Below are 57,671 nucleotides of genomic sequence, written 5' to 3' on the forward strand. Positions count from 1 at the left end.
AAACCTAAGTGTTGCTTCTGTCGGTGGCAAAGTAATCTCCATAGGCGATGTGGCGGATGTTAAAATAGGATATCTCAGCAGAGCAGGCTTCTCTACAAAAAACGCTCAAGGAGAGGCTGTTCAGGGTGTTGTACTGGGACTAAAAGGTGCAAACACCTCAAAAGTGCTTCAAGAGGTAAAAGAGAAACTTGCAGAAATGGAATCTTCTCTCCCCAAAGATACAAAAATAGATATTTTTTATGACCGTTCCACTCTTGTCAATCTGGCAACAGATGCTGTTAAAAGTTCGTTGCTTGAAGCGGTTATACTGATTGTTATAGTGCTTTTACTTATGCTTGGAAATTTTGCTTCAGCTCTTAGTGTTGCGCTTATTTTACCTTTTGCCCTGCTGATGAGCTTTATAGCTATGGATTATTTTGGATTAAGTGCCAACCTGATGAGCTTGGGCGGTCTTGCCATAGCCGTGGGCATGCTAGTAGATTCAGCCGTCGTTATGGTTGAACACATAACGGCAGAGCTTGGAAATCCAAAGCGAAAAAATGAGAATAAAGTACATATCATTTATAATGCCGCCGTTGAGATGGCACCCTCAATAGTTACGGGAGTGCTTATCATTATCATCGTATTTATGCCGCTCTTGACACTTGAGGGACTTGAAGGAAAGTTGTTTAAGCCTGTAGCTCTAAGCATCGTATTTGCACTTTTTAGCTCCTTAATCCTCTCTCTTACACTTATTCCGGTGCTGAGTTCATTTATCTTAAAAATTCGTGAGGATAAAGAGTCTTGGCTGATAAAAACCCTTTTAAAGGGTTTCAAACCCTCTCTTGATATTGCCATAAAACACTCTACGGCAGTGTTTGTAACGGTATTTCTTCTCTTTGGAGGCTCGCTATATCTTGCTTCAAAAACTGGAAAAGCCTTTATGCCCACGATGGATGAGGGAACTTTGATTGCGATGATAGAATCCCTGCCCTCAATCTCCATTGAAGAGAGTATTGAGCTAAATAAAAAAATTCAAACCAAACTTATGTCCGATGTACCTGAAATTTCATCTATTATCGCAAGAACCGGTACGGATGAGCTAGGACTTGATCCCATGAGTCTCAACGACACAGACACTTTTTTCATACTAAAACCCATGAAAGAGTGGCGCGAGCAATCAAAAGAGTGGATGAAAAATCAGATAAGAGCCTCACTTGACTCCATGGTAGGCGTCGAATATGTATTTACACAGCCTATTGAAATGCGTGTATCGGAGATGCTCACGGGAGTACGCGGCGATTTGGCAATCGATATCTTTGGAGACGACCATGATGAACTTGAGAGAATAGCTGCCGAGATAAAAACCATCTTAGAACAGGTTAAGGGAAGCAGCGATGTCTATAAAAAGAGCAACGAGGGAATCGAGTACTTTGAGCTTAGCTTTAACCAACAAGCTCTGGGTCATTACGGAGTAAGCGAGAGAGAAATCGCCGCTTTTATGAAAACAATGGTTACGGGTGTTCAAGTAGGCGTCGTCCAAGAGGGCATGCGCCGTATCAAATTGATGGTAAAAGGTGAAGATGTCATGCACAACTCCCTAAGTGCATTGGAGTCACTCCACTATGTCCTAAAAGACGGAACAAGCATCTCTTTAGCCAACTTGGTAACATTTACAAAAACGACTGGACCGGTGCAGATAGAGCATGAAAACGGTTACCGCAAAACAGTCGTACAGAGCAATGTGGAAGGAAGAGATTTAGTCGGTTTCGTCGAAGACGCAAAAGCTCAAATCGAACAAAAAGTTCAAATGCCCGCCGGCTACTACGTGACATACGGAGGCGAATTTGAAAATCAACAAAGAGCTGCCTCAAAGCTGATGATAATTATTCCAATCGCACTTTTACTAATTTTTATCCTGCTTTTTGTCTCATTTAACTCCATCACGCAAGCCATGTTGGTGCTCATAAATGTACCTTTAGCACTTATCGGAGGATTTGCAGGACTCTATATAAGCGGCGAGTATCTATCCGTTCCTGCCTCAGTCGGATTTATTGCCCTGCTTGGTATCGCCGTGCTTAACGGTGTCGTTTTGGTCAACTACTTTAACTATCTCGTTCAACATGGCTATGAAGTCATAGATGCCGTGCGAGAGGGAACTCTCAAGCGTTTTCGTCCTGTTCTTATGACCGCTACCATCGCCGCACTCGGTCTATTGCCGATGCTCTTTGCCACAGGACCGGGATCAGAGATCCAAAGACCGCTTGCGATAGTAGTTATAAATGGTTTGATAAGTTCAACACTCTTAACCCTAATAGTGTTGCCTCTGCTCTATCTTAAGTTTACTAACACTTCAGATATAAAAGAGTAGAACATCGCACAGTATCCACAATTTTGTAGAGATGATATCTTGGGTTTTATGGACGACTTATGTTTAATATCGCATCACCAAAAGAGTTTTTACAAAAATTAGGAGAGTTACAATGAACTACGCACTACGATTACCGGACTATTATAAGCATGAGATTGAAGCTCTAAAGGGAGATGTTTCCATCAACCAGTTTATCGTCAATGCCGTTGTAGAGAAGATTGCTACGCTCAAAACTGTCGATTATTTGCAAGAGAGAGCAAAAAATGGCTCAAGAGCGCATGCGCTTGGAATGTTAACAAACGCATTAGATAAAGAGCCTCTTTTATGGGATGCTTTATAAAAAAGGATTGATGATTTGTAATCTCTTTGAAACAGACAAACCATGATGCATATCTTCACTATAAAGAAATTTTCGTATATCCTCTTCAGAAAAAGCAAACTTTTTGAGCAAATTTACACTTACTTCATTGATAACCTGCGTACTAATAAATGCGTCAGAGAGTACTATGTCTTTGGCAATTTTCTGTTTTTGTGGCTCTTTTGTGCTGAGGGCATAGAGCAAAATATTTGTATCTAAAAATACTCTATCTTGCATTTGCTTCGTTTCTGCTCAAAAACTCGCCGTTGATTGAAAGAGGATTTTGCGAAAGATGCTCGATAAAATCTTCCTCTTTGTGCATCACTTTTTTCTCTTCTATAACTTCCACTTCATTTTTAGGAAGATTTTGCAAAAAGTACATAATTTTGTCAAATACACTATCTTGAACTTTCAATTTTAAAGTATGCACCCAAAACTCCTTGCTTTTTTATGGATTATACTTAACTCCTTCTAAATAAGTCAAATAAAATGGCTATTAGGCATTTATGCTCTTTAAAAAATTTGCCTTTTTTTTTCCTGTTTTTTTTAATTAGCTACAATCTTCAAACACAACCTCAATAAAAGGAAGAAAATGAAGATATACGCACCATGGGAGAAGGCTTTTAACAAAATCGCCACCCCTTTTGAACACTTTATCCATGCACAGACGACGACGGGTATCATCTTGATGAGCATGACCATCGTTGCGCTTATACTGGCGAACACTCCGCTTTATGATGCTTATATGCACTTTTTTCACACCTCTATTGCGCTACAAATCGGGGAGTTTACGCTCTCGCACTCTATCCACCACTGGATTAACGATGCGCTTATGGCGGTATTTTTCTTTATCATCGGGTTGGAGATAAAACGGGAGATTTTAGTAGGCGAACTCTCCAACATCAAAGTGGCGATGTTGCCCATACTTAGCGCCATCGGCGGGATGCTCTTTCCTGCACTTATCTATAGTGCCATCAACAGCGGGGGCGAAGGGAGCAACGGCTGGGGTATCCCTATGGCAACAGATATCGCTTTTGCCATCAGTGCGCTTGTGCTTTTACGCAACAGAGTCTCCACCTCGCTTGTGACATTTTTGGTCGCTCTTGCCATTGTGGATGACCTTGGAGCGGTTATCGTCATCGCACTTTTTTATACAAACGAAATCCATCTCTCATGGCTTATGATGGCAGGAGGCGCATTTTTAGTGATGGTTGCGCTCAACCGTTTTGGTATCCATGCGGTGCTTCCTTACTTTGTCGTGGGACTTTTTATGTGGTTTTTTATGCTCGAATCGGGTGTTCATGCGACTATCGCAGGGGTAATCGCCGCATTAAGCATCCCCTCCAAGCCAAAATACACACCGACCTCTTTTACCGCTCACACCAAAAATCTCCTTGACGAGTACGACAACTATCCAGTTGCTACGGACAACACGATGCACGAGAGACAAAAAGCGATTTTACAAAACATAAAAGACAAGATAGACGCCGTTGGTTCTCCATCCGCACGCCTTGAACACTCGCTGCATCTGCCTATCAGTTTAGTCATCATCCCGCTTTTTGCTCTTGCAAACGCTGGCATCGCTATAGATTTCTCCTCTATCAATGAGTCCATCACGCAAAATGTCTCTTTGGGTATCATCATGGGGCTTATCTTTGGAAAGGCTATCGGGATTGCGGGGGTTGCGTACATAGCCATCAAACTCAAAATCGCTTCACTGCCGCAAAATAGCACGATGAACCAGATACTCGGCGTCTCCTTTTTAGGCGGTATCGGTTTTACGATGTCCATCTTTGTCGCTGATTTGGCATTTGCGGGCAATGACACACTTATATTTCAAGCAAAAATCGGCATACTCGCCGCTTCTTTAACTGCCGGACTTTTGGGCTTTCTATGGCTTCGCTACGTCGCTAAAAGCCCTGAACAAGAGCAACAATAGTTTTTTAGTGTTATAATAACCAACTTTACACATTCCATCGGAAGTGGGGCTTTAGCCCCGCAAAGATTTGGTTTACAACACCGTCGCTCCTCTTTTGGAAGTGGGGCTTTAGCCCCGCCCCACAACTGGGTGAGGTTAAAACCTCACTTCCAAAGAGTGCCATTTCTAGTATAAAAAAAGGATACCTTATGAAAAAACTGCTTCTTCTCCTAGCCGCTGCCGCTTGGCTCTTAGGCAACGACACTGCACACGATTTTGCAAAGAGTGCGGAGTGTCAGGCGTGTCATCCAAAGATTTATGAGGAGTATTACGGCTCCATGCACGCAAATGCCACCCCCGACAAAGACCCCATCCACAAAGCCATCTGGGACAAACATCCACACAAAAACAAACTAGAGCAGTACTCTTGCGGCAAGTGCCACTCCCCTGCGGCTGACAACCTTGAGGCGATGCTCACAAAAGGGCAAAAAGCACTCCCAGACCCAAAAAACGAGACGCATCAAGAAGCGGTAAGTTGTGCTTACTGTCACCGCATACAGAGTATCGAACACGGCAAGATGAGCAACACAAACATCATCTCCAAAGAAAAACTTAACTACTTCGGCTCTACGAGAAGCTCTTTGGAGTCACCGTACCACAAAATCATCACTGAGAAAAATGACCATTTTGCAAACGGCAATGTCTGCATCGGCTGCCATTCACACAACCTCAACGCACACGGACTCAACCTCTGCTCTACAAACGTCAATGATGAGATGAACAGTGCAAACTGTGTAAGCTGCCACATGCCAAAAGTAGATGGAAGTTTCTCTTCTATCATAGAGACAAAAACGCACTCATTCCACGGTTTTGCAGGGGCGCATACCAACTCCGATATGCTCAAAAAGTATGTTCAAATCTCTATCTTACGCAACATTGACCACTTTATCATCAATGTGGACAACCAAACTTCCCACGCGCTTCTCCTCCACCCGATGCGTCTAGCGATTCTCAAGATAAGCGTCACACGTGATGGCAAAACAGAGGAGCTCTCTGAGGAGCAGTTTGTGCGTGTTATCGGCAAAGATGGCAAACCTGCAATGCCATGGGCAGCCGATGTAACGCTCAAAGACACTATGATACAAGCCAACGAAAAAAGGGCTGTGAGACGAGACTTCAAGCTTGAAAAAGGGGACAAAGTAGATGTCACATTGGGATGGTTTTTAGCACACCCTCAGTCACTCAAATCCCTCGGACTTGAAAACGAAAAAGTGGCAAAAGAGTTTCATGTCTTTAAAAAAGAGAGTTTTAGCTTTTAACAAAGTGATTTTATGTTAAACTTGCCACAAATCTGACACTATTTAAAGGTTCTTGGTGAAAATAGCACTTCTTGCATTTCTCTTTACCCTCTCTCTTTGCGCGCAAGGGCTAGAGAGAGTTACGCTTCAGCTTGACTGGAAATTTCAGTTTGAAAACGTAGGTTTCATCATGGCGCAAGAGAAGGGTTTTTACAAAGAAGCGGGGGTTGATGTAACCATCGTGGAGTATGAACGCGGCACAGATATCGTTGATAGTGTCTTAAAACAAAAGAGCAACTACGGCGTCTATCACTCTAGCATTTTTATAGAAGATGGCAAGATTAAGCCCATCATCCTCCTCGCAACATACCTGCAACGCTCTCCGCTTATTTTTATCTCACATACCGAGATAAAAGAGCCTCAAGAGATGCAGGGCAAAACCATCATGGGTACAAGCAACGAGCTCAAATACAGCGCTTTGGGACTGATGCTCAAACACTACAACATCACAAAAGAGAACTCCACCATCAAAGAGCACACTTTTGATATCAACACTTTTATAGAGAAAAAAGTGGACATTATGAGCGGTTTTACCTCAAACCAACTTTTTGAACTTGACCAAAGAGGGGTAAAATACCACATCATAAAACCTATGGATTTTGGCTTTAACATGAGTGCATCCAACCTTTTTGCCTCCAAAAAAGAGATAGAAGAGCACCCGCAAAGAACAAAAAAATTTATCGAAGCGAGTAACCGTGGGTGGAACTACGCCATCAACCACATAGAGGAGAGCATCGAAGTACTCCAAAAAAAATATGGCGTCACAAAAAGCAAAGAGGCACTTGTTTTTGAAGCAAATGAGATAAAAAAGCTGATGATTTTGGACTTTTTCAAAATCGGAGAGATAAACAAAGAGCTTACAGAACTTACCTTTAGACAGCTCAAACGCTCAGATTTTATCGACAGTGATGCGCAGTTGCACCGTTTTAGTTTTGATGATGTGCTCAAAAATATCCAAAGTGATTTTGACTTGACCAACGAAGAGAGAGCCTATTTGCAGGCAAAAGGCAAAATCAGAGCCTGCATCGACCCAGAGTGGTACCCCTTTGAAGCGATTCGCGATGGCAAATATGTAGGCATAGGCGCGGACGTCATGCAGCACTTTGCAAGCAAACTTGGTATCCCCATAGAGCATGTACACGTCTCAAGCTGGCAAGAGTCCATCATCAACGCCCAAAAAAGAGAGTGCGACATCTTCTCTCTTGCCACTGAGACGCCCAAAAGAGCGCTCTATATGAACTTCACGCAGCCCTACCTCTCTTTGCCCGTTGTTGTCGTAACAACCAACGAAAAACCTTTTTTTGAAACTATTGCAGAACTTAGAGGCAAAAAAATCGCCGCCGTTGAAGGGTACTCTATCATCGAAGTACTAGCCTCCAAACATCCATCTATCGAGATAGTCGAGGTGGGCTCCATCAAAGAGGGGCTTGATATGGTGATGCGAGGGGAAATCTATGGCTATATAGACAACCTTATGGTCGTCTCCTCCTATATCCAAAGAGACTACACAGGAGTTCTTAAAGTCTCCGCACGCTTAGGCGAAAACCTCTCTTTTAGCATAGGTACAAGAAGTGATGAGCCCATTCTTTTAGAGATTTTTGACAAAGTCATCCCAACGCTCACCGATGAGAAACGCCAAAGCATCTACAACAGATGGGTCTCAGTCGTCGAAGAGGTCTCCTCTTTTGATAAAACACTTCTCTATAAAGTTTTAGCGATCATAGCGCTTATAGTAGGCTTTTTTCTCCATAGAGAGTATATGAACAAAAAGTACAATGCAAAACTGCTACAGCTCTCCATCACCGACAAACTCACAGGACTCTACAACAGGCTCAAAACGGATGAAACTCTCGAAGAGGAGCATAAAAAAGTACGCCGATTTAAGGAGTATGAAACCGCTGTTGCCATTTTGGATGTTGACTTTTTCAAGCATGTCAACGACACGTACGGACACCAAGCAGGCGATAGCATCCTCAAAGCACTTGCACACATCTTAAGGGCAAACACCCGAGAAACAGACACCATCGGAAGATGGGGCGGAGAGGAGTTTATGATTATTTTTACCAACACCTCCCTTGAAGACGCTAAAAAAGCATGTGAAGGTTTAAGAGAAAAAATAGCGCAACACTCTTTTGAAAAAACAGACGTGACCGCAAGCTTTGGGGTTGGTCTGTTAGAGCCTGAGCGCTCTATCTTTGAGTCTATCTCCTTAGTAGATGAAGCCCTCTACCAAGCCAAAGAGAGCGGAAGAAACAGAGTTGTCACAGCAACCTAACAAAGGCTCTCATAACAAGTAAAATACACATCGTCAGTTTTTTTTTGGAAGTGAGGCTTCAGCCTCGCCCATTTGGTATAAACTACAAAAGATTGGTTTTTAGACCAATGTCACACCCGCTAAACTCAAAATCAAGCTCACTCGGCATCTCTTTATAAAGCAGCGGACTATCCAAATCTATATACTTTATAACATCTCTATATGCAAATGCCAGATGCAACGCCATATTTATAGAGTATGGACCCTCAAGCATGGAACCCAGCATACAAGGCACTTTTTGCGCTCTTGCGTACTCTAAAATTTCTATCGCCTTGCTCACTCCGCCGCACTTCATAAACTTTATATTTATCATATCCGCACTCTTTGAGACAACGACTTTTTTCACATCTTCAAGAGTAAATGCCGCTTCATCAGCCAAAATAGGGATATGTGAAATCTCAGTTATCTTTTTCAACCCATCCAAATCAGAAGCGATAACAGGCTGCTCTATAAGCTCAATGGCTACATCAAACATATTGGCTATAAAAAATTCACTATCTTCCACGCTCCACGCCTGATTGGCATCCACAAGTATCTTTGCACTCGGCAGCTCTTTTGCGATGGCTCTCACAACATCCACCGCATGCAAAACATCACTTCCGACTTTTACTTTGAGTATCTCCATGCCATCATCAAACGCTTTTTTTGCATCATGAAGCATCATCGCACTCTCATTCAAACTAATAGTCACATCCGTTTGAAGCGGAGTTAAATCCGTTGTGCCAAAATAGTCGTAAAGCGATTTTTTTGCCTCCAAAGAGAGCAGATGCACAAACGCTATATCAAGCGCAGCCTTTGCACTTGAGCCGATTTTTGTATCATGTAGCTTTTCAAGTGCCTCTTCTGCCTCAAGCCCCAAAAACAGCTCTTGAACAGTTCCGATTGAGTGTAAGATATCCTCTATCCCCTCCCCCGTAATCGCCTTTGTGGCAGGTGCTTCACCAACACCGACAAACCCATTTTCACACTCTACAAAAACCCTCACGAACTCCACATGAGTAGCAGTGCGAAGAGCAGTTTTGAATGGAGTTTTTAGCTCTATTTGTTTTACGTGGGTTTTTATATCTGTTATTTTCATATTCTATCGCCAAACTCGCCACTGGCTAAAACTTCAATATCTGGAGAGTAGAGTTTTTTTGTTATTAAAGATAATGCAGTTACATTTTTGTTTTTTATCAAATTAAATACCCTATATGTTTATAATAAGGCGTGTTCAAAAACTCTTTTAGAAGCTCATTTGGAGGATTGATAAGATTTACCATATCGATAAGTGCAGTTTTTAATTTTTTCAAATCTTTGTAAATAACTATCCAAAGTATATCTGCGTCCACGCCTCTGTAGTCATGAGATATCTTATCTCTTAGTCCTGCTATATCACTCCATGAAAGCTCAAAAGTTACGGCGTTTTTTAGCTCTTTTTCTATTTTTTTAGACTCTTCACCGATGGCAATAAAAAGTGATATAACTGCGTTAAGCTCTTTTTGCTCATTTGCCCAGATAAAATCAGCAGGATTGTCAAAATCTTTTGTATATATCCAAGCCTTTTCACAACACTCTAAAATGGTAAAAATATGGATTAGATTTTTTTCATCATACATAGATAAAATCTTTCTTCGCATAATGTTTTACGATAGGATTCATATAATCAAGTGAGACAAAATCAACCTTAGAAACTTTTAGTTCCTTTGCCAGTTTTTCGCCGATATTTAAAAAATCCAATCCGCTTTGAAGTTCAAAGTTTTTATCCCTTTCATAAAAGATATCTACATCACTGCTACTTGTTGCTTCATCTCTTGCATAGCTGCCATAAAGCCCAAGTGTTGTAATACCATATTTTGCGTGAAATTCATCTTTTTTATTTTTTAGAAATGTGATAACCTCGATTTTAGTCATCGTAAAAAACCTTTGTGTATATTGGCTTAAGTATAACATAAAACATTTACAATGTTTACCCCGCCATCCAAACCAAAACACTCCCTACAGCCAAACCGCCAAAAGTCCCTATGATGTAGCCCATAACCGCCATCAAAACTCCAACTCCGACAAGTGCTTTGTTGTAGGTTGCGGCGAGTATGGATGCGGATGCTACTCCGCCTATGTTTGCCAAAGAGGCGACGGCTATGCTAAAGAGGTCGAGTTTAAAGAGCTTTGCACCTGCTACCATGATAAGCGCATGCACCACCAAGATACAAAATCCTGCAAAGACATAAACGCCCACGCCGCTGAAGTTTTCAAACAACGCTTTTGAGCCGATGAGGGCTATGAGCATGTAGAGCATGGTTGTTGCAACTTCGCTTGAGCCGTTGATGGTTTTTAGCCTTGTAAAAGAGCCTGCTACGCCAAGAACAGTGGCTAAAATCACGGTTGTTGTCGTGTAGTTTAAAATCTCTACTCCGCTTGAAGCCAAAAGATTTACCAAAAAAGCAACGGCGATAGATAAAAGCACGATAAACCAGTATCTCTTTGCGCCGATGGTGCAGGCACACCCTATCATGGAGAGTTTTGCCATCTGCTCATGCGAGGCTGTAAAGTTGTTAAAAGCGTGTGCAAAAGGGGTTAAAAAGAGCAAAAACATAATCCAAATCGTATAATTTACGCTATCAACTATAAGCGCATATCCAAAAGCCTCCTGACCCACACCAAGAGCCGAGCCGACCGCCACCATATTTGCTACACCACCCATCCAGCTCCCGCTCAAAGCCCCAAATGCGGAGGCGATTTTGGCATCAAAATCAAAAGCAAAAGAGACTAAGATAAACCCGATTGCAATAGAGAGAACAGCCAGAACATAAGCGATAATAAGATGCTTTCCAAGCTTGAAAAAATCTCTCAAGTCAACCTGCAAAAGCATCAAAAAGAGCATTGCGGGGAGAAGGTTTTTTTTCGTATTTTCATAGATAGCATCGATGGCCTCATTTTGTGCAAACGCCCCAAATGAGGCTAGCACCATACTAAATACATATATCATAACCACCGCAGGGACAAATCGAAAGAGTTTTAGTTTGCTCTTTTGCTCAACAAGTGCGACAAAAGCTGCCAACAAAGCCAAAGAGAAGAGGTAAACAAGCGGCGAGCTAATCATTTTTGTCCTTGCCTACATGGAGCAGATTTAAAACCGCTCACATTTGCTCTAAGTTCGCCCATAAACCTTTGCGATGGGTCATCTTTGTGTGTTCTGTAGCCTTTGTCTCTCTCAAGCCACAGCTCATGCCCCTCAAAACACCTGTACTCATAGTGCCCTATTAAGTACTCTATGGTTGAAAATCTTTTTTGAAGCTCTTTGACAAGCGCAATATTTGCCTCCAGCTGCTCTTTTGTAAGATTGTCCGCACCGCCCTGCCCACCGACATTTTCTATACCGATGGCGTTGTAGTTCAGTCCTATAACATGGCGTGCCATAGTGTCAAGCGGCATAAGCTGATGCACACTCCCGTCTCTTGCAACCATAAAATGGGCAGAGACATTGACCGCTCCGCCATTGTTGATGTCGGCTCTGACACTTGGCAATGTTTGCGAGGTAAATCGAGAGAGCGAATCGTTCAAATCATCTATCGCCGTATGGTGGATAACGATAATTTTGGGGACTATTTTTATATCCTCTACCTCTAAACCATAGTGCGATTTTATATATTTTTTTGTAAGCTCCACCCTTGTTTCTCCGAACTCTATGGGGGTTTGCTCTATCTCAAAAGCTGTTAAAAAAAGCGGCAAAAAAAGGAAAAATAACAAAAATTTATTCACAAAAAAGCCTTAAAAGAAGTTTGATAGTTTACTACAACTTTTATATATTTTTAATGGACACCGTTATATCATCGTGTCATGAGTACAGTTTCCATTGTAAAACAAAATCTTCTTCATGAACCGCTTAGTTCAGACGCACTGAGGCTTGCTCACGGTATCTACAACACCTATATTGAGCAGGATGAAGAGTCTCCGATGGAGATAAAAATCACAAATTTTTACAAACTTCTCCACCTTGACCCGTGCGAGAAGTCTATCAGTAAAATTCAAGAGCTATTTGAAGAGCTCAACGAACCTCTTGCTGTGAGAAATTTTGAATTTAGAGGCGAGAAAACACAGCTCAAATTTGTTCAGTTTTGCACCTACAAAATCACAAAAGAGAGCATAATTATAGAAATAAGCCCCGAATATCTGCATGTTCAAAGAGAGTATATGTTAGACTCCTTTTTGATATAGCCATTGCCTCTTTCGAGGCAGAAAAAAAGGAGAGAATTTGGCAAAAAAATATATTATCCTTGATACGGAAACAACAGGAACGGGCGAACAAGACAAAGTTATACAGCTAGGTTTTATGGTGTTAGGGGCAAAAGAGGTGGAGGTTTACAATGAGTATTGCGCAAGCGATATTCCCATCAGTTTTGGTGCGATGGAGACACACGGCATAACACCTGAGATGCTTGAGGGCAAACCTGCCTGCAAAGAGAGTAGCGCTTACAAAAAACTGCTTGAACTCAACGACCCAGAAAACTACCTCATCATCCACAACGCAAAGTTTGATATAGAGATGCTCAAAAAAGAGGGTTTTGTACCGCAAATGCAGGTAATCGACACCCTGCGTGTCGCAAAACATCTGCTCCCAGACGAAGAGGCGCACCGACTTCAATATTTTCGCTACAAAATGGAGCTTTACAAAGAGGAAAAAAAAGAGGCTGACCTTCTTGGCATAGAGATAAAAGCGCATGATGCTATCGGTGATGTACTTGTTTTAAAACTTCTCTTAAGCCGCCTTAAAGAGCTTACAACAGCCCAGTTTCAAGGTAAAAACCCAGTTACCAAGATGGTAGAACTTACCGCAACGCCTATCTTGATCAAATCTTTCAACTTTGGAAAGTACAAAGGCAAAACACTACAAGAGGTAGCTTCAAGCGACGCCGCTTATCTTAGATGGATGCTTAACTCTATGGAAAATCTTGATGAGGATATGAAGTACTCTATCAATCAAGTTTTATAAACTCATTTTCTCTTGGAAGTGAGGCTTTAGCCTCGCTTATTTAACGGGGCCAAAGCCCCATCTCCGATAAAATCTAGCCAATGAACCCAAAGAGTATGAACAACACAAAAGCAACTCCTCCACTGATAAGTGCGTAAGGAAGTTGTGTGTTGACGTGCTCTATAAGCTCACAATCAGCTGCCATTGAAGAGATGATAGTTGTGTCCGAGATAGGCGAGCAGTGGTCTCCAAACACCCCTCCGGAGATAACCGCCCCTATGCAAAGAGCGACATTTGCGTCCATGGCTACTGCCATAGGAAGAGCGATGGGAATCATAATACTAAATGTCCCCCAACTCGTCCCCGTAGAAAAAGAGATAACAGAAGCGATGAGAAAAATGACCCCTGCCAAAAGAGTAACACTTAGATTTTGAGTAGCAAGTGATGCCAAATAGTGCCCTGTTTTAAGCTCTGTCGTCATTTCCCCTATTGCAAATGCAAAGAGCAGTATAAGCGCAATAGGTACAAGTTTCCACGCCCCCTCAAGAGCAGTTTTGCTCCAGAGAGAAAGTGACATATTTTTTGTCCCGACAAAATAAAAGAGTGTAAAGAGCAGCACGGCGAGCATCGTATAAAAGATAGAACTCGAACCGCTCCCTTTGAGTATATCTCCGCCACCGGTTATATATAAAAAGACAAAAACCAGAAGTACCATCAGGGCTATGGGCCAGAGCATATAAAACATACTTGCACCATTGCTTGTTATGTCGCTATTTCTAGGCGTGTATCTTGCTTTTTTCATAGCACCGATATCTATGTTAAACCAAATAAACAAAAAGGTAACCACCAGTGCCGCCATGGAGTAAAAGTTATAAAAAATAGCATCTATTAAGATATCGATCGCATTGGCATCCATAACTCCCAGAGATATTTGCGTAGCTACAAGCCCCAGAAGAAGCGCGCCCCAGCCGTTTAAGATGATAAGCGAGCTAATGGGTGCAGATGTCGAGTCGCAAACAAAAGCGAGTTTGGCACTTGGAATTTTATATTTATCACAAAACGGTTTACCAACTGCTCCTGCGATGAGCGAAGTGATGGAAGATTCGACAAAGATAACAACACCGATAAAGTAACTAAGCATCAAAGCCGCACGAGGCGACTTGACCAACCCCACTTTATGTTGCATAAAATCGACAAAACCCTCTATGCCACCAGACTTTTCTATCAACGCCATGATACTCCCAACCAAAACGGCAAAAGCTAAAGTTTTGAGTATCCAAGCTTCTAAGAGTAGAGAGAAAAAGAGCTTAAAGAGAGTCTCGATGGATGCAAAGAGAGAAAAATCGTTGAAGATAAAAGCCCCAAGCGTTATGCCCCCAAAAAGCGAGAGCATAACATTTCTGGTTATCAATGCTAAAGCGATAGCTAGAAGGGAGGGAAGAAGCGAAAGCGCGGAGAGTTCTATGCTAAAACTCTATAGAGAGCAACACTAAACCAGCTCTGCCAAAAATCTCTTTGTAAGGCTCACACTCCTTCTCTTTTATTACTCCAAATCCGAGTTTTTTATAGTAAAGCAGTGTTTCAAGCGAACCTATCTCAACGATGGTCTGCGCGATGCGGTAGCCTTTAAGTCTTGCACTTAAAAGGCTTTTTTGCATAAGCGCTTTTAAGATGCCAACATCCATAAAACCCTCTAGCTCTTCCATATAGTCAAAAACAAGCGTTCTGCTGTTGAGTGCAAAGCCGCAAATCTCCATAAGCCCAAAATACTCACTCTCCTCACCATTGACACCAATCTCATCCAGAGCGCTTATAAACGTCTCTTTTGTGATGAGACGCGGCTCATAACTCGCAAGTGAACCAACACACTTTCCATCCATCTCAGCGATTAAAAAGTTGGTGTAGTGCGAAGGAGATTTTGCAGTAGTAGTCGTTAATTTTTCTAAATTTTTTAAAATCTCTTCATCACTATTTGTTTTGAAAATAAGGTCATAAATACCTATCTTCTTGTCAGCTCTAGTACTTTGTAAAATCATCTGTGCTAAAAACGATGCGTCAGCACTAGTCGCTTTTCTTATGTTTATACCCATAAACCTTTTTCCATATTCAAAAATTAATCTGTTTCACATTTTGGTAATAGTAACATACTTTATGGTAAAAAGTTTCTTAATTATTCTAATTTGTCAAATCTTTATTTATGCGAGCCAGCAGATAGTTTTTGTCATTGCTGATGACTACAATGCAACCAAGGCAGAGCTCTTTTGTTTTGAGCAAAATAGGCAGGTTTTGGGTCCAATAGAGGTCAATTTGGGTCAAAATGGACTAGGTTTTGGGGTTGGCGATATGACTTTTTTGCAACCACAAGATGCACCTCTTAAACAAGAGGGTGATAAAAAAGCGCCCATTGGGGTTTTTTCTCTGGAGGCTCTTTTTGGGTATGAAGCAAATACGTCACTCAAGATGCCCTATCTTCACGCAACAAAAGAGCTTATCTGTGTTGATGATACAGAGTCAAAATTTTATAACCAGATTATAAAAAAACCTTATGATTTGCCAAAAAGTTTTGAAGAGATGAGACGAGATGATGGGCAGTATGAGTTTGGCATCACGGTGGGTCATAACAAAGAGCAACTTTACAAAAGAGGTTCTTGTATCTTTATCCATGTTCAAATGGGGGATAATGCACCGACAGCAGGATGCACTTCAATGAAACTTGAAGATTTGCAAAAAATCACCTCTTGGCTTGATATAAACAAAAAGCCAATTCTCATACAAATCACAAAAGCACAAAAAGAGGAAGCTTTAAAACTCTACCCGATGCTAAGGAGAGAAGAGTAAAAACTACTCCTCTTCTTTGCTCATATAGTCTTTTGCGGCAATCCCCATAAGAGAGAGACCAGTCTTAAGAGAGAGACCCACAAGCATAAGAAGCTTGAGAAGTTTCGCCTCATCCTCCGTACCGATAATTCTGCAATCATAGTAAAACTTATGGAGCGATGCAGCGAGAGATTTGAGATATTCTGGAAGCTTTTGTACCTGTCTTGATGCAAAAGCATCCTCAACGATTTCAGGTAATAGAAGCGCGTCAAACATCAAAATGTCTGCATTTTCATCCAAGTTTTTCAGCGTTGCCGCCATAATCTCTTCTTCACTCAAATCACTCTTTGAAAGAAGCGTTTTGATACGTGCATGTGCGTACTGGATGTAAAAAATCGGGTTAGAACTATCTTGCTTTTTAAATTCTGCCAAGTCAAACTCTAACGCCGTATCGCTCTTTTTAGAAGCAAAGATAAATCTCAGCGCATCCGAACCAATCTCTTCTACGATGTCGCTCATAAGGATAACATTACCCGCGCGCTTACTCATCTTATAAGGTTCGCCATTTTTTAAAAGACTTACCATTTGAGAGAGCTGCACTTCAAGTTTAGAGCTATCATACCCCAAAAACTCAACCGCTGCTTTTACACGAGGAATATATCCGTGATGGTCGGCTCCCCAGATGTTGATATAGTGGTCATACCCACGTTCAAACTTCTGGTTATGATAGACAATATCACCCGCAAGATAAGTCGGTCGTCCATCTTCACGAACAACAACTCTATCGGCATCATCACCCTTTTGAGAAGATGCGATAAAGATTTTGTCATCTTTCTTATAGATGCCCTCTCCCATCTTTGCCATAACCCTCTCCCAATCATCATAGAGAGAAGATTCATAGACAAAAGTGTCAAAAAAGATATTAGTCGCACCCAAATCTCTTTTTATAATCTCCATAACACCATCTTTTGCCCAGATAGCAAGCTCTTTTTGGCGAGATGCATCACTTAAAATCTCTATACCGAACTTCTCGACTGCCTCTTGTGCGAGAGGGGAGAGGTACTCTCCTCTGTAGTAGCTCTGCGGGTACTCAACACTCTCTTTGAGTATATTTTCACGCCCATAAAGCTGGATAGAAAGCCCTAGCAAATCTATCTGATTGCCCGCATCGTTTACATAATACTCAGCCGTTATATCATAACCTAAGTGCTTTGCAAGTCTATAAAGAGTGTCCCCATAAACCGCGCCTCTGGCATGTCCTATATGAAGCGGTCCTGTCGGGTTTGCACTGACAAATTCTAAAAGAATTTTCTCTTTTTTCTCGCCCTTTGCAAACTCGCTTGGATTTTGCAAAGCCCATGCCCCGTACTCGCTTAAAAAGTCTTCACTGAGACGGAAGTTGAGATACCCTTTAACAGAGTCAACTTTTCCAAAAACATCGCTATCTTCAAAAGAGGATGCAAGTTCATCGGCAATTTTCATAGGGGATTGCTTCAACTCTTTTGCTAAAGAGAAAGCTATTGGGGTAGCAAAGTGACCAAAAGAGCGGTCACGAGGCTTTTCTAAAACAACTTCACGACCAAACTTTTCGCGCAAAAGCGCCGATACTCGTTGTTTCAATGGTTACGCTTGTGTTGTAGTTTTTGGAGTTTCAACTGTTGCAGTTGTTTCTGTCGGCTCTACTTTTTTAGGAGTTTCAGATGATGCAGTTTTTATTTCATCGCCATCAACGTCATCATTTTTCATCTCAGCTTTAAAGTTTTTGATTCCCTTACCGATTCCCTTTGCTAACTCAGGTATCTTTTTTGCTCCAAAAAGTAAAACTACAATCGCCAATATAACCAGTAACTCTTGTCCACTAGGCATTCCCATATTTCATTCCTTCTTTAAAAATTAAGTTGAAAATTATAGCCAAATATGCTGTAACTTCTCTTATTGCTCTATATCTTCCCAACTTCGCACAAAATCATTTATCTCATTTGCAGGGATTTTTACTCTTGCCGCTTTTGCTATAACACGCAAAACTTCTGCCGCTTCTTGCAAGTTGTCATTGACGATGAGAAAATCATACTCACTCACTCTTTGCATCTCTCTCTTTGCCATGTCGATGCGGCGATCTATCACCTCTTGAGAGTCTGTTTGTCGCGCTTCAAGGCGTTTTTTAAGCTCTGAGAGCGTGGGAGGCGAGATAAATACCGAAGTAGTAATATCCCCCAAACGGTTGATAATAGTAGCATTCCCCTGCACATCAATATCAAAAATGACAAGTTTTCCCTCTTTAAGAGCCTCTTTGACGGGTTTGATGGAAGTACCATAGTAGTTTCCATGCACAACCGCATACTCTAAAAAAAGTTCTTGCTCTATATCTTGTTTAAACTCTGACTCATCCACAAAGTGATAGTGAACATCGTCTTCTTCACCTGCTCTTATTGGTCGTGTAGTAGTAGAGATAGAAAAATAGCACTCTCCGATATCTTTGATAACCTCTTTAAGCAGTGAACTTTTTCCTGCTCCGCTTGGACCTGAGAGTACTAAAATAGCTCCTGATTTATGATTCACTACGCATCACCTAATGTTATATTTATATTTATCTTCATCCCTTGAAGTGAAGCAGCGACATCTTCATTTGACAAGGCTTTGAGGAGTTTTTTAAGTGCTTCTACACCGTTGCTATTGTGGCTTGTATGTTCTAAAGAGCTCTGTTCATCTGCTTTTTCTAAAGTCACATCTTGAGATGTTTTTGCATCAAAGAGTTCTGGCTGTTCCTCTTGCACCTCTTCGCCAATAGCGAGTTTTAAGTCTCTGCTTGTCAAAGAACCGATACTCAAGAGTATGTCCTCATCAAGCTCACTCTGCAAATCTTCATCGCTTAGAGAATCCACTGCCTCTTGTATCTGGGATGCTAAATCTTCTTCTTCAAACTCTTCTTCAGGTTCTTCCTCTTCAAGATTTTCCTCTTCAACCTCATCCTCTTGTAGCGCTTTTTCAAGCTCCTCTTGCGCTTCTACCTCTTCTTGTGCTTCCTCTTCAAAGTCATCTTCTTCAAGCTCTTCTTCTTCAAAGTCATCCTCATCAAGTGTCTCTTCAAGCTCCTCTTGCGCTTCTACCTCTTCTTGTGCTTCCTCTTCAAAGTCATCTTCTTCAAGCTCTTCTTCTTCAAAGTCATCCTCATCAAGTGTCTCTTCAAGCTCCTCTTGCGCTTCTACCTCTTCTTGTGCTTCCTCTTCAAAATCAAGCATTTCTTCTTCGTCAGTCTCTTCTTCAAGCCCATGCAACGCATCTTCTTCAAAAGAGAATGAATCTTCCATCAACTCCTCTTTTGGAGTTTGGATATCTTCTAGCTCTAATGCGTCATCTTCAAAGTCAAGCGCATCATCCTCTTGCTCATCTGGCGTAGTGCCAAAGTCAAAATCATCAAAGCCTTCCGTTTCTGTCTCTTCTAAAAGTGACTGTACCTCTTGAAGCTCATCTTTGTCTAAAACACCCTCTTCTTTGACATCTTCAAGCGCCGCATCATTATATGCCGCTTCATCTAAGGTATCAAACATATCCAAATCTTCCACCTCTTCGAGTGCGTCTAAATCATCTAGGTCATCTAAAGATTCATCTGTTTCAAAATCATGAAAGAGCGCATCATCTGCAAGTGCATCCAAGTCACTCTCTTCTATGCTATCCATCTTGCCAAGATCTACGGTATCAACCATTTTTGCCAAAGCGATAAGTGTTTCAACAAGATCAGTAGGTAAAAAAGGTTTTTTAAGCGTTTTAGTAAACTCCACTCGTTCCTGCGCATCTTTTGAGCATATAAAAAGAGATTCGCTAAAGCTTATCTTGCTTGCTATCTCATCCATAGCCTCATCGCTATAAAGTGCATCATCTATGATTAAGAGGTCATACTCTCCAGATTCTATGGCTTCAATATTCTCAGCTGTATGCAACTCATCTGAAGTCTTTTGTACGCTCAGAGTTACTAGTTTGTTCACTACTGGATTATTGTTTAAGAGTAAGATATTCATTCGATTTTCCTCAGAGGCTGTTTTGACATTATTGTAGCAAAAAAACGAACTGATGTTACGCACTTTTACAAAATTTGCATGTGAAATGTTATTTTTTGGAAGTGAGGCTTTAGCCTCGCTTTGTTGCTTTACAATATAAATGAAATTTTAAACGGGGCTAAAGCTCCCGCTTCCAAGAGAGTGTATAACATCAATCAAAAAAGCATCTCCAAAAAGTTAAATGCTTCAAGCATTTGGTTCTTTAAGATGAGCATAATAGCAGTGAGTGTTGCGATGAGAACGGCGAAAGAGACCATGATTTTTATTGGAAATCCAATGACTAAAAGGTTAAACTGCGGCATAGTTTTCATAAGCATTCCAAATATCACATCAGCAAGCCATCCAAGTGCTGTGATGGGAAAAGCAATCATAAAACCGACCAAAAACATGTTAGACATCGCTTGAATGATATAGCCAAAAAGGTTCTCACTCATCACAAAACCACCGAGAGGAATGTGTTGCAGCGAGCTGTCGATGAAAAGCAGCATCCAGTGGTGCATATCGACAGCAAAGAGAATCATAAGTGCCATAAGCGACAAAAACTGCGAGATGATGGGCATAGAGATTCCAGATTGCGGATCGATTGCGCTTGCCATGGAAAAACCCATCATAAAAGATATCTGTCCTCCTGCAAATGTGATAGCATTGAAAGCGATTTGCAGCACAATCCCAATCGCGAGCCCTAAAAAAAGCTCACTTAAAATAGCCAAAACAAGGTTTGGAAGCGTAATAGCCATCACCAAAGGAGGCATAGAAGAGTAAAAAACGATAGTGAAAAAAAATGCCAAAGAAGCTTTTATCTCCATTGGGATACTATTGTGCGAAAAAATGGGTACTGCCATAAAGAGCGCACCAAAACGAAAAAAGAGAAGAAGGAAGCCGACGATATAGGTCTCAGTAAAGACTTGCGGCCACGTCATCTCTTCTTCGCCTCTTTTTTTTGCATCAACGTACTTCTACAAGCTCTTTGTTGAGAAGTTTATAAACTCTGCTGCACTTGTGTGCTAACACATCATCGTGAGTAACCAAAATCATTCCGGCGCGATGTTCTTGAAGATACTCAAAAAAGATCTCCATAACCTCACTTGCTGTTGTTTTATCAAGATTTCCTGTTGGCTCATCCACAAAAAGAAGGCGTGGTTTTTTGGTTAAAACTCTTGCGATAGAGACTCTTTGCTGCTGCCCGCCTGAGAGTTCAGTTACTTTTTGGTGGATAGTTCCATCGATGTTTAGTCTCTTAAGCAACGCACCATCTACCTCTTGGTTGGAGAGGATGGCTGCTACTTCGAGATTTTCAAAGCATGTAAAGCCCTTAAAAAGATAATGAGACTGAAACACAAGCCCTATTTCGTCACGTTTTATCTGCGCAAGTCTCTTTTTATTCATACTTGCAACATCTTCTCCAAAAAGAGAGACACTTCCCTTGTCTGGCTTTAAAAGGGTTGAGAGTATATGAAGCAGTGTCGATTTACCACTGCCACTCACGCCGATAATAGCGATGGATTCGCCTGCGTCTAAATCCAAAGAGACATTAGAAAAAAGTTCATAATCAAAAGTTTGTGATAAGTTTTTTGCGGATAATAAATTCATAGGAGTATTATAACAAAGTTAGAGAGATTTTATAGAGAGAGAAAGTGAGTTAAGGAAAGATTCCTTAACTCATCTGTGCTGCAACTTCTGCAGCGAAGTCATCGACTTTTTTATCGATACCTTCACCTACTTCAAGGCGCACGAAATCAACAACTTCAGCTTTTCCACCAGCTTCTTTTGCCGCTTCTTCAATAGCTTGTGCTACTGTAAATTTATCATTGAGAACATACGTCTGATCTAGGAGAGCAAGCTCTTTGTCAAGCGTTGTGTTGTCGTCGATAAAACGAGCAAGTTGTCCTGGAACGATTTTGTCCCAGATTGCTTCAGGTTTGCCTTGAGATTTAAGAACATCTTTAATTTCCGCTTCAGCTTGTGCCAAAACTGCATCAGTAAGTTGTGCCATAGAGATATACTGTGGCACATTTTTAAGAGGTTTCTTAAGTCTTGAGAGCTCTTCATTCTCTTTTTTGATAGCTTCGATTCTTCCGATTGTCTCAGACTCAACGAATGCTGCATCAAAATCTTTGTAAGAAAGCGTTTTTGGTTTCATAGCAGATGCGTGCATCGCTACATTTTTAAGCATCGGGCGAAGTGCATCGGCAGTTTTTTTGCTGTCACACTTAGCAGCTACGATAACTGCAATACGGTTGTTTGAGTGAACATACCCGTTGATAGCTACAGTCTCATCTTCAGCTTTGATAGTTTTAAAACGGCGAAGTTCGATTTTTTCACCGATTTTTGCAACGCTCTCTGTAAAGTAAGAACCAAATGCTGTCGCTTTTAGGCTCTCTACATCTGCCGGAGAAGTCTCATAAATCTCTTCTGTTGTTTTGAGTACTAGGTTTTGGAAGCCCTCATTTTTTGCAACGAAGTCTGTCTCAGAGTTAATCTCAACAACAGTAGCTTTTGAGAAATCATCTGCAATTTTAAGTCCGACAAGACCCTCAGCTGCAACACGGTCTGCTTTTTTAGCAGATTGTGCGATACCTCTCTCTTTTAGCCAAGCAGTTGCTTTTTCCATGTCTCCATCACACTCAACAAGAGCTTTTTTACAATCCATCATCGGCGCATCAGTTGATGCGCGTAGATCTTTTACCATTGCTGCTGTTATTTCTGCCATGATTACGCTTCCTCTGTATCGAAATCTTCTACTTCAAACGCATCTGCATCTTCTGCAACTGCTTCTTCTTCTGGAGCATCTTGAGCGATATCATCTCTTCCACCGCTTCTAAGTGCTTTACCCTCATTGATAGCTTCTGTCATTTCACGGCAGAAAAGTTGGATAGAACGGATAGCATCGTCATTTCCCGGAATCGGGTAAGTGATAAGGTCTGGGTCACAGTTTGTGTCAAGTGGAGCAACAACAGGGATACCTAAACAGCGAGCTTCTAAAACAGCGATATGCTCTTTAACAGCGTCCATAACAAAAAGCATATCAGGAAGTCTTTTCATGTTTTTGATACCGCCAAAGTACTCTTCAAGCTTCTCTTTTTGACGAGTAAGCATAAGAGCCTCTTTTTTTGTCAAAAGGTTGATTTGCCCGTTTTCTTGCATCTCAGTGATAACATCAAGTTTGCGGATAGACTTTTGGATAGTTGGGAAGTTAGTAAGCATACCACCTAACCATCTGTTGTCAACGTATGGCATACCACAAGCGATTGCTGCATCTCTTACAGATTGGCGAGCTTGTTTTTTTGTTCCAACAAAAAGAACAGTTTTGCCCTCAGCTGCTGCATCAACAACGATTTGGTATGTGTTGCGGAAATAGCGAAGAGTTTTTTGTAAATCTATAATATAGATATTTTTACGAACACCGAAGATGAATTTTTTCATTTTTGGGTTCCAACGACGTGTTTGGTGTCCGAAGTGTACACCACACTCTAAGAGGTCTTTCATAGTTACCATATAAGGTCCTTTAAGGGCATTTTTCAGCCAGATTTTGTCAGTTAGCATTGGTAATATCGGGCAATTTTCACCTAGAAAGGGAGTTGCACTGACTTTTGATACATACCTGTTGAATATTTCTCTGAGCCAAAGCCAAAAGAAAATCCGCGAATTATACTCAAAAAAAAATTAAGGCTTGCTTTGTCACGCAGCACCATTACGCACTGTATAGCAATAAGTTATATAAAATTATCACAATTTAAAAAAAATTTTATATAAACTTGGTATAGTACTGCAACGATATTATAAAAAAGTATTATACATACTTTCAAAAAAGGATGAACATGAACAAGCCATTACTGCTCTCTTTAGCTACTGCGATGCTTCTTACAACAAATCTAAGTGCTGAGTCTATGTACGAAAGATTTGAGGCGATGGAGAAGGAGATGCAAAAACTCAAAGCAGAGATTGCAGAACTTAAATCTCAAAAATCCACGCCTAAAGTTGCTGTCAAGAAAGTAGCAAAAGGTACGGAAGAAGAAGAGGATGAGGACGAGGAAGATGCGAAGGAGCCAAAAGTAGCATCGGCATCAAAAGCACAAGGTGCGGTAAGTGTTGCGGCAAACGCTAAAGACGAAGAGGAAGAGGACGAAGAGGATAGTGTCGAAGATAGACTTGGCGACATTGAAGAAGCTATTTCGGAGATCAACAGAAACACCTCAGGCTCACACCTTAAGTTCCAAGTGGATTATAGATTTGCCATCGAAAATATGGACTATGAGATGGCAGATGGCTCAAGTGCGAAAAACGATGCATTTATGACCAACAGACTTTGGATAGATATGGGGTATAAAGCAACCAATAACCTTAGCTTTATCGGACAACTTGCTTACAACAAAGCGTTTGGGGCGAGAAGCGGAGCAAATGCTCAAAACGCACCTTATGAAACATTTGACTGGATAGCAAATGAGAATGCATACGATGACCAAATCAGAGTTCGCAACGCTTATTTCTTATGGCAAGAGCAAGAGTTTCTTGGTTTAGATATCCCATGGACATTTAGTATCGGTCGCCGTCCATCCACTAATGGCGCACTTGTCAATCTAAGAGATGACGATGCTGCTTCCTCGCCAATCGGACATGGCATCAATGTAGAGTTTGACGGACTCAGCTCACAATTTACACTGAGCCAAAAGTATGGAACATCGGTAAAACTTTGTCTTGGACGCGGCATGAGCGAAGCCGCTCCAAAATTTACATCTACTCCCTACGCTGATAGCGAAGGGGTTAACTCGGATATAGATTTGGCAGGATTTATCTTTACTCCTTATGATGATAAGCAGTATAAAGTCTCAAGTATGTACTACCATGCAAGTAATCTAATCGACAACAATACAGCAGGTACGGGTTTTGATACAGTTGGAAACATGCATAGCGGTGTTTTCTATGCTTCTGCAAAAGGAATAGGCAAAAATCTAGGTTCATTTTTAGATGACACAACTGTTTTTGCAAGCTTTGCAGTCTCGGTAACAGACCCTAAAAACGATCAAGGCATGTTAGGTTCAGACGCTGGCGAGAGCAAAACGGGGACATCTTTTTGGATAGGAACACAGTTCCCATCCCTACTCACGGATGATGGGAAATGGGGCTTAGAGTATAACCACGGAAGCAAGTACTGGAGAAGCGTGACTTACGGAGAAGATACGAACATTGGCTCTAAAATTGCAGCGCGTGGTGATGCGTATGAAGCTTACTTCACAGAATACCTTGTGGATGATATCCTCTCTATGCAGCTACGCTATACCTATATAGACTACAAATACAGCGGAAGCAACGGCTTCTTTGGAAATACATCGGGATATGCGATGGAGATTACAGACAGTATGCCAAATGCCGACCAAGTTGTCGACAAAGCACAAGATATCCGCCTCTATATCCGCTACAGATACTAAACAAAACTTCAAGGCTATTTGCCTTGAAGTACCTCTAACTTCTCTTTTACGATTCTAGCGTGTTCTTTTACTTTTACGTTTTTCCAAACAGCTTTTACAATGCCCTCTGGGTTGATGATAAGCGTTGAGCGGACGATGCCCATGTACTCTTTGCCGTAGTTTTTCTTCAAAGCCCACACGCCGTACTCTTGCATCATAGAAGTAGTTTCATCGCTCAAAAGAGTTATCATCAAATCTTTTTTCTCTATAAAACCTCTATGCGACTTCGTGCTATCGGCACTTACGCCTAGTATGACGGCATTGAGAGTACTAAAGTCCGGTGCCGCCTCGCTAAAGTCGCACGCCTCGGTCGTACATCCGGGGGTGTTATCTTTTGGGTAGAAGTAGAGAACTATCCACTTGCCCCTAAGGTCTCGCAAACATATCTCTACATCGTCTTGGTTTGGAAGACAAAACTCCGGTGCTTGGCTCTCTAATTGAATCATTTTTTATACCTCTTTTGTAGTTTTTCTTCCGTTTATCATGCTTGAGATGATGCCGTGTTCTTCTCTTATGTCAGCTACCACAACCCCTGCTATGTGGAGCGGTATAAAGAACAAGAAGTAGTTATATACAAGCTCATGCATCTCTTTGATGCTCTTTGCCATCGCATCGGTAAGTTCAAGTGCCTCTTTGAGATAGAGTGCAAAACCGCTGATAGTCATAAACAGAAGTGCCCCGTAAAGGATGTAGTGTAGAGCTTTGACGCCCTTTTTATGGATGTCAAGTGTGCTAAAAGACTCTTTTTGGCTTTTGTCAAAAAAGAGAAGTGCGATTCTGTAAACCACCAAAAACGCAAGCGCATAGCCTAAAATAAGATGCCACTCCCACATAGGAGCGCGAATCGCTTTTGCGATAGCTACGGCATCTTCTTTGAAGATGTCCACATTCATGTCTGCAAGTTTTGTCATAATGATTTCAGAGTTGGTTCTGTAGCTCAAAAACCCTTTTCTTAGTAGTACCGTTCCTACTAAACCTAAAACAACTATGGCGTTAAGCCAGTGCCAAATCCTAAAAGCTGCTGTGTACTTCATCTTACACTCCTTTTTTGTTCTTTTGGTAACGAATATACCATAAAGCTAGTAAAACTAATATAACGACGACCACAAAAGTTATCTGCTTGAGGTACGCATCGAGCAGTTCTTGATTTTCTCCTATGGTGTAGCCAAGCATAACGAGTATAAACGCCCAAAGAGAGGCTCCAAGGGCGGTGTAGATGGAAAAAACTGCCAAATTCATACGCGCAAGTCCTGCGGGAATGGAGATAAGCTGACGAATCCCAGGGAGTAGTCTCCCTATAAATGTAGAGATATGTCCATGTTTTTCAAAGTAATCATCCATCTTTTGAAGCGCGTTTTCTTTGATAAAAAAGTATTTTCCATATTTACTTAGTATCTTTCTGCCAAGAAGCAGTGCAAGATAGTAGTTTATAAACGCCCCAATCATCGAACCGCCAAGCGCACTTAGCATAATCATGCCTATGTGCATCTCTCCCTTAGACGCCAAATAACCCGCGGGGATAAGCACTATCTCACTGGGAAAAGGGATAAAAGAGCTCTCGATGGTCATCAAAACAAAAACACCAAGATAACCCCAATCTAAGATAAGATCTACCAAATCAGCGGCTAACTCTCTAAGCATCCAATACCTTTACAACATCTAAAATCATCTCGTGTGCCACATCTTTTACAGAGTATGCGACAAGGGCTTTGCTCTTTTTCTCCAAGTCTTGCTCTAAAAGGGAGAGTAAAACTGCTCTCAAATCACTGCCCTCTCTCTCGCACCACCCCAAATCATGCGCAACGATAAACTTTGCGTTATGGTACTGATGGTCTGCTGCTGCATGGGGAAAAGGGATAAAAAGTGCGGGCAAGCCGTTGGCGCACAACTCCCAAAGCGTACTTGCTCCTGAGCGGCTCACTGCCAAATCTGATTTTGCCATAAGAGAAGGAATCTCTTTTGTAAAAGCGTAAAGCTCCGCTTCTACTCCAAGCTCCCCGTATGCTTTTTGCACTCTCTCAAAATCTCTCTCGCCTGTTTGATGGATGATATGTATGCCTTGCTCTTGAAGCTCTTTTGCTACACTAAGTGCCAAATCGTTAATCGCTTTTGCACCTTGCGAACCGCCCAAAAAGATAATAGTTTTTATCTTGCTTCGCACTCTTGCACTCTTAAAAAAAATATCTTTTACGGGATAGCCTTTGATTGGAGAAGAGGCGTCGTACGCTGAGATAAATCGCTTTGCAAATGGTTTTAAGAGAGAGTTTAGCCTTCCCTCCACTGCATTTTGTTCATGGATAAAAAGAGGAACGCCAAGACTAAGAGATGCAAACGATGCAGGAGCGGCAGAAAATCCACCCACACTGTAAGTTGCCTCAATATGATGTTTTTTCAAAATAGCCCGTGACGCTAAAAAAGCACGAAAAACACGCCAAAGTGCTTTGAGTTTTCCAAAGCCTCTTTGGTTGACAACTCCTGTCGTCTCTAAAAAATAGACATGGCTAAATGCACTATGTTCTTCAAAATATTTTCTATCCTGTCCGCTGGTAGAGCCTATAAAAATAGCTTCATGCCCCTCACTTACCGCTGCTTCAACAAGAGACTGGGCTATCATAAGATGTCCGCCCGTACCTCCGCCTGTTATACATAGTTTCATAGTCTCAACTTCTTTTTGCGTTTTTTGATATCATAAGAACCATTCCAATCCCGATGGATGCCGCCAAAATAGTAGAACCCCCATAGCTCAAAAACGGTACAGAGATACCTTTGATGGGTGTGATACCGCTTATACCATAAGCATTTACTAAAAATGCGAAAGCCAGAAGCAGTCCTACTCCAAGACTAAATAGATAGTTTTTTGTGTCTTGAACTCTGTTGGCAATTTTAAAAATCCGCTGAAGCATCATCATAAAAAGAGCAACAACTACAAAAACACCGAAAAATCCAAACTCTTCGGCAAGTCCCGCCAAAACAAAGTCTGTATGAACTTCACTTAAAAAACCTAGCTTAAACGTACCGTTTGAGAGCCCTGCACCAAAGAGACCGCCGTTGTGGATGGCATTGAGAGAGTGACCTATCTGGTAAGGCTCTACCTCTGTGGGAACACGAAGCTGCGCGGCAACGGCTTCTGGAAAAACTTCCAAAACAGTGTTTTGCGCCAAAGCCCACCAAGATTTGATACGCAAAATCCTATGTTCGGCTGTAAAGATAAAAAAGAGGAAAAAGAGAACCGCTCCGCTTAGAAGTGTTAAGAAGAAACGGAAACTGCTTCCCGCAAACATCAACATAAAAAGAAGCGTAAGCCCAAGCACCACGACCTGACCCAAATCGTTTTGTATAAAAGCGATAACAAACATTGCTCCGACAAAAACTATGCCATAAGGAGCAAATCTGATATACTCCTCTTTTACACCCATACCGCCGTGATGCCCCAATTTTCTTGAGAAACTCCACGCTAGAAAATAGACAAACCCTATCTTAAAAAACTCAACAGGCGCTATAGAGAAGCCAAAAAACTTAATCCATCGCTTCGCACCGCCAACCGCTGAAACCAGAGATTCAGGCAAAAAGGGCATCGCTACCATCAAAAGCGTTGAACCGATGAAGAGTGTAAAACCGACAATGGAGAGATGTTTTTCTGGGTCACCCTGAGCCAAAAGCCACATAACAAAGATACTTAAAATCCCAAAAAGGGCTTGTCGCACCGCAAAGTGAAACTGATGCAAATCAAAAAGAAGCGTGATGTATGCAGAGAGCGAATAGGTCAGAACGATACTAATACCAATCAAGACTGCTACAAGCGCAAATAATTTTCTATCCGCCATCAACCGTTACTTTATCTTGTTTATTTTAAGCACGAATTCAACTTCTGCTTTAGAGATATGCAACTCTTTAGAAATCGTCTCCAAAGAGATGCCCTGCTTATAAAGCGAGATGATTTTTTCATCGTCATTGCCGTGGATGGAAGCAGGGATGGATATCTGCTTGACACCGTTTTCTAGGGATGAGAGTCTGGATTCTATGTGTCCTTCTATCATCAAAAGACTCTCTTCTAGCCTTTTAATGCTTGTGGCAAGGGGTTTTACCATATCATACACCGTTCGTTCAACCTCTTGATAAACCTCTTCATCACTCATACGACTGCCGCTTTTTTGGATATTTTCTTGTGTTTCTGAGAGCTTTTTTTTGAGGTAAAAAATCTCTCTGTTGAGCTCTTCTGCAACGCTAGCAACGGAGCGGATGTTTTTGTTATACTGGGCATCTTTGGTAAAAACATAGTAGAGCAGATACAAAATCATCGCCGCCATGGCTACTACCAAATACTCTATGTTTATGGACTCTAAATTCATGCTTTGCTCTCTCGTGCTTCACGGATAAGCACTCTCTCTCTTGCTGTAAGGTAGGCACTCCACTCTCTCTCATCACGCTCATGCATCTTTGTGATTTGCGCCAACGAACCATCAAGTGCTTTAAAAAAAACAGCTATATCACGTTTTGGATGTACGGGCATAGCAATCCTTCCGTAATACTCTTTTCCAGCTTCTAAAAGCTCTGTGGAGAGTTTAAAATGCTCAAATCCGATGGACTCAATCTCCGCTTCATCCATAAGAGAGACCCGTTGTGGCTCCTCATTTTTCAAAAACATCTCAAGCGCATCTATCTTTCGGTGTAACTCAATAATAAGGTTGAGTAAAACAGGGTCTGTATCAGATGTATCCCCTTTTGCACGTGCAAGTTTTAACCAGTGGCTTATCGGGTCATCGTCACTCTCTCCTAGCTTATCGAACTCTCTTGCGTACAACTCACTATCCAAAGAGAGCGGACTAAAAGCTATACTAATCGGGGCTTTTACTAAACGAATGCTCATAATATAACCTTATCCATAACAATCAAGATAAAAAAGAGTATGCCAAGATAACCGTTGACGGTAAAAAAAGCACGGTCGATTTTCGTAAAATCTTTGCGTACCAAGTAGTGTTCATACGAGAGCATCATAGCACTCAAAACAACCGCCATGTTCGCAAAAAAACCAAGTTGCGCAACCCAGACAAAAAGCGCCCAAAAAAGAATGGTAAGGATATGAAAAAGTGAGGAGAGCAGCAGTGTCGTCTGTGCACCGTACTTTGAGGGGATGGAGTGCAGACCTTTTTCTTTGTCAAACTCCATATCCTGCAAAGAGTACAAAAGATCAAACCCAGCTACCCAAAACAACACGCCAAGACTAAGCAGAACCGACCAAACAGTTATCTCTGCACTCACCGCAACCACGCCCGCAATGGGAGCAAGTCCAAGAGAGACACCAAGTACGATGTGTGCTAAAGAGGAGAAACGCTTGAAGTAGGAGTAGCTTCCAAGTATGAGCAAGATAGGAAAACTAAGCGCAAAAGCAAGCGGGTTGATGATGTAGGCAACCCCCACAAAAGCGACTGCGTTGACAAGAGTAAAAATAAGGATACTTGAAGCATCAAGCCGCCCGTCAACATTTGGACGAGAAGAGGTGCGGGGATTTTGCGCATCTATGTCTCTGTCTGCAAATCTGTTAAGCCCCATGGCAAAGTTTCTAGCACTCACAGCCGCCAAAGCGCCCAAGAGCAAAAGCCCAAACCCAAACCATCCATCAGCCGCCACTATCATAGCTATAAAGATAAAAGGGAGCGAAAAAATGGAGTGTTCAAACATCACAAGTTCGTTAAAATCTCGAAGTTTACTGATATATCTTTGCAAAATTTGCCCTAAAATTGTTTTTGTTGATTCTACCCAAAGTTGATTTAAAAATTGATATAATTTCGCCATGATTCAACTAGCCATTATCGGTCCAACCGCTTCGGGAAAAAGTGACTTAGCTATCAAAGTCGCCAAAAAAATCAACGCTTACATACTCTCCATAGACTCTCTTAGCATCTACAAAGAGATAGACATCGTCTCTGCAAAACCCTCTAAAGAGGAGCTTCAAGAGGTTAAACATTTTGGCATAGATGTTTTGTCTCCAGATGCGTATTTTAGCATTGACATATTTATAGGGCTTTATAAAGAGGTAGCGCAAAAGTGCCAAGAACAGCACAAAAACCTCATCATCGTCGGCGGAACTTCTTTTTATCTAAAGATGCTTGTTGATGGGCTCTCAAACATCCCAAAGATAGATAATGCAACAAAAAAAAGAGTTGAAAAAAGGCTGCTTAACTTGCAAGAGAGCTATGATTTTTTATATGCACAAGATGGCGAATATATGGAAAGCATAGCAGCCAACGACAGATACAGGATAGAAAAAGCGCTCCTTATTTACGAAGCTTCAAAGCTCACTCCAAGCGAGTGGTTTAGGCAAAATCCGCCAAAGCCCGTTATAGAAAATCTACCTATCTATAACATTGATGTTGAGAGAGATGTTTTGCGAGAACGCATCAAAAAACGCACCCAAAAGATGTTTGAGAGCGGACTTATAGATGAAGTGTGCCGCCTAGAACAGCGTTACACAAGACTGCCGCACTCCATGAACTCCATAGGGATAGTGGAAGTTTTAGAGTATCTTGATGGCGAAGTCACAAAAGATGAGATGCTTGAAAATATCTCCACCCACACCGCACAGCTCGCAAAACGACAGCAGACTTTTAACCGTACACAGTTTGAGGGTGTCATCCATGCACCGCTTGAGAAGTTGGAAGTGATAATCATGGGCAACTTGCTATAATTCTATATGTATTTTTTAAAACTCTTTTTTATATCTCTCTTTTTTACTGTTTTAGGTTTTGCCGATGGAAAGTTCTATACCCTCTCCATGTGTTTGACAAAAGACCATGACGGTGCTTCCTACTTTTTAAACAGATATCTTGATGAGCCTAAGGCGGATATATTTGTAGTCAAGCTTGAAGATGGGCGTTACCTCACAACTTATGGCTCTTTTTACTCAAGAGAGAAGGCGGCGGAGTTTATGGCAAAACTCCCTGAAAATCTCAAACAACACAAACCTTTCATAAAAGAGTTTGACTACAACTTAGCCAACGCAAAAGATACCCAAAAATATATATTTCAAAAAGAGAATTTCAACTACTCTATCTCCGTTTGCTCCTCCAAAGAGTATAAAAACGCCATTGGATGCGTCAAAGAGTATATACCAAATCGCACAAGCGATGTTTATATCATCAAAGACGATGATGGGCTCTACAAAACACTCTACGGTGCTTTTCAAACACACCAAGAGGCGCAGGAGTTTATGAAAGGGCTCTCCCAAGCGACAAAATCGCAAGGTCCTTTTGTAAAAAAACTCTCTTATAGTCTCAAAGATACGCGCAACTACTCACAAAAGATAGCCAAAAAAGAGTCCGAACAAAAAAAGGAGATAGACGTAAATCAGTTTGTCAAGTTTGAAAAGATTCTGATCAGCGTCGATTCCAAAACAAATAAAATGTCACTCAGGGGCGTGTTAGACGGCAAAGCGGTAGAGCTCAAAGAGTACAAAGTCTCCACAGCCAAAAAAGATATGCCAAAACCATTGGGAGAGGGCGGCGTGACCTCCATATCTCTACACCCTCACTGGTACCCCACACAAGACACCATCCAACATTTCAAAAAGACAAAAAACATCACCCTACCCCCAGTTGTACCCTACGGACATCCGCACAACTACATGGGAGAAGCAAAGATAAATCTGACACATGAAGTAGATGGCAAAAATGTCTTTAGGATACACGGCACAGTAAACGAATCCACCATCGGCAGAAATGAATCAGGCGGCTGCATAAGAATGAAAAACGCCGAAGTGCTAGAACTCGCAACAATGCTTCAAAAGTACTCTGATAAAAAAAGTATAAAAAATATCAGAGTGATTTTGAACTGACTTAGTTTATTACCTTTGACTTTGCAAGTGCCGCTTCTATCTCGCTTTTTTCTACCTCTCCGCTGAGTTCAAGCAGCACTTCGCCATCTTCTCCGCTTACTTGCATATCTTTTATCTTCTTTTTCGTGTCATCACTCATGCATTCACATGTGCCTGTTTTGCAGTTTTGCACCATTTTGACGACACTCTCTTTTTTTACAGCTCCGCTAAATTTTATATTTACTCCGCTATTTGTCTTTGATACATCTTTTTTGATGTCGTAAAGTGCCTCTTTTACTTTTGGAAGCAAAATCTCCTCTATCTCTTTGTAAGTCACCTCAAACGCCTCATAGCCCTTACCGTCTGGGTCTTCAAAGCCCACATGTATCTTTGGGGTTGGGCGTGGAAACATTGGGCAAGTTTCGTTTGCATGGTCGCAAACCGTTACTACTAAGTCAAACTCTTCATCTATAACCGTATCTAGCGTTTTTGAGTGGTACTCGTCTCTCCAGATACCTTTTTCTTCAAGCAGTTTCTTAGCGTTTGGATTTATTTTTCCGCTTGCTCTCACACCGCTGCTTTTTGCCTCTACGCCATTTAACTTAGCATTTATAAGAGCCTCTGCGATAATGCTTCTGCAACTGTTTCCTGTACATAAAACTAAAACTTTTTTCATAAAATTGCTCCTAATGAGATTAAAACCACCAGTAAAATCGGCGGTGTGACAAGAAGCCCAAATTTGCTATACTCCCAAAAACCTATTTTTACTCCTTTTTGTGCAAGTACATGTAACCAAAGAAGCGTGGCAAGAGAACCAAACGGGGTCATCTTTGGCCCAAGGTTACAACCGATGATATTTGCATACGCCAAAGCTTGATTTGGTATATCAACCAAAGCTATATCCATTATCATGACGGTTGGCATATTGTTCATAACGGCACTTAGTATCGCACTTATAAATCCCGTCGCTACAATCGCAACCATGTCACCCTGCATTGCCAAATCTTTTAAAACAGAAGCCAGATAGTCCGTTAGCCCCGCATTTTTCAGTCCGTAAACCACGATGTAGAGCCCTATGCTAAACCAAACAACCTGCCACGGAGCATTTTTTATGGTTAGTCCCGCATGAGCCGCTTTCATATAAGAGGCAAGTGCCAAAAAGAGAAGCCCTCCGCCAAGTGCGAAGAGTGAAATCGGCAGATGATACGCATCACCTATAAAGTACGCGACGAGCAAAAGAGCCAAAAAGAGCCACGACATATAAAAAAGTGGTTTGCTTTTGAGGACTTCATCTGGATTTTTAAGCAGAGCGACATCTATGGTTTTTGGTATATCGTTTTTCAGAACTAGCCATAGAACTCCTATGGAGACGATAACGCTTACAACAAAGGGCACAAACATTACACTCAAATACTCCACAAATCCGATGTTAAAGTAGTTCGCCGTGACTATATTTGTAAGGTTTGAAAAGACAAACGGAAGCGATGCGGAGTCGCTTATAAATCCACCCGCTAGCAAAAATGCGAGAATGGTTTTTGCGTTAAGTTTCAGCAGTCTCATCTTTGCCAAAAGTATGGGAGTGAGTATAAGTGCCGCACCGTCGTTTGCAAAAAGAGCGGAGACAAATGCACCTAAAAGCAGAGCGTAAACAAACATAAGATGTCCATTACCACGGCTTAGTTTTGCCATTTTTATGGCACACCACTCAAAAAAACCTATCTCATCCAAGACCATAGACATAATGATGATGCCAATAAACGCCAGCGTTGCATCCCAGACAATGTTGCTCACGATAAGTACATCGCCAAAACTTACCGTTCCAAAGATTAGCGATACAACTGCGCCGATGATTGCGGTAGTACCGATTTTAAGCCCTTTTGGCTGCCATATAACAAAGAGAAGCGTTGTTAAAAAAATCAGACTTGAAGCTATCATATACCACACCCTTTATTTAATTTTGGAATCTCAATATCGAGTGAATCAAGCTCTTTTAGAACGGCCAACCTAAACTCATCAAGCGGGGAGCGGATGGAGTAATACGCCCAAGTTCCTCTTCTCTCAACCTTTAAAAAACCGCCCTCTTTTAGGATTTTGAGATGTCTTGAGATGCGGGACTGAATCATCTCAAATGAGTTTTCTATGTCACAAACACAAACTTCACCATTTTGGTTGATGAACTTGAGTATCTTCACTCTCGTTTCATCATTGAGTGCCGCAACTGTTTTTAAAAATATGTCCATGAAGTATCCTACACGAAAGAGATAACAAAATGATAGCAGAAGTAAAATAATATATCAAGATATATTGATATATTGGCTATAAAAATTTTACTTTTGCGTAAAGAGCGCTCAAATCAGAGTTCTTTCGCGCTCTTTGCAAGTCCTGCCCATGCAGAAGCAGGGTCGGCATCTATGGCTTCTTGGTAGGCTTTGTCTGACTCTGCATCTCTCCAGAGTTTCGCTAAAACGCTTCCTAGAAGGTACTTTTGTCTTGCTCTTTGGTTTTTGTCCAACTCTACTGCATCAAGCATCTTGATAACATCCAACGCCTTAGCATAATCCTCTTTTTGGGTATATGCCTCATGCAGGGCAAACTCAACAAAAGGGGTTTGCGCTAAAGAGCCTGAAGATTTTTGCATTCTTAGTATCTTCTCCCCGTAGGTAATCACAAGATTGATGTCTTTTGTGTTGCCCCCAGCTGTCATCATAGCGGCATAGCGGTCGCTATCGAGATACTCCTCACCATACACCTCTACCACCTTTGCCATGGACTCTATCATCTTTTGGGTGTTTTCAAGCCTGTGGTAGGTGTCAAAGACAACTCTATAGACATCTTTATATGCAGAGTTTTCCTCTTTGGCAATAAGCGCTATAAGCTCTTTGGACGCTTCAATAACATTGGTATAGTTACCTGTTGCAAAGTCTATCTTGATGTAGCGATAGAGCCATTTTTTCCTCTGCTCTAGCTCTTTGGATTTAAGATTTCTATCTGCCATTTTTTTGGCAAGTTCAAAATCGGCTCCCTTCATCGCACACTCGTAAATCCCATCATCCCACTGTGCTGATAAATCGATTTGGTACTTCGAGGCAAGCTGCAGTACTCTGTTACACTCTTTTGTTCCAAGTGCCTCTTGCATCGCCCCAATAGCAGCATCGACAACAAGCTCAGGTACATCGCCATACTCTACCTTGTCAAGCGCTTGAAGCTCTACTTCAAGAGCGAGTGCTTCTTGAAACTTCTTTTGCGCTATGAGAAGTTTTGCTTTTTCATAGAGTGCTTTATCGCCTATTCTGTCTTTTGGATACTCTTGCATCAGCGTGTCGTACATCGCTAGTTTGGCAGTTACGTTGGACTCGTTTTGGTCGCTCACATCAAAAAAGAGCGCATCTTTAGCAACCTTGACATCTTGAAGATAGATACCATCAGGGAAAATCTCTGCGTATTTGTTGAGTGCGACAAGCGCCTCCTCTTTTTTGTTAGATTGGCTAAGCCATACGCCGGCGTTTTTAACTAATCCCTCATACGCATCATCGTCATAATCCATCTTTGCAACAAGCGCTTTTGCAATAGTAGCTGCAGAGATAAAGTCGTTGTTATCTACAAACTCATACATCATCTCCATCGATTGGGTTTTGTTTTGCATAAAAAAATCTGGTTTTGCTAAAGAGATTTTTTCTATATGTTTTGCTGCTTCTTGTGTCTTTGCATTTGAGAGAAGCATTCTTGCGAGTTTAAAGGCAGCTTCTACGGCAACATCGATATTATCGGTCTCTTTGAGTGCTTTTTCATAGAGCCCTTGCGCTTTGGAGACACCTCCACCCTCTTCTATGATCTCTGCCATATAGATATAGCCCCATTTTGCATAAACAGAGTCTGGATGTTCGCTAAAGAGCCTATCATAAAAGTAATCTGCATCACTGTTTAGACCGATTTTATCGTAAGATTTTGCGATGAGAGAGAGTACTTCGGCAACATTTTCATCGGAGGAGTAGTCTCTTAGATACTCTTTTGCAGTCTCAATAAGCTTTTCGTTCTCTTTTAGCTGTGCATAGATTCTGATTTTGTAAAAAAGGAGTTCCGCTCTAAAGAGTGAATTTTTATACTCTTTTAAAACATCTTCTACCAGTTCAAGAGCAAATTCGTAATTTTTCTCCTCGTAAAGCCTTTTAATCTTAAGGTATTCCGTTACATCCCCCACACGCTTGATATGCACGGGGTTTCCTTTGATATCTAAACTTCCTACATAGGGGAGTTTTTCATCATGTGCCGTAAAAGGGAGGTTAAGGCTAGAGCTGTTTTTAGGCCTTTGTTCCATGTAAGGGATTTTTTCTTTATAGCCTACAATCATCCAGTGGTTTGAGAGCTCCACGTTTGCTTCAAAGAGCGTCTCATCTTTGGTTAAATCAAAAACAATAGGCACAAGCTTCATCTTCTCATATGGCTTGATGATAAGGAAAAAGGTCTCTTTTTTTATCTCACTCTCTATTTCAAAAAAACTGTTTTGAAGTTTTTGTATCTTTTGCGAAGGGGATTTGGAAAAAGCGCAAACTATCTTGATGACATTGTCGAAATCATCTTTAAACTCTTGACATAAAAATTTATCTTTGTCGCTTATATGGAGTGTTGAGTAAGACTGATGGTTCTCTTTTGCGCCTTGGAGAGAGATATCAAGCGCAAAAAGAGGTGCAAGAAAAAAGAGAAGAAGGAGTACTGTTTTAGACAAAATGCTCCTTCCTCCTTTTCAGTAATATTTTTTACTTGTTAATACCCGCTATTATAGACAAATGCAGTAATAAATTCTAGTAACTGATTTACCGCAACAAAAGCAAAAATAGTTCCTATTGCAGCAATTCCGATAATAGTTTTGAGTGAAAGTGTTGCATTTGCACTGTAAACATGACCGCCATTTTCTACAATCGGGTCTTTCATAAACATGTAAACGATAAGCTTGAGGTAGTAGTACCCTGCTATTGCAGAGTTAAGCGCCATGATGAGTGCTAAAACCGTATAACCGCCTGTTACAGCTGAACTTATCATATACATTTTCCCCCAGAACAGACCAAAAGGCGGAAGACCTGCAAGGCTGAGCATAAAGAGCGCCATAATCGTTGCAGCTACTGGTGCAGTTTTGATCATCCCTGCAAATTTGTTGTAGCTATGGTCTGACTGCTGATGTGCAGGAAGATTTTTCTGACGGCTTATCCAAAGCATAGAGAATGAGCCGAGATTTGTAAAGCTAAAGAGTATCCAGTAGAGGAAAAGTGCGCTGTTTGACTGTGTTGTACCAATCAAAATAGCCGCCATTACAAAACCTGCATGCGAGATAGAGCTGTATGCGAGCATTCTCTTTACGTCTGTTTGCACTAATGCCCAGACGTTTGCCATCGTCATAGTAATAACAACGCTTGCATAGAGGATAATTTCCAACCAAACAACACCGCTATGGATAAGGAACTCAAAGATTCTCATCGCAACAACAAATGCTGCTATCTTTGGAACGATAGACATGTATCCTGCAAGTGCCGCTGATGAGCCTTCATAAACATCTGGTGTCCATGTATGAAACGGAACCATAGAGAGTTTGAAGCCAAATGAAGCAAGTAAGAAAACAACACCGACAAGAACAAATCCGATGTCTGCGTAGTTGTTTGCTTCAAGAACAGCTGCTATCTGGTTAATCTCAACAGAACCCGTAAGTGCATAAAATACCATCGAACCAAAACTAAAAAATCCTGCCGCAAGAGCGCCCATTGTAAAGTACTTAACTGCCGCTTCAAATGATTTGTCACGGTTATGCATTGCGATAAGCGTATAAAGTGCAAGTGAAGCTGTCTCAAGTCCTACAAAGATAAGGATAAGATTGTCCGTTGCCACCATAAACTGGAATCCTGCAATCATAAACAAGAAGAGTGCAAAGAACTCAGGGTATGTAAACTCATGGAATCTTTTATGCGTAAGTGCCAGAGGGATAAAGAGCATAGAAGCACCTACAACGATAAACTGCGACAAAATCGCTAAACCGTCGATAAGCATCACATCAAAAACGCCCATTACTGTTCCATTGCTAACAAACACGCCTGCCGAATCCATCAACGCTACAAAGTCAACTCCCAAAATAAGAAGGCTGAGCATAACGTAAAGTGAGCGGTCTTGCTCACTTTTAAAGAGGTCTATAACGATAATCAAAAGCGCACCAATGATTGGGATAAGCATCGGTACAAGAGTGATTAGATTTAATGACTCAATTGAGATATTTGCTGGTGATAACATTAGTGTGCCTCCTCCCCTTTTGGTTTTGTAAGTAGTGCCATATCTTTAGAGACACTCGGGATTCTCTGCTTTGCCTCTTCACTTAAAGCCTTTTCATGCATAAGAGAAACAACCGCTTCAACGCTTGTGTTGATAGGTCCTAAAAGTGGTTTTGGATAGATTCCAAGCCAGATAGTAATGATTGTAAGCGGGATAAGGGCAAGAAGCTCTCTTTTGTTTACATCAGGAAGATTTCTGTTCTCCTCTTTTGTTACTACACCAAAGAACATCTTTTTATATGCCGCAAGCATATAAATAGCCCCTACGATAATAGCAGTTCCTGCAAGAAGTGTAAGTATATGAGACTGCTTATAAAAACCAAGAAGGCTTAAAAACTCTCCTACAAAGTTGATAGTAAGTGGAAGTCCCACAGAAGCCATCAACATAACGCCAAAGATAGTTGCATAGCGAGGCATAACAGAAGCTAATCCGCCAAACTCACTCATATACTTTGTATGTCTTCTATCGTAGATAACCCCAACAAGAAAGAAGAGTGCGCCGGAGACGACACCGTGCGCTATCATAAGAAAGATAGAACCTGTAATCCCCTCCACGTTAAGAGCAAACGTTCCAAGGATGATGACACCCATATGTGAAACAGAAGAGTATGCAACGACTTGTTTAATATCTTTTTGTGCATAAGCAACCATCGCTGTATAGATAATCATGATGATAGCTAAGACTGCAATCGGATACATAAAGTAAACCGACGCATCCGGAAAGAGCGGTAATGAAAAACGGATAAACGCATAAGTTCCCATTTTCAAGAGAATCGCCGCAAGGATAACCGAACCGATAGTCGGAGCTTGTCCGTGAGCGTATGGCAACCATGTATGAAACGGAAACATAGGAACTTTGATAGCAAAACCCATAAAAAATGCCGCAAATAACCAAAGCTGGAAAGATTCCGGCAAAATCAGACGGTACCAATCAAGAAGTGCGAAACTCCACTCTCCCGTTGCCTGATAGTAGAAGTACGCCATAAAAAGCATACCCACAAGCATCACAAGTGATCCTGCAAAGGTATAGAGGAAGAACTTTACAGACGCATAGATGCGAAGTGGTCCACCCCATGCACCGATAATGTAGAGCATCGGTACAAGTGAGAGTTCCCAGAAAAGATAAAAGACGATAGCATCAAGTGCCGCAAAAACACCTACCATCGTCATCTGTAAAAACAGAAGCGTGATAATCATGTTTTTAATATCTTTTGTCTCACCAAGTGAAGCGATACCTATCATAGTAAAAAACGCCGCCAAAATGATGATAAAGAGCGAGATACCATCCACACCCACGATATAGTTGATACCAAAAGTAGGTACAAGTGCGATTTGCTCCATAAACTGCATACCCGATGCATTTGCGTCAAATACAAACCATAGCCATAGCGCTAAGACAAACTCAATAGTAGCCACAGCAACGCCATAAGAGCGAATGCTGTTTTTATTGACCACAAACCCAAGAACACCTGCGAGTGCTGGGAAGAAAATTAAAATCGATAAGATATGATCCAACATCTATTAAACTCCTAAACCTGAGAGAAATGTCTTAATTTCTCCAGAATATCTTGCCGCAAGTCCAAACACTACAGCCAGTGATAATAAAGCAACAGTTCCTGCCACCATCCATTTAAGCATCGTCGAGAGGTTACCGCTTTGCATAACCCTTGTCTTCTCACCTGTTTGGTAAAAGACATTTGCAATACCATCAACCGTAGCATCCACAACTTTTTGATCAATCTTCGTCCAAAATACCTCAGAGAGTTCTCTATAAGCTTTAACGATATAGTTCTCATAGAAGTATGGAATGTAGTACTGGTTGATAAGCAGTTTGTATCCAAAGCTGTTTTCCATTTTTGAAGTGCCATCCGGTACTTTTATATCTTTGCTTGTATATTTTTTATACGCATAAGCAATCGCTCCCATAACAAAAAGCTGTGTACCGATAGTCATAATCCAGTAAGTCGCTGCCGAGTGAACATGATACTCTGTTGCAGGAAGCAACTCTGTAACCATACCAAAGTAACCCATCTTAAATGCTCCGGCGATAACTGCCAAAACAAGGAGCGGACTCATAGCAACAAGCATAAACTTGTATGCTTCATGCGGATGGATACCAAAATGCTTGTATCTGTCTTCACCGTGGAAGATGAGTGCAACAAGTCTAAATGAGTAAAACGCCGTCAAACCTGCCGTAAGAAGAAGCACTGTATAAATGATAAAGTGATGCTCAACAAAAGCAACCTCTAAAATCAAATCTTTTGAGAAGAAGCCCGCTAAAGGAAAGATACCAGCAAGTGCAACAGAAGCGATAGTCATCATCAAAAATGTACCCTTCATTACCTTGCTAAGACCACCCATTTTAAACGGGTCAAGCTCATCGTGCATAGCGTGCATAACATTTCCTGCACCCAAGAAGAGAAGTGCTTTAAAGAAAGCGTGTGCCATAAGATGGAAAAGTGCAACCCAGTATGCGCCAAGACCGGCTGCGGCAAACATATAGCCAAGCTGAGAGAGCGTTGAGTATGCGATAACTCTTTTCATATCACGGTTTACAAGTGCCATAGATGCCGCAAAAAGTGCCACAAATGCGCCAAGAGAAGCGATAAATAGCCCAACAGCAGGGATCAACTCATAAAGAGGGTTTGCACGAACAACGAGATAAACACCCGCTGTTACCATCGTAGCCGCGTGGATAAGAGCCGAAACTGGAGTTGGACCTTCCATCGCATCTGCTAGCCATGTGTGAAGCGGAAATTGAGCCGATTTACCCATCGCACCGATGAAAAGGAAGATTCCCATCCAAGTCAATACATCTGTTTCTAAAGATGGCATTGCCGCAAAAGCCTCTGTATATTGAAGAGTTCCTGTATTCCAGTAAACCAAAAAGATACCGATAAGCATACCAAGGTCGGCGATACGGTTCATGATAAACGCTTCATTAGCCGCCCAAGATGCGCTCTCTTTGTGGTACCAGAAGCCAATTAGTAGCCATGAACAAAGACCAACGCCCTCCCAACCGATGAAAAGACCTGCGAAGTTATCACTCATAACAAGTATCATCATAGAGAAAACGAAAGCAGAGAGGTAAGAGAAAAATCTGTTAAACCCTTTGTCGTGATCCATATATCCGATAGCATAGACGTGTACAACAGTTGAAACAAGTGTTACAACCATCATCATCACAACGCTCACCTGATCCACTACAAAACCAAACGGAATGTAAAGGTCTCCCGTTGCCATCCATGTCATCATCTCAACATGAATAGTGCGTCCTGTCATAAAGACAAGCAGAAGCAAAATAAAACTACTTAGTAAAGAGACACCAAGAAGAGCACTCGGTACGATTCCCGCTATCTTCGTCTTTTTCGATGCACCAAAAAGTGCTGCAAACAAAGAGCCCACAAGCGGTGCAAAAAGTGCGGTATATAAAAAGAGTTCCATCCCTTACCCCCTCATCGTTGACATATTGTCAAGGTCAATATTGTTATGTTTTTTATGCCACACAATCAAAAGTCCAAGACCAACGGCAACCTCTGATGCAGCGATTGCGATAACAAAAAACGCAAACATCTGACCTGTTAAATCGCCATAATAGTGTGAAATTGCAGCAAAAGAGATATTTACCGCATTTAAGAGTATCTCCGTTGCAAAAAACAGCATAAGCAAGTTTTTTCTTCTCATAACACCCATCAATCCAATAGCAAAAAGGATAGTTGAGAGTACAAGATAGTGGTGTAATCCTATTTCCATCATGAGTGAGCCTTTTTGTTTTTATCTTCTTCTTTCATCATCATTATCTCAGCCTCATTCATCAATGTAACGGAGAGATCCATCTTTTTGCCTGCAAGAACGATTCCTGCAATCATCGCTACTAGAAGCATAACCGCCGCAACCTCAAAAGGAACAAGATACTTAGTAAAAAGAACCATACCTACTTCTTGAACATTTTTTGTGGCGTCAACTGACGGATAGAGTGCTTCGATATTGTTACCAACAATCGGTGCCGCAACGATAACTACAACCATAAGAGCAGCAAGCGTACTTAATCCGATGATAATAGCTTTGTTCCCCTGTTTTTCCTTAACCTCTCTTGTTGTGTCAAAAAACATCATACCAAAAGCATAAAGAGCCATAACGGCACCGGAGTAAACGACGATTTGAACCGCACCTAAAAAGTCAGCACCCAAAATAAAGAAGAATGCCGATATAAAAATCATTCCTGCCGCAAGTGCCGATAGGGCATACAACGCTTGAGACGTTGTTACCGCTACGTAAAACATTGCGATTGTTAAAAAAGCGAACAGGTAAAATGCAATTGCTTCAAACATAACCAAACTCCTTAATATGCTAGAGGTGTTTTTTTAACACGCTCGTCTTCATGTGGTGTAATTGCGCCAAAGCCTTCAAACTCTCTTTGCGCTCCCGCTTTCATGGTATCAAGCGGAGTTAACATATCTTGAAAAGTCAAGAAGTGCTCTCTTTGGTCACTCGCATTTTCATACTCGCCGCCATGTGTGATAGCAAGTTCTGGACAAACCTCTGCACAGTAACCACAAAAGATACAGCGACCTAAGTTGATGCTATACTCTGAAACCTCTTTACGAGAGTTCTCATCGATTTTTGTGTCGATTCTGATACAGTTGGAGATACAAATCTTCTCACAAAGTCCGCATCCGATACATCTCTCAGTATCAGACTCCCAAAGACGCTTCATCTCATGAACCGCTCTATATCTTGGACCAATTGGCATCTTCTCCATCGGATACTGTACCGTATGGATATCAAAGCGAATCATCTCTCTCATTACTACCCATAAACCTACAAAAAGTTCGCCTTTGACTGCTCTTTTTGCTGCTCTTTTAAACTTGCCCCATCCATCTTTTGGATAGTCATCAATAGCAACCATGTAGTAGTCACTAGGCATCTCCACTACATTTCTGCTGCTAAAATGTTCTTCAATATGTTCGTTATGCATGCTCACCCCTTACATCATCACAATACCGGTGATAACTATGTTTATCACCGCAATTGGCATTAAAACTTTCCAACATAACCACATCAACTGGTCAGGTCTAACATCCGGCCAAGCCGCTCTTGTCCACAAGAAGAAGAAGAAGAAAAATGCAACTTTACCAAGAAGTCCAAGTGCGCCTAAAAAGCTTCCGTCTCCATATCCGCCTAAGAAAAGGATAGAGATAACAAAAGAGATAAAGAACATATTTGCATACTCACCGATGAAGAAAAGTCCCCATCTCATACCCGAATACTCTGTTCCAAATCCGTCAATAATCTCATGGTCATTTGCGATAAGGTGAAACGGTGTTCTACCAGTTTCTGCAAACGCCGCTATCCAAAAGAGGATAAACGCAACCGGCTGAGACCAGACAATCCAGCTTGTAATTCCGCCTGATTGATACTCGTTAAAGTCAATCAAAGAGAGTGAACCAACCATCATAATAGGTGCTAGAATAGACAAGCCCGTGATAACCTCATAGGAGATAAAGACAGCCGCACCCCTTGCAGCAGAGAGAAGCGAGAACTTGTTTGCCGATGCCATACCGCCAAGAAGTGGTCCGTAAAGACCAACACCCATGATTCCAAGGATGTAGAGGATACCGATGTTGATATCCGCAACGATTGGATGTACCTCATAACCAAAGATGGTAAAAGAGGGCAAGAACGGTATAGCCGCTGCCGCCATAAAAGCAGTCGCTGCAGTAATGACGGGTGCTATTTTAAAGATAGTGCCCACGACGTTAGTTGGGACAATATCCTCTTTTGTAAAGAGCTTGATACCATCTGCCGCAACTTGCAATAGTCCAAAAGGTCCAACATTCACAGGTCCAAGACGACGCTGCATAAATGCAAGAACTTTTCTCTCAAAGTAAGTTCCAATCCCAGCAAGTGCTGAGAAGATAAGTAAAATTACGACGATTTTAATTATCGTCTCTATAAAATATGCCATTTCCATATATTACACCTTTTCAATCGAAGCTGTTGCAAAGCGGTAGGAGCTAAACAGTGCCTCTGAGTTTAATTTTGCATCAAATGTCGGCAGAACTATGATATCACCGCTTATTTTGTTGTCACTTACAATACTTGCCACAAGCTCACCGCTTGCACTTTTCACTTTCACGATGTCTCCTTCATTAAAATCAGATTTGGCGAGGAACTCTTCACTCATATAGATACCGCTTACCTCATCCAAATTGCTGCATTTATAGGTAAATGGAGTAAATTGTCTAACCGGATTTGCCATATAGATAAGCGTACCTTCGAGTTTTTCATCGCCAAACTTCTCAACACTCTCATCGCCGCTCGTTGCAACTGCTACATTTTCAAGCAGATAGCCACGGCACTCTGTTCCGTCATTTTCATAGTGGTTTGGCAGGCTGTCAAATTCCTCAGCCTTAAACCCATTTTGCGTTGGAAGCATCTTTGTATATTCGATAACATGTTCTGCTCTTAGTCCAAGTGCATTTGCGATATCGTTAAGTTCATATCCGTTATAACCAATCGCTGCGTTAGTCGGGTTTACTCTCTTGTTTATACTCGTAAGTGTTCCCTCTTGCTGATTGATAGCAGGCATATCAAGCTCTCCGTCTCCCAGAGCTGAGAGTGTAAAATCGCCTTTTATGTTGTAGCCAACTGTATGAAGACCCATTGCGTCATCAAGCTCACAGATAAGTGAAACACCAAGTGTATTTGTAAGATTTGGAATCATAACAAGCTCAAATGCGCTGTATTTTTCTATGAGAGCCAAGAGACGAGCCAGATTTTTAGCGTTTGGATGTGTATAGAGATCTGCTCCTGCCATAAGGACAAAACTATCTTTTTTCGCTAAGTTTTTCTCTAGCTCTTCCATAAACTTCTCATCTGCTCCTAAAATCGCTAAAAGGCGGTTGTCATCAACCTCTACCTCTTTTGTGATTTTCTTAGGAACCATCTTTTTCTTCTCTTCTTCTACCTCTTCCTCTTCGCCCGTCTCTTCGTTCTTTTTCATCACTTTTACTATCTCAGTAATCTCTTCTTTGATAGTCTCTTCAACCGTTACGGTTTTTGTTGCGTGAAATGATGCAAGGTACTCTGCAACCTCTTTTGGAAGTTTTGTTTTGTCTGCAAAAAGGTCAAGAATAAGATAAAGCACAACTTCCTCTTGAAGCGGAGCGTGGTACATAGTCATGATACTTTTGCCAAGTCCCTCTATTACTGGGTCTTTTAAAGGATGGAAGTATAAACCTGCACCCTTGTTTACAGTCATAGAGTTGTTAAGCGCATAGCGTGCATTTGGGTTGTCACTCTTAAGAGCCGCACCCACAGAGATAACAAAGTTTGCATTGTGCGTTGCTTCAAGGTCATAACCGTAAAGCTTCTTGCCGCTAATCTCGCTATAGTTATTTAAAAATGTCTGGAATGCTTTTGCTTCGTTGTTTACAAGTTTGTAGCCAAACTTCTCTTTTAAAGATTGGAGCAGATACGCCTCTTCGTTTGTGATAGTTGAAGTAAACTTTATGGTATCTGCTTTTTTAAATGCTTCGAGAGCTTTTGCAAACGCCATTTCATCTTTTGATGCTACTTTGTTTTGATAGTCAAATCCATAGCGTCCCGCACCGCAAAGAGATACATAGTTCCACTCATTCATGACACGGTAAATCTTCTCGTCAGTATTGTCAATGCTTGTATGCTTCACATCGTAAGAGATTTGGCATCCCGCACTACAGTGTCCGCAAGTTGCAGGAATCTGCTTAAGCTCCCAAGCGTTTGATGTGTAGGTAAAGTGAGTATCCACAAGCGCACCGACAGGACAAACCGCCGCACACTCGCCGCAACTTGTACAATCAAGCATCTCTTCGCCGCTTGTTAAGCCGATAAGAGATTTGTTGAGCTTATTCCACATCGCATAAGCATCTTTTGGCATAGTATCTTTAAACTCTGCCTCTATCGCATCTGCCCCACGAGCCACAGTTTTGAGTGCGTTGTCGCCAATCATATCTTTACAAGCAGTAACACAACGCTCACAAACGATACAAAGTCCCGGGTTATAGTGGATGTGTCCCCAATCTTTATCTTTTCTGTTTACATCTTTGATAGCATAGTGCTGCTGATCCACGCCCATCTCTAAAGTGTAGTTTTGCAGTTCACACTCGCCTGACTGGTCACAAACACCACACTCAAGCGGATGGTTAACGTCGTAAACTTCCATGATTGCTCTGCGCTCTTTAGCAATATTTTCAGTAGAGGTTACAACGCTCATCCCCTCTTTAGATTTTGCATTACACGCATAAACCTGCTTGCCATCCGCCTCTACAAGACACAGACGACATGCAAGTGTCGGACTGCATCTAGTCAGATAACAAATCGCCGGGATAAAGATATTGTTGGCACGAGCGGCATTGAGTATGTACTCGCCCTCTTGCGTCTCTATCTCTTTTCCATCAATGTTTATAGTAATTTTACTCATTAAACCACTCTCACTATTTTGGATTTTTCAAATCTATATCTGCTGGCATCTATGCTTATGTCAAAAGTAGGATTTAATGCGATAGTTCCTTTTAGGTCACTATCTAGCTTAAACTCTCTTTGGATTTTGGTTGCTCCAAAGCTAATCTCTACCATATCGCCGTCATTTATCTTTGCCGCAACTGCGAATTGTGCAGAACCTCTCAAGAAGCTCTCTTTTGGAAGCTGCTCTGCTTTTTGCGTATAGCTATTAAACTGTAAAACTGGGTCACACTGATAGATGATAGTTCCGTTAAACTCCGGCATATCATCAAGCTCTTCAACCTCGCCATCCGCCACGCATGCAACCTCATCTAGGATGTATCCTCGTCTGTCTTCGCCAAGCGGTGAGAGGAAATTTTGCAAATCATCAAACGCAACGCCCTTAAATCCTGCACTCACAGGGAGTTTTGGCGTGTAGTCTATAGTCTGCTCCTGCGCTATGCCAAGAGCATTTGCAAGGTCGTTAAGCGTGTATCCCTCAAACGCAAGTGCGACATTTGTCGGAAGCAGTTGGTTGTCGATGCTTACAAAAGTCCCCTCTTGCTGGTTAAGAGCAGGAGAAGCCAGATTTGCACCCTCTAGTGAAGAGATGACAAACGAACCTTTTGCATTGTAACCCACAACATCAGCGATATCTTCATCCACATCTAAAGAGTTGATAAGCGATACGCCCAGAGTGTTGACTTCACGAGGAACAACTACCAAAGAAAAATCACTATATTTTTCAATCAATGCTGCAAGTTTTGCGATGTTTGACGCTCTTGGATGCGCCATAAGGTCGCCTCCTATAACAAGCGTGCGTTTTGTCGCTCTTGCAAAAGAGCGCATCATAAGCTCAAACTCCTCTTCTCCGATATTTGTTTCAGCATAGAGATAGCCAAAGTCAAGTGCATCAAAAAATGCTCTATCCTCTTGCGGCAAATCGGCATCTTTGAGAATCACATCTGCCAAAAGTGCCAAAACACCCTCTTCAGTACCGACTTCATGCTTCATCATCTGCGTGATAACATTTTGCATCAGTATATCTTCAAGCGGATGTGCATAGAGGATTTTTGCACCGTTATGCTTTGAAGCAGTTGTGAGTGCATAGCGCACGGCAGGATTGTCAGTTGCGATTCTGCTACCTATAACAACAACTGCATCAGAGCGTCTGATGGCATCAAGTGAGCCGCTATGGTGGAGTTTGCCGCTTATGGAGCTGTAAGACTTCATAAACTCTGCAAATTTTCTTGCATCTTCATTGAAGAGTTTTACGCCCAACTTCTCTTTTAAAAGCTCTAAGATGTACGCCTCTTCATTTGTTATCATAGAAGAAAATCTTATAGCTTTTGCACCTTTAAGTGCTTCTATAGCTTTTGCAAACGCCGCTTCATCTCTCTGCGCTTTGTTGTCAAAGTCAAAACCAAATCTTCCCGCACCGCAAAGTGTACTAAACTCAAAGTTGTTTTTCACTCTAAATATCTCATCAGCACCGTTAATGGAGCTGTGTCTTGTTTCATACTCAAGCGGACATCCGCCTGAGCAGTGAGCGCATGTAGCAGGGATTTTTTCAAGCTCCCATGCATTTGCTCTGTAACGGAAACTGCTGCTTGTAAGCGCACCGACAGGGCAAACTGCGATACACTCTCCACAGAAAGTACAATCAAGTGTTTCGCTGTTTTTTGGAATGATGGTTGAGCTGTATCCGCCGAATTTTACCTCGATTGCGTCATCGCCGATAACCTCATTACAGACATGCACACACTTTTCGCATAATATACAAAGAGACGGTTCATAGTTGATAAGCCCCCACTCTTTGAGAGGTCGCAACTGGTCTTTTGCGCTAAAGTGCTGGCGTGATACATTGAACTCCAAAGTTTTGTTTTGAAGGTCACACTCTCCGGATTTGTCACAAACACCGCACTCCAACGGATGATTTACATCGTAAAGCTTCATGATGTTTGTTCGCTCATGGTTTAGCGCATCAGAGTTTGTAGTTATCTCTACACCCTCAACAGGAGGCGTGTTACAGCTAAGTACAAAACCATCCATACCGCTTGCCTCAACGACACACATACGGCATGACGCACACGGCGAAGTTTTTGAGATATAACACATAGTCGGGATATAAATGCCGTTTTTGCGAGCCACGGTTAAAATAGTCTCGCCCTTTTGTGCTTCTACAGAGATACCGTCAATTTTAAAATTAATCAATTTATTCATATCTCCCATCCTCTACGCCTGCACCATAGCTATATAGTAACAACGCATGCATCTCTCTGCTTCACTCATAGCCTCTTCTTGCGTAAAGCCTAAGTTTACCTCTTTGTTGTTGTACTTTCTATCTTCAACTTCAAGAACTTGGCTATGCTGTCTCGGCACGCCTTTGAGCCAGCCCGTAATCTTCTCTTTTTTATCATATACACGGAGTTTTTTGAGGTGATCTTCCATAATCTCCTCATCAGTGAGAGTAATTTCCCCTGTTTGTACATATCTGCCCATAACCGAAGCCGCTCTTTTTGCCTGTCCAACCGCATTTACGATAGTCATAGGACCATACTCACAATCCCCTGAAGCAAAGATGCCTTTGCGAGATGTCATATAGTCTTTACCGTTTGTTTTTATAGTAGCCCATGAAGTCTTTTCAATCTCCCACTCTTCGGGCAGAAGTTTCAAATCAGCAGACTGTGAAACAGCAGGGATAAGATAATCCGCCTCTATAACATAAGATGCGCCCTCAACTTTGACAAGTTCTGCTCTTCCGCCGTTTGGATCTGGAACTAGCTCAAACTTATCAATCAAAAGAGATTTTAAGATATTTTCTTCATCAACCATCTCTGCAACAGCGGAGTGAAAAAGAAACTCTACACCCTCTTCTACTGCTTCATGGTACTCTTCATAAGTAGTATTTTTGATGATGGTTTTCTCATCTCTACGGTAAATCATATAGACTTTTTTCGCATTTGCTCTGATGGCACAACGCACAACGTCCATAGAGGTAAATCCGCCCCCGACACATACAACTACTTTGCCCGTTAAGTCAACATAGTCAGTGGTTAAGAGGTTTTTCTCTTGTTCCTCTTTTGAGATTTTATAACCGTATTTCTCATAAAGATTTACTTTATCTAAAAAGTCTATCGCACCCCAATACCCTTTTATATCCGCTCTTTCGTTGTTACAGTAAACTTTTTTAGAGATTCTTGTTCCCGTTGCAACCATAGTAGCATCGTACTCGTTTTCAAAGCGTCTCATGTCGTCTGCATTGATTTTGGAGTTTACTATAAAGTTCACACCCATATCTTTAACACATTCGATATCTTTGTTGTATTTGCCTATAGGCATCCTGTACTCTGGAACACCTACCGCAACTTCACCGCCAAGTACCGGAAGCTCTTCATAAACATCTACCTCTACACCCTCAGCTGCGAGGTAGTAAGCAGTAGTAAGCCCTGCCGGACCTGCTCCGATAACCGCAACTCTTTTACCGTTACTCGGTTTTTTCTCAAGTGGATGAAAAAAGTCATACCCATGGTCTGTTTCCCAATCTGCACCAAGGCGTTTAAGCGACATGATAGAAATCGGCTCATCAAGGTTTGTTCTGCGACATGCATCTTCACATGGATGCGGACAGACACGACCGCAAACATGCGCTAGTGGCATAGTTTGGCGAGTCGCCATCAAAGAGTCATCCATTCTAAGGTCTCTTACACCCTCGATGTAGGCAGGAATATCGACATGAGAAGGACAGGCATCTGTACATGGTGCAGTAATCTTTGCAATGTATGCGATAGATTCGCCATAGTGAACAGATGGTTTTTGCTCATTGATGCACTCTAAAAATGTCTCTTCAAAATGTTCCATAATATCAAGGATAGGGTTTGGAACAGTCTTTCCAATCTCACATTTTGAAGTGATTTGCATACTCTTGCCAATCTCTTTTAAATGGTCTAAATCAGCTTTGCTTCCCTCGCCACGGGCAATTTTGTCAAGTTGGTCATACAAGATACGACCGCCCCAACGCCCCGGTGCGCATCTACCGCAAGCCTCTGAGTACTCCTGATACTGTGCTGCGTACTCCATCGCCAGACGGATAACATCCACATCTTTATCAAAAAGCGCAACGCCATCCCAACCTATAAAAGCTTTGGATGTACGATGAGAGTCGTACTGTGCGGGCAGATTGTAAGCTGATTCTTTCCACTCTTCCTCTGGCAGGTTTATGTTGTTTACAAACTCGCCGTTCCAAGTAGAAAAATATACTTTAGCCAAATTTGTATCCTACCTATCTTTTTGTAACGATAGTCCAATCGACTTCGTTAAATTTCAAAGAGTTAAGAAGCTCATAACCACACTCTTTTACCAAATCCGCTGATCTTTGAATCGGGGAAAAATCGCCGATTTCAAAAAGGAAAATCGCAACTTCACCAGCTTTATGCGCTGATAAAATCTCTCTCATACGAGGTTCAAAACCATCTTTTAAATGTCTTAAATCATATCTTTTCATTAGCGGTCAACCTCTCCAAATACGATATTTGTTGTACCTATAATAGAGACAACGTCTGGGATGTAGTGTCCTGGTAACAGGTCAGTTAAGATTCCCGTATGCCAAAATGACGGCGCACGGAGTTTTAGTCTGTACGGGTATGGTCCGCCTTGAGAGTTGATGTAAAAACCAAGCTCGCCTTTTGGCGATTCAGTCGCTACATAAACCTCTCCTACAGGCGGTCTCATACCTTGCGTTACAAGAACAAAGTGCTGCATCAAAGAGTAGTTTTGTGTCATGATGTCAAGTTTTGGAGCTGAGATATACTTTGGCGCATGTGCCATAAGCTCTGTTTGTCCGTCTTTTACACACTTCTCATACATGTCGATAGTTTGGTAAAGAATCTTTGCAGACTCTCTCATCTCTTCCATATAGATACGGTATCTTGCAAAGTTATCGCCCTTGTCAGAGTAAGGAACTCTAAACTCTACTTCATCATAAAGCTCGTATGGCTCCTCTTTACGGATATCCCATGCAACGCCGCTAGCTCTTAGCATTGGTCCCGAACAGCCCCATGAAAGTGCCATCTCTTTTGAGATAGTTCCGACCTCTTCCATTCTCATGAGCCAGATACGGTTTGTATCAAGCAAATCTTCATAATCTTTGATATTTGCAGGAAGTTTATCTAGGAATGTTTTTAACTGAGCGATAAATGTATCTTGAATATCTAATGGAACTCCACCAATACGGATAGCTGCATGTGTAAGTCTAGCTCCACAATATCCCTCGATGATGTCCATCAAGTATTCTCTCTCACGGAATGCAAAAAGGAAAACCGTCATTGCACCGATGTCAAGAGCAGTCGTTGCCAACCAGAAAAGGTGACTCATAAGACGGTTAATCTCTAGGAGCATCATACGGATAACTTTTGCACGGCGAGGCACTTCAAGCCCGATAAGCTTCTCAACTGCTAGTGCGAAACCATAGTTGTTTGAAGATGATGCGATGTAGTCCATACGGTCAGTTGTCGGCATAAACTCATTGTAAATCATGTTTTCAGCCATCTTCTCCATACCACGGTGAAGATACCCTATATCTGGATGCGCTTTTACAATCATCTCTTGTTGAAGATGGAGCATCAAACGAAGCTGTCCGTGAGCAGAAGGGTGCTGAGGACCGAAGTTTAGAATCATCTCATTATCTTCTCTATCAAAAGTGATATTTTCAAAAAACGGGTTTAATCTATTTGTTACTTGCATGTTACTCCCTATCTTTGAGGATTGTCGATAACGACAGAATCTTTTTTGTCAAATTTCTTAATCATGAAAACGCCGCCCTCTTCTTGATAGTTTTGAACTACCTTAGGCTCATTACCTGTAATCGTCGTCCCTTTTGGCACTTCATGTCCAAGGCGGGCAAATCTCTCGCTGTCATAGCGGTCAACTTTTGCAGTATCTCTAAGTTCAGGTCCGATGATATCTCTTGCCTCTTTGCCGTAAATCTTGTCAACTTCATACCATGCCGCAAACTCATCGCCTTGAAGTGGGTAAGTTTTAAGAAGCGGATGTCCCTGCCAGTCGTAAGGCATAAGGATACGCTTCATAAACGGATGTCCGTTTGCTTCGATGCCAAACATGTCAAACATCTCACGCTCAGACCAGTCAGCAGAGCGGAAAAGTTTCTCAACAGAGTTTACCGCTTCGCCTTTTTTGATAAACATTTTGATGCGGATGCGCTTTTTTTTGCTCATGCTAAGCATCTGGTAAAAAACTTCAAATTCGCCTCTTTTTGCAAGCCAGTCAATCGCACTCATCTCGCTTAACTGCACATAGTCACACTCATCTCTAAGAAGTTCTAAGACTTTGTAGTTATCCTCCGGCTTTATATAAACCACCATTTGCTCTACTTGAATGTAAGCATCAAGAACTTCACACTTTGCTTTGATGGCTTCTAGGTCGTGAGCAAAAACTTCATCACTCTCTACAGGGGATTTTGGCACTTGCGGTGCAACATAAAATCTGTCTGTGTAGTAGGCTTTTTTCTGTACATTATCTTTTGGTTTATAGGCTCTCATTACATTAACCTTTTAGCTTGTTGCGCTCTTGAAGCTTGATTTGCACGGATTTTTTTCTGTAGAAGCATAACGCCGTACTGGAGTGTCTCAGGACGAGGCGCACAACCTGGGAGATACAAGTCAACAGGGATGATTCTATCCACGCCTTGAACCGTTGCATAGGTGTTAAACATACCGCCCGTGTTTGCGCACGAACCCATTGAGATAACCCATTTTGGCTCTGTCATCTGGTCATAAAGTCTTTTGATAAACTCAGCATGTTTTTTTGTCAAAGTTCCTGCAACTATCATAACATCGGCTTGACGAGGAGATGCTCTAAAGATAGTACCAAATCTATCAAAGTCGTAGCGTGATGCACCAGAAGCCATCATCTCGATACCACAACATGCAAGACCGTAAGTAAGCGCCCAAAGAGAGTTTGAACGACCCCAGTTTACAATCTTGTCTATACTCGTTAGAGCAACCGGCAAACCGCCGTTTTGTGTATAATTTATTTTATGTTGTGCCATTCTAGCGCTCCTTTTTTCCATGCATAAACAAAACCGATAGTTAAAAGCAGGATAAACATTAACATCTCAGCAAAACCGAACCATCCAAGTAGCTTGAAATCAACCGCCCATGGAAACATAAAGACTATCTCAACATCGAAAAGTAAAAAAAGCAGTGCAAAAAGATAGAATTGCGGGGAAATTCTATTTGGCTGCTTCGTGACCTCAGGTCCACACTCATAAACTGACAGCTTGATTTTTTCAGTGTTTTTAGCCGCCAATGCACGACTTGCCAAACGGGCAATTATCGTTGTCATGGTAAACGCACCAAACGTTAGAAGAAAAAGTACAAATACCCCAAAATACGGATTTGAAGTCGCCATATGCTCCATATAACCTACCTTTTAATTGTTATTGTTTTCAAACACACAAAAACATAAGCCGTTTGGCTCGAATGTTTTTACTTATTTTTAGAAAAAACAGTTACGTGGATTGTAGCAAAAAGAGTATTAAATAAAAGTTTTTGATGCAATTTGAGAGAATAGCTGTTACGAAATACTACACATTATCAGGAGCATTGAGAGTAGATGTGTAAAAAAGAAACGTTTATAGGCGATATAAAGGGCTATTTTGTAACACTATGAGACCACTGCACAATAGAGGATTTTGTTCAAGTTTGAGGCGAAATTCAGTCAAATTGAGGAGTTTACTGTAGTAAATGACGAAATTTTACTAAATTTCAACGAAGAAATTGAGCAAAAGCATCATTGTGCCGTGCTCTCTACCTAAGTAGGTAGCGTTTCTGTTTTTGCTCTTTGATTTTATCGATAGTCACAACCAAAAATCCGTCGATGCAGTTTTCGAAATGTTTATCTCTGCCAAAATCGATAAACTCTACACCGCCTTCTTCACAAAGTTCGCTGTACTGCTTATAAAGCGTTGGGATGGCATAGCCCATAAGCGAGAGTTCACGCTTGAGAATGACCAAATCTTTTGCATAATCATTTTTGAAAAAGAGCTCATCAAACCTCTTTTTTTTCGACTCCGCCAAAATGTAGCTCTCACGATGCTCAACGCTTTTGTACTCTGGACTGAAGTAGTTTTTATAGAAGTAAATCAAAAGCGCTACTGCCTCATCACTATAAGTATTTGAGATGCTCACCGCTCCAAACATGTACTTGATGTCAGGGTTGATGCGAAGATACGCCCCGATGCCCTGCCAAAGGTAGTCAAGCGCTCTTGAGTTCCAGTATTTGGGTTGGACAAAACTGCGTCCTAGCTCTATGGAAGAGGCAAGATAGGAGTCAAACTCCTCTTTAAAATCAAAAAGTGTTGAAGTGTAAAGCCCGTCAACACCGTACGCCTCGACCATTTCGCTTGATTTGACAATCCTGTAAGAGCCTACTATCTCCAAATCTTTCTCATCCCAGAGGATAATATGCTCATAGCAGTAGTCAAAATCATCGACATCTCTCTGTTTTCCGCTCCCCTCTTTTACCTGACGAAAGCTTATCTCCCGTAGGCGTCCAATCTCCTTGATAAGCACATTTTCTTCCGCATTTGCGTAGAGATAAATCTTTTTGCCATCCGTCGTCTCGCCAATCTCTTTGGCATTTTCAAGCTCTTTTACAAGTTCTTGTCTGTTTTGCGCAAGGGCTATGCCGTTGTATGTTTTAAAGATGCCTTTCTCTTTTTTAGCTATCTTGTAAAAGTGTTTGCGTAGAAGTTTCACTCTGTTATTGATGTCGATATTTGGTGCAAAGTAGCTCTCATACGGGATACTTTTGCCGATGTGAAACGCTATGTTTTTGTTGTAGTACTTAAACATCTCATGCGGGATGGTTGCGGTCGCCAATGATTTGCTTATCATAGAGAGGAAATAGAATGTTTTTGAGTTTTTTGCATCTATGAAGATAGGCAAGATGGGGGATTCTGTGTTTTGTGCAACGGTTAGAAACCCTTTTTTCCATTTTGTATCTTTTATGCCATTTGGGCGGGCACGACTTACTTCTCCTGATGGAAATATGATAACTGCCTGCTCTTTGTTAAGCGCATCATAGATAGCCGCAACGGACTCTCTTTGGAGTTTGCCTTTGACATTTTCGATGGGGATAAGGATGGAGTCAAGGTTTTTAAATTCGCTCAAAAAATTTGAAGCCACTATCTTGACATCTTTGCGAATCTCTTTGATGACATTTAAGAGTGCGAGCGAATCAAGCGCACCAAGAGGATGATTTGCAATGATAACAACTCTTCCATAAGATGGAATCCTCAGAAGCTGGTTTTTGTTGATGGTGATGTCGATGCTAAAGTAGTCAAGCACGAACTCAATAAAATCAAACGCATCGAGATGTCTGTTTTTTTTCAAAACATCATTAATCTCATCTTCATGAAAAAGCCTCTTAAAAAGCGATATAACACCATGACGAAACAAGGAT

Annotated in this window: 55 protein-coding genes and 1 pseudogene (2 of these 56 cut by a window edge); 11 read left to right on the forward strand and 45 right to left on the reverse strand. The window is 41.6% G+C overall.

Annotated elements, in window-relative coordinates; all coding sequences use genetic code 11:
* Together AC6H4V_RS10140 and AC6H4V_RS10145 are read left to right on the forward strand one after the other, a co-directional pair.
* Window positions 1-2,350, forward strand: partial view of an efflux RND transporter permease subunit gene (locus AC6H4V_RS10140; protein WP_497606736.1) — the 3' portion only. 722 nt of this gene lie to the left of the window's left edge; only the last 2,350 of its 3,072 coding nucleotides appear in the window; its start codon lies off the left edge, out of view; the stop codon is at window positions 2,348-2,350.
* 112 nt (window positions 2,351-2,462) lie between these two features.
* The gene (locus tag AC6H4V_RS10145; protein WP_497606737.1) at window positions 2,463-2,690 is read left to right on the forward strand and encodes a CopG family transcriptional regulator; all 228 of its coding nucleotides are present in this window, start codon (window positions 2,463-2,465) and stop codon (window positions 2,688-2,690) included.
* On the opposite strand, the gene AC6H4V_RS10150 is transcribed toward AC6H4V_RS10145, so the two are convergent.
* Together AC6H4V_RS10150 and AC6H4V_RS10155 are read right to left on the reverse strand one after the other, a co-directional pair.
* Window positions 2,685-2,945 (reverse strand): PIN domain-containing protein, encoded by a 261-nt coding sequence (locus AC6H4V_RS10150; RefSeq protein ID WP_497606738.1) that lies wholly within the window; start codon window positions 2,943-2,945, stop codon window positions 2,685-2,687. The genes AC6H4V_RS10145 and AC6H4V_RS10150 overlap by 6 nt on opposite strands.
* Window positions 2,935-3,138: a hypothetical protein gene (locus AC6H4V_RS10155; protein ID WP_497606739.1), complete on the reverse strand. Its 204-nt coding sequence runs from the start codon at window positions 3,136-3,138 to the stop codon at window positions 2,935-2,937. The genes AC6H4V_RS10150 and AC6H4V_RS10155 overlap by 11 nt, the downstream gene beginning before the upstream one ends.
* 162 nt (window positions 3,139-3,300) lie before the next feature.
* On the opposite strand from AC6H4V_RS10155, the gene nhaA reads away from it, so the two are divergent.
* The 3 genes from nhaA to AC6H4V_RS10170 all read left to right on the forward strand — a co-directional run bounded on the left by nhaA (window position 3,301) and on the right by AC6H4V_RS10170 (window position 8,259).
* A complete protein-coding gene (gene nhaA / locus AC6H4V_RS10160) occupies window positions 3,301-4,647 on the forward strand; it encodes a Na+/H+ antiporter NhaA (protein WP_497606740.1) in 1,347 nt (448 codons plus the stop codon).
* A 188-nt stretch (window positions 4,648-4,835) separates the two neighbouring features.
* The gene (locus tag AC6H4V_RS10165; RefSeq protein WP_497606741.1) at window positions 4,836-5,945 is read left to right on the forward strand and encodes a multiheme c-type cytochrome; all 1,110 of its coding nucleotides are present in this window, start codon (window positions 4,836-4,838) and stop codon (window positions 5,943-5,945) included.
* 55 nt (window positions 5,946-6,000) lie between these two features.
* Window positions 6,001-8,259, forward strand: coding sequence for a diguanylate cyclase (locus AC6H4V_RS10170; RefSeq protein ID WP_497606742.1), 2,259 nt, complete (start codon window positions 6,001-6,003; stop codon window positions 8,257-8,259).
* Window positions 8,260-8,341: 82 nt separating this feature from the next.
* On the opposite strand, the gene AC6H4V_RS10175 is transcribed toward AC6H4V_RS10170, so the two are convergent.
* The 5 genes from AC6H4V_RS10175 to AC6H4V_RS10195 all read right to left on the reverse strand — a co-directional run bounded on the left by AC6H4V_RS10175 (window position 8,342) and on the right by AC6H4V_RS10195 (window position 12,039).
* Window positions 8,342-9,376 (reverse strand): dipeptide epimerase, encoded by a 1,035-nt coding sequence (locus AC6H4V_RS10175; protein ID WP_497606743.1) that lies wholly within the window; start codon window positions 9,374-9,376, stop codon window positions 8,342-8,344.
* Between the two features lie 97 nt (window positions 9,377-9,473).
* On the reverse strand, window positions 9,474-9,896 hold the full coding sequence (locus tag AC6H4V_RS10180; protein WP_428729864.1) for a HepT-like ribonuclease domain-containing protein: 423 nt from the start codon (window positions 9,894-9,896) through the stop codon (window positions 9,474-9,476).
* The gene (locus AC6H4V_RS10185; RefSeq protein WP_428729865.1) at window positions 9,889-10,191 is read right to left on the reverse strand and encodes a nucleotidyltransferase family protein; all 303 of its coding nucleotides are present in this window, start codon (window positions 10,189-10,191) and stop codon (window positions 9,889-9,891) included. Before AC6H4V_RS10185 ends, AC6H4V_RS10180 begins: the two co-directional genes overlap by 8 nt.
* Window positions 10,192-10,246: 55 nt before the next feature.
* Window positions 10,247-11,380: a DUF819 family protein gene (locus tag AC6H4V_RS10190; protein WP_497606744.1), complete on the reverse strand. Its 1,134-nt coding sequence runs from the start codon at window positions 11,378-11,380 to the stop codon at window positions 10,247-10,249.
* Complete coding sequence (locus AC6H4V_RS10195) at window positions 11,377-12,039, reverse strand: N-acetylmuramoyl-L-alanine amidase (RefSeq protein ID WP_497606745.1); 663 nt, start codon at window positions 12,037-12,039, stop codon at window positions 11,377-11,379. The genes AC6H4V_RS10190 and AC6H4V_RS10195 overlap by 4 nt, the downstream gene beginning before the upstream one ends.
* A gap of 78 nt (window positions 12,040-12,117) precedes the next feature.
* Between AC6H4V_RS10195 and AC6H4V_RS10200 the strand changes: the two genes are divergently transcribed.
* Entirely contained in the window at window positions 12,118-12,495 is a 378-nt protein-coding gene (locus tag AC6H4V_RS10200) for a hypothetical protein (protein ID WP_497606746.1), read from the forward strand.
* A 37-nt stretch (window positions 12,496-12,532) separates the two neighbouring features.
* Entirely contained in the window at window positions 12,533-13,270 is a 738-nt protein-coding gene (locus tag AC6H4V_RS10205) for an exonuclease domain-containing protein (RefSeq protein WP_497606747.1), read from the forward strand.
* Between the two features lie 73 nt (window positions 13,271-13,343).
* On the opposite strand, the gene AC6H4V_RS10210 is transcribed toward AC6H4V_RS10205, so the two are convergent.
* Window positions 13,344-14,660, reverse strand: a complete 1,317-nt coding sequence (locus tag AC6H4V_RS10210) for a Na+/H+ antiporter NhaC family protein (protein WP_497606748.1) — start codon at window positions 14,658-14,660, stop codon at window positions 13,344-13,346.
* Window positions 14,661-14,715: 55 nt separating this feature from the next.
* Window positions 14,716-15,339 (reverse strand): acyl-CoA acyltransferase, encoded by a 624-nt coding sequence (locus AC6H4V_RS10215; protein ID WP_497606749.1) that lies wholly within the window; start codon window positions 15,337-15,339, stop codon window positions 14,716-14,718.
* 61 nt (window positions 15,340-15,400) lie between these two features.
* On the opposite strand from AC6H4V_RS10215, the gene AC6H4V_RS10220 reads away from it, so the two are divergent.
* A complete protein-coding gene (locus tag AC6H4V_RS10220) occupies window positions 15,401-16,087 on the forward strand; it encodes a L,D-transpeptidase family protein (protein WP_497606750.1) in 687 nt (228 codons plus the stop codon).
* 3 nt (window positions 16,088-16,090) lie between these two features.
* Here AC6H4V_RS10220 and argS read toward each other — a convergent pair whose 3' ends face one another.
* The 8 genes from argS to rpsB all read right to left on the reverse strand — a co-directional run bounded on the left by argS (window position 16,091) and on the right by rpsB (window position 23,616).
* Window positions 16,091-17,686, reverse strand: coding sequence for an arginine--tRNA ligase (gene argS / locus AC6H4V_RS10225; protein WP_497606751.1), 1,596 nt, complete (start codon window positions 17,684-17,686; stop codon window positions 16,091-16,093).
* Between the two features lie 3 nt (window positions 17,687-17,689).
* A complete protein-coding gene (locus AC6H4V_RS10230; RefSeq protein ID WP_428729875.1) occupies window positions 17,690-17,938 on the reverse strand; it encodes a Sec-independent protein translocase subunit TatA/TatB in 249 nt (82 codons plus the stop codon).
* Window positions 17,939-17,998: 60 nt separating this feature from the next.
* On the reverse strand, window positions 17,999-18,625 hold the full coding sequence (gene gmk, locus AC6H4V_RS10235) for a guanylate kinase (RefSeq protein WP_497606752.1): 627 nt from the start codon (window positions 18,623-18,625) through the stop codon (window positions 17,999-18,001).
* Window positions 18,625-20,082, reverse strand: coding sequence for a DNA topoisomerase IV (locus tag AC6H4V_RS10240; protein WP_497606753.1), 1,458 nt, complete (start codon window positions 20,080-20,082; stop codon window positions 18,625-18,627). The genes gmk and AC6H4V_RS10240 overlap by 1 nt, the downstream gene beginning before the upstream one ends.
* A 194-nt stretch (window positions 20,083-20,276) precedes the next feature.
* A complete protein-coding gene (gene fliR / locus AC6H4V_RS10245) occupies window positions 20,277-21,041 on the reverse strand; it encodes a flagellar biosynthetic protein FliR (RefSeq protein ID WP_497606754.1) in 765 nt (254 codons plus the stop codon).
* Window positions 21,042-21,066: 25 nt separating this feature from the next.
* Window positions 21,067-21,711, reverse strand: a complete 645-nt coding sequence (locus tag AC6H4V_RS10250; RefSeq protein WP_497606755.1) for an ABC transporter ATP-binding protein — start codon at window positions 21,709-21,711, stop codon at window positions 21,067-21,069.
* A gap of 64 nt (window positions 21,712-21,775) precedes the next feature.
* Window positions 21,776-22,831 (reverse strand): translation elongation factor Ts, encoded by a 1,056-nt coding sequence (gene tsf / locus AC6H4V_RS10255; RefSeq protein ID WP_497606756.1) that lies wholly within the window; start codon window positions 22,829-22,831, stop codon window positions 21,776-21,778.
* 2 nt (window positions 22,832-22,833) lie between these two features.
* Entirely contained in the window at window positions 22,834-23,616 is a 783-nt protein-coding gene (rpsB, locus tag AC6H4V_RS10260; RefSeq protein ID WP_497606757.1) for a 30S ribosomal protein S2, read from the reverse strand.
* Window positions 23,617-23,939: 323 nt separating this feature from the next.
* Here rpsB and AC6H4V_RS10265 point away from each other — a divergent pair, with 323 nt between their 5' ends.
* Complete coding sequence (locus tag AC6H4V_RS10265) at window positions 23,940-25,547, forward strand: DUF3373 family protein (protein ID WP_497606758.1); 1,608 nt, start codon at window positions 23,940-23,942, stop codon at window positions 25,545-25,547.
* Window positions 25,548-25,561: 14 nt separating this feature from the next.
* On the opposite strand, the gene bcp is transcribed toward AC6H4V_RS10265, so the two are convergent.
* The 8 genes from bcp to mqnP are packed head-to-tail and all read right to left on the reverse strand — an operon-like array spanning window position 25,562 to window position 31,310.
* On the reverse strand, window positions 25,562-26,032 hold the full coding sequence (gene bcp / locus AC6H4V_RS10270) for a thioredoxin-dependent thiol peroxidase (RefSeq protein WP_497606759.1): 471 nt from the start codon (window positions 26,030-26,032) through the stop codon (window positions 25,562-25,564).
* Window positions 26,033-26,035: 3 nt separating this feature from the next.
* Complete coding sequence (locus tag AC6H4V_RS10275; RefSeq protein ID WP_497606760.1) at window positions 26,036-26,620, reverse strand: cytochrome b/b6 domain-containing protein; 585 nt, start codon at window positions 26,618-26,620, stop codon at window positions 26,036-26,038.
* 1 nt (window position 26,621) lies between these two features.
* Window positions 26,622-27,227 (reverse strand): DedA family protein, encoded by a 606-nt coding sequence (locus AC6H4V_RS10280; RefSeq protein ID WP_428729885.1) that lies wholly within the window; start codon window positions 27,225-27,227, stop codon window positions 26,622-26,624.
* On the reverse strand, window positions 27,220-28,242 hold the full coding sequence (gene murG / locus AC6H4V_RS10285) for an undecaprenyldiphospho-muramoylpentapeptide beta-N-acetylglucosaminyltransferase (RefSeq protein ID WP_497606761.1): 1,023 nt from the start codon (window positions 28,240-28,242) through the stop codon (window positions 27,220-27,222). Before murG ends, AC6H4V_RS10280 begins: the two co-directional genes overlap by 8 nt.
* A gap of 4 nt (window positions 28,243-28,246) precedes the next feature.
* Entirely contained in the window at window positions 28,247-29,410 is a 1,164-nt protein-coding gene (locus AC6H4V_RS10290; protein WP_497606762.1) for an FtsW/RodA/SpoVE family cell cycle protein, read from the reverse strand.
* A gap of 6 nt (window positions 29,411-29,416) precedes the next feature.
* Window positions 29,417-29,935 carry a DUF6115 domain-containing protein gene (locus AC6H4V_RS10295; protein ID WP_428729887.1) on the reverse strand — a complete coding sequence of 173 codons (519 nt, stop codon included), beginning with the start codon at window positions 29,933-29,935 and terminating at the stop codon, window positions 29,417-29,419.
* A complete protein-coding gene (locus AC6H4V_RS10300; protein WP_497606763.1) occupies window positions 29,932-30,453 on the reverse strand; it encodes a hypothetical protein in 522 nt (173 codons plus the stop codon). Before AC6H4V_RS10300 ends, AC6H4V_RS10295 begins: the two co-directional genes overlap by 4 nt.
* Window positions 30,450-31,310 (reverse strand): menaquinone biosynthesis prenyltransferase MqnP, encoded by an 861-nt coding sequence (gene mqnP, locus AC6H4V_RS10305; protein WP_497607931.1) that lies wholly within the window; start codon window positions 31,308-31,310, stop codon window positions 30,450-30,452. Before mqnP ends, AC6H4V_RS10300 begins: the two co-directional genes overlap by 4 nt.
* A gap of 67 nt (window positions 31,311-31,377) precedes the next feature.
* Between mqnP and miaA the strand changes: the two genes are divergently transcribed.
* Together miaA and AC6H4V_RS10315 are read left to right on the forward strand one after the other, a co-directional pair.
* Window positions 31,378-32,271, forward strand: a complete 894-nt coding sequence (gene miaA / locus AC6H4V_RS10310; RefSeq protein WP_497606764.1) for a tRNA (adenosine(37)-N6)-dimethylallyltransferase MiaA — start codon at window positions 31,378-31,380, stop codon at window positions 32,269-32,271.
* Between the two features lie 6 nt (window positions 32,272-32,277).
* The gene (locus AC6H4V_RS10315) at window positions 32,278-33,417 is read left to right on the forward strand and encodes a L,D-transpeptidase (RefSeq protein ID WP_497606765.1); all 1,140 of its coding nucleotides are present in this window, start codon (window positions 32,278-32,280) and stop codon (window positions 33,415-33,417) included.
* 262 nt (window positions 33,418-33,679) lie between these two features.
* Here the strand turns inward: AC6H4V_RS10315 and AC6H4V_RS10320 are convergent.
* From AC6H4V_RS10320 to olsF, 20 genes and pseudogenes are all read right to left on the reverse strand, one after another.
* Window positions 33,680-34,072: pseudogene (locus AC6H4V_RS10320) on the reverse strand (arsenate reductase ArsC); the annotation flags it as partial.
* Complete coding sequence (locus AC6H4V_RS10325) at window positions 34,069-35,331, reverse strand: arsenic transporter (RefSeq protein WP_497606766.1); 1,263 nt, start codon at window positions 35,329-35,331, stop codon at window positions 34,069-34,071. The pseudogene AC6H4V_RS10320 and the gene AC6H4V_RS10325, both read right to left, overlap by 4 nt.
* Entirely contained in the window at window positions 35,328-35,636 is a 309-nt protein-coding gene (locus AC6H4V_RS10330; protein WP_497606767.1) for an ArsR/SmtB family transcription factor, read from the reverse strand. The genes AC6H4V_RS10325 and AC6H4V_RS10330 overlap by 4 nt, the downstream gene beginning before the upstream one ends.
* Window positions 35,637-35,749: 113 nt before the next feature.
* Window positions 35,750-38,119, reverse strand: coding sequence for a DUF7494 domain-containing protein (locus tag AC6H4V_RS10335; protein ID WP_497606768.1), 2,370 nt, complete (start codon window positions 38,117-38,119; stop codon window positions 35,750-35,752).
* Between the two features lie 38 nt (window positions 38,120-38,157).
* Window positions 38,158-39,666: an NADH-quinone oxidoreductase subunit NuoN gene (gene nuoN / locus AC6H4V_RS10340; protein ID WP_497606769.1), complete on the reverse strand. Its 1,509-nt coding sequence runs from the start codon at window positions 39,664-39,666 to the stop codon at window positions 38,158-38,160.
* Window positions 39,666-41,222, reverse strand: coding sequence for an NADH-quinone oxidoreductase subunit M (locus AC6H4V_RS10345; RefSeq protein WP_497606770.1), 1,557 nt, complete (start codon window positions 41,220-41,222; stop codon window positions 39,666-39,668). The genes nuoN and AC6H4V_RS10345 overlap by 1 nt, the downstream gene beginning before the upstream one ends.
* Before the next feature lie 3 nt (window positions 41,223-41,225).
* A complete protein-coding gene (gene nuoL, locus AC6H4V_RS10350; RefSeq protein WP_497606771.1) occupies window positions 41,226-43,148 on the reverse strand; it encodes an NADH-quinone oxidoreductase subunit L in 1,923 nt (640 codons plus the stop codon).
* A gap of 3 nt (window positions 43,149-43,151) precedes the next feature.
* The gene (nuoK, locus tag AC6H4V_RS10355; protein ID WP_428730181.1) at window positions 43,152-43,460 is read right to left on the reverse strand and encodes an NADH-quinone oxidoreductase subunit NuoK; all 309 of its coding nucleotides are present in this window, start codon (window positions 43,458-43,460) and stop codon (window positions 43,152-43,154) included.
* Window positions 43,457-44,035: an NADH-quinone oxidoreductase subunit J gene (locus AC6H4V_RS10360; RefSeq protein ID WP_428730182.1), complete on the reverse strand. Its 579-nt coding sequence runs from the start codon at window positions 44,033-44,035 to the stop codon at window positions 43,457-43,459. The genes nuoK and AC6H4V_RS10360 overlap by 4 nt, the downstream gene beginning before the upstream one ends.
* Window positions 44,036-44,046: 11 nt before the next feature.
* Window positions 44,047-44,682, reverse strand: coding sequence for an NADH-quinone oxidoreductase subunit NuoI (gene nuoI, locus AC6H4V_RS10365; RefSeq protein WP_428730183.1), 636 nt, complete (start codon window positions 44,680-44,682; stop codon window positions 44,047-44,049).
* A gap of 9 nt (window positions 44,683-44,691) precedes the next feature.
* The gene (nuoH, locus tag AC6H4V_RS10370; protein WP_428730184.1) at window positions 44,692-45,678 is read right to left on the reverse strand and encodes an NADH-quinone oxidoreductase subunit NuoH; all 987 of its coding nucleotides are present in this window, start codon (window positions 45,676-45,678) and stop codon (window positions 44,692-44,694) included.
* A 3-nt stretch (window positions 45,679-45,681) separates the two neighbouring features.
* A complete protein-coding gene (locus AC6H4V_RS10375; protein ID WP_497606772.1) occupies window positions 45,682-48,168 on the reverse strand; it encodes an NADH-quinone oxidoreductase subunit G in 2,487 nt (828 codons plus the stop codon).
* Window positions 48,168-50,411 carry an NADH-quinone oxidoreductase subunit G gene (locus AC6H4V_RS10380; protein ID WP_497606773.1) on the reverse strand — a complete coding sequence of 748 codons (2,244 nt, stop codon included), beginning with the start codon at window positions 50,409-50,411 and terminating at the stop codon, window positions 48,168-48,170. The genes AC6H4V_RS10375 and AC6H4V_RS10380 overlap by 1 nt, the downstream gene beginning before the upstream one ends.
* Before the next feature lie 12 nt (window positions 50,412-50,423).
* Complete coding sequence (locus AC6H4V_RS10385) at window positions 50,424-52,457, reverse strand: FAD-dependent oxidoreductase (protein WP_497606774.1); 2,034 nt, start codon at window positions 52,455-52,457, stop codon at window positions 50,424-50,426.
* Window positions 52,458-52,470: 13 nt separating this feature from the next.
* The gene (locus AC6H4V_RS10390) at window positions 52,471-52,692 is read right to left on the reverse strand and encodes an NADH-ubiquinone oxidoreductase subunit E family protein (protein ID WP_497606775.1); all 222 of its coding nucleotides are present in this window, start codon (window positions 52,690-52,692) and stop codon (window positions 52,471-52,473) included.
* Complete coding sequence (gene nuoD, locus AC6H4V_RS10395) at window positions 52,692-53,930, reverse strand: NADH dehydrogenase (quinone) subunit D (RefSeq protein WP_497606776.1); 1,239 nt, start codon at window positions 53,928-53,930, stop codon at window positions 52,692-52,694. The genes AC6H4V_RS10390 and nuoD overlap by 1 nt, the downstream gene beginning before the upstream one ends.
* A gap of 8 nt (window positions 53,931-53,938) precedes the next feature.
* Window positions 53,939-54,745 (reverse strand): NADH-quinone oxidoreductase subunit C, encoded by an 807-nt coding sequence (locus tag AC6H4V_RS10400; protein WP_497606777.1) that lies wholly within the window; start codon window positions 54,743-54,745, stop codon window positions 53,939-53,941.
* Complete coding sequence (locus tag AC6H4V_RS10405; protein ID WP_299857511.1) at window positions 54,745-55,254, reverse strand: NuoB/complex I 20 kDa subunit family protein; 510 nt, start codon at window positions 55,252-55,254, stop codon at window positions 54,745-54,747. Before AC6H4V_RS10405 ends, AC6H4V_RS10400 begins: the two co-directional genes overlap by 1 nt.
* A complete protein-coding gene (locus tag AC6H4V_RS10410) occupies window positions 55,236-55,625 on the reverse strand; it encodes an NAD(P)H-quinone oxidoreductase subunit 3 (protein WP_299857513.1) in 390 nt (129 codons plus the stop codon). The genes AC6H4V_RS10405 and AC6H4V_RS10410 overlap by 19 nt, the downstream gene beginning before the upstream one ends.
* A 389-nt stretch (window positions 55,626-56,014) precedes the next feature.
* A protein-coding gene (olsF, locus tag AC6H4V_RS10415) for a bifunctional ornithine lipid synthase OlsF (RefSeq protein WP_497606778.1) crosses the window boundary here: on the reverse strand, window positions 56,015-57,671 show its 3' portion. The gene runs 59 nt beyond the window's last position; 1,657 of the gene's 1,716 nt are visible here — the last part of the coding sequence; the start codon falls outside the window, past its right edge; it ends in the stop codon at window positions 56,015-56,017.

The sequence above is a fragment of the Sulfurimonas lacustris genome (assembly GCF_059705355.1).

Excerpts from the sequence above, each read along its gene's own strand:
- fliR (WP_497606754.1), bottom strand. The coding sequence starts at position 21,041 with ATGACGTGGCCGCAAGTCTTTACTGAGACCTATATCGTCGGCTTCCTT.
- AC6H4V_RS10150 (WP_497606738.1), bottom strand. The coding sequence starts at position 2,945 with ATGCAAGATAGAGTATTTTTAGATACAAATATTTTGCTCTATGCCCTC.
- AC6H4V_RS10240 (WP_497606753.1), bottom strand. The coding sequence starts at position 20,082 with ATGAATATCTTACTCTTAAACAATAATCCAGTAGTGAACAAACTAGTA.
- AC6H4V_RS10165 (WP_497606741.1), top strand. The coding sequence starts at position 4,836 with ATGAAAAAACTGCTTCTTCTCCTAGCCGCTGCCGCTTGGCTCTTAGGC.
- AC6H4V_RS10220 (WP_497606750.1), top strand. The coding sequence starts at position 15,401 with ATGGTAAAAAGTTTCTTAATTATTCTAATTTGTCAAATCTTTATTTAT.
- AC6H4V_RS10345 (WP_497606770.1), bottom strand. The coding sequence starts at position 41,222 with ATGTTGGATCATATCTTATCGATTTTAATTTTCTTCCCAGCACTCGCA.
- nhaA (WP_497606740.1), top strand. The coding sequence starts at position 3,301 with ATGAAGATATACGCACCATGGGAGAAGGCTTTTAACAAAATCGCCACC.
- AC6H4V_RS10275 (WP_497606760.1), bottom strand. The coding sequence starts at position 26,620 with ATGAAGTACACAGCAGCTTTTAGGATTTGGCACTGGCTTAACGCCATA.
- tsf (WP_497606756.1), bottom strand. The coding sequence starts at position 22,831 with ATGGCAGAAATAACAGCAGCAATGGTAAAAGATCTACGCGCATCAACT.
- AC6H4V_RS10230 (WP_428729875.1), bottom strand. The coding sequence starts at position 17,938 with ATGGGAATGCCTAGTGGACAAGAGTTACTGGTTATATTGGCGATTGTA.
- AC6H4V_RS10215 (WP_497606749.1), bottom strand. The coding sequence starts at position 15,339 with ATGGGTATAAACATAAGAAAAGCGACTAGTGCTGACGCATCGTTTTTA.
- bcp (WP_497606759.1), bottom strand. The coding sequence starts at position 26,032 with ATGATTCAATTAGAGAGCCAAGCACCGGAGTTTTGTCTTCCAAACCAA.
- nuoL (WP_497606771.1), bottom strand. The coding sequence starts at position 43,148 with ATGGAACTCTTTTTATATACCGCACTTTTTGCACCGCTTGTGGGCTCT.
- murG (WP_497606761.1), bottom strand. The coding sequence starts at position 28,242 with ATGAAACTATGTATAACAGGCGGAGGTACGGGCGGACATCTTATGATA.
- AC6H4V_RS10175 (WP_497606743.1), bottom strand. The coding sequence starts at position 9,376 with ATGAAAATAACAGATATAAAAACCCACGTAAAACAAATAGAGCTAAAA.
- nuoN (WP_497606769.1), bottom strand. The coding sequence starts at position 39,666 with ATGTTATCACCAGCAAATATCTCAATTGAGTCATTAAATCTAATCACT.
- rpsB (WP_497606757.1), bottom strand. The coding sequence starts at position 23,616 with ATGGTAACTATGAAAGACCTCTTAGAGTGTGGTGTACACTTCGGACAC.
- AC6H4V_RS10375 (WP_497606772.1), bottom strand. The coding sequence starts at position 48,168 with ATGAGTAAAATTACTATAAACATTGATGGAAAAGAGATAGAGACGCAA.
- AC6H4V_RS10380 (WP_497606773.1), bottom strand. The coding sequence starts at position 50,411 with ATGAATAAATTGATTAATTTTAAAATTGACGGTATCTCTGTAGAAGCA.
- nuoD (WP_497606776.1), bottom strand. The coding sequence starts at position 53,930 with ATGCAAGTAACAAATAGATTAAACCCGTTTTTTGAAAATATCACTTTT.
- miaA (WP_497606764.1), top strand. The coding sequence starts at position 31,378 with ATGATTCAACTAGCCATTATCGGTCCAACCGCTTCGGGAAAAAGTGAC.
- AC6H4V_RS10300 (WP_497606763.1), bottom strand. The coding sequence starts at position 30,453 with ATGAGCATTCGTTTAGTAAAAGCCCCGATTAGTATAGCTTTTAGTCCG.
- nuoI (WP_428730183.1), bottom strand. The coding sequence starts at position 44,682 with ATGCATAACGAACATATTGAAGAACATTTTAGCAGCAGAAATGTAGTG.
- AC6H4V_RS10265 (WP_497606758.1), top strand. The coding sequence starts at position 23,940 with ATGAACAAGCCATTACTGCTCTCTTTAGCTACTGCGATGCTTCTTACA.
- AC6H4V_RS10330 (WP_497606767.1), bottom strand. The coding sequence starts at position 35,636 with ATGGACATATTTTTAAAAACAGTTGCGGCACTCAATGATGAAACGAGA.
- AC6H4V_RS10190 (WP_497606744.1), bottom strand. The coding sequence starts at position 11,380 with ATGATTAGCTCGCCGCTTGTTTACCTCTTCTCTTTGGCTTTGTTGGCA.
- AC6H4V_RS10185 (WP_428729865.1), bottom strand. The coding sequence starts at position 10,191 with ATGACTAAAATCGAGGTTATCACATTTCTAAAAAATAAAAAAGATGAA.
- AC6H4V_RS10295 (WP_428729887.1), bottom strand. The coding sequence starts at position 29,935 with ATGAATTTAGAGTCCATAAACATAGAGTATTTGGTAGTAGCCATGGCG.
- AC6H4V_RS10405 (WP_299857511.1), bottom strand. The coding sequence starts at position 55,254 with ATGGCACAACATAAAATAAATTATACACAAAACGGCGGTTTGCCGGTT.
- AC6H4V_RS10325 (WP_497606766.1), bottom strand. The coding sequence starts at position 35,331 with ATGATAGCTTCAAGTCTGATTTTTTTAACAACGCTTCTCTTTGTTATA.
- AC6H4V_RS10250 (WP_497606755.1), bottom strand. The coding sequence starts at position 21,711 with ATGAATTTATTATCCGCAAAAAACTTATCACAAACTTTTGATTATGAA.
- AC6H4V_RS10390 (WP_497606775.1), bottom strand. The coding sequence starts at position 52,692 with ATGAAAAGATATGATTTAAGACATTTAAAAGATGGTTTTGAACCTCGT.
- AC6H4V_RS10180 (WP_428729864.1), bottom strand. The coding sequence starts at position 9,896 with ATGTATGATGAAAAAAATCTAATCCATATTTTTACCATTTTAGAGTGT.
- nuoK (WP_428730181.1), bottom strand. The coding sequence starts at position 43,460 with ATGATGGAAATAGGATTACACCACTATCTTGTACTCTCAACTATCCTT.
- AC6H4V_RS10315 (WP_497606765.1), top strand. The coding sequence starts at position 32,278 with ATGTATTTTTTAAAACTCTTTTTTATATCTCTCTTTTTTACTGTTTTA.
- AC6H4V_RS10280 (WP_428729885.1), bottom strand. The coding sequence starts at position 27,227 with ATGCTTAGAGAGTTAGCCGCTGATTTGGTAGATCTTATCTTAGATTGG.
- AC6H4V_RS10290 (WP_497606762.1), bottom strand. The coding sequence starts at position 29,410 with ATGGCGGATAGAAAATTATTTGCGCTTGTAGCAGTCTTGATTGGTATT.
- AC6H4V_RS10400 (WP_497606777.1), bottom strand. The coding sequence starts at position 54,745 with ATGAGAGCCTATAAACCAAAAGATAATGTACAGAAAAAAGCCTACTAC.
- AC6H4V_RS10200 (WP_497606746.1), top strand. The coding sequence starts at position 12,118 with ATGAGTACAGTTTCCATTGTAAAACAAAATCTTCTTCATGAACCGCTT.
- nuoH (WP_428730184.1), bottom strand. The coding sequence starts at position 45,678 with ATGGAAATGGCATATTTTATAGAGACGATAATTAAAATCGTCGTAATT.
- AC6H4V_RS10360 (WP_428730182.1), bottom strand. The coding sequence starts at position 44,035 with ATGTTTGAAGCAATTGCATTTTACCTGTTCGCTTTTTTAACAATCGCA.
- AC6H4V_RS10410 (WP_299857513.1), bottom strand. The coding sequence starts at position 55,625 with ATGGAGCATATGGCGACTTCAAATCCGTATTTTGGGGTATTTGTACTT.
- AC6H4V_RS10145 (WP_497606737.1), top strand. The coding sequence starts at position 2,463 with ATGAACTACGCACTACGATTACCGGACTATTATAAGCATGAGATTGAA.